The organism is Streptomyces sp. Mut1 (assembly GCF_030719295.1).
In the GTDB taxonomy this organism is placed as follows: Bacteria; Actinomycetota; Actinomycetes; order Streptomycetales; family Streptomycetaceae; genus Streptomyces; species Streptomyces castrisilvae.
Genome location: NZ_CP120997.1, coordinates 2860001 through 2916914, shown reverse-complemented (window position 1 = coordinate 2916914; position 56914 = coordinate 2860001). Strand labels below are relative to the sequence as shown.

Below are 56914 nucleotides of genomic sequence, written 5' to 3'. Positions count from 1 at the left end.
AAGTCGTCGTCGGCGACTATCGCGACCTGGAGACGCTGCGGGCCTTCGCGCGCGGCTGTGACGTGATCACCTTCGATCACGAACACGTGCCGACCGAGCACCTGAGGGCCCTGGAGGCGGACGGCATCCCCGTGCGCCCCGGCCCCGACGCCCTGGTGCACGCCCAGGACAAGGGGGTGATGCGCGCGAGGCTCACCGAGATCGGCGCGCCCTGCCCCCGCCACCGCATCGTGAAGGACCCGGCCGACGCCGCGGCCTTCGCGCGGGAGACCGGAGGTTTCCCGGTCATCCTCAAGACCGTGCGCGGCGGCTACGACGGCAAGGGCGTCTGGGTGGTCCGCTCCGAGGCGGACGCCGCCGAGCCCTTCCGGGCCGGTGTCCCGGTCCTCGCGGAGGAGAAGGTCGACTTCGTACGGGAGCTGGCCGCCAACATCGTCCGCTCGCCGCACGGCCAGGCCGTCGCCTACCCGGTCGTGGAGTCCATCCAGGTCGACGGCGTCTGCGACACGGTGATCGCCCCCGCCCCCGACCTCGACGAGGCGCTGGCGGGCGAGGCCCAGCAGCTGGCGCTGCGGATCGCCGCCGAACTGGGCGTGGTCGGCCACCTCGCGGTCGAGCTGTTCGAGACCCGCGACGGTCACATCCTGGTCAACGAACTGGCGATGCGCCCGCACAACTCCGGGCACTGGACCCAGGACGGCGCGATCACCTCGCAGTTCGCCAACCACGTCCGGGCGGTCCTCGACCTCCCGCTCGGCGACCCGCGCCCCCGCGCCGGCTGGACGGTCATGTGCAACGTCCTGGGCGGCGACTACCCGGACATGTACCAGGGCTACCTGCACTGCATGGCCCGCGACCCGCAGCTCAAGATCCACATGTACGGCAAGGACGTGAAGCCCGGCCGCAAGGTCGGCCACGTCAACACCTACGGCGACGATCTGGCGGACGTGCGGGAGCGCGCCCGGCACGCGGCCGACTACCTGCGAGGAACGATCACCGAATGACATCCCCCGCCTCCGCCGCACCCGTCGTCGGCATCGTCATGGGCTCGGACTCCGACTGGCCCGTCATGGAAGCGGCGGCCAAGGCGCTGGACGAGTTCGAGATCCCGTACGAGGTGGACGTCGTCTCCGCGCACCGCATGCCGCGCGAGATGATCGCGTACGGCGAGAACGCGGCGGGCCGCGGCCTCAGGGCGATCATCGCGGGCGCGGGCGGCGCCGCCCACCTGCCCGGCATGCTCGCCTCGGTCACCCCGCTGCCCGTCATCGGCGTACCGGTCCCGCTGAAGTACCTCGACGGCATGGACAGCCTCATGTCCATCGTCCAGATGCCCGCCGGTATCCCCGTCGCCACCGTCTCCATCGCCGGCGCGCGCAACGCGGGCCTGCTGGCCGTCCGCGTCCTCGCCGCGGCCGACCCCGGACTCCAGCGCCGGATGACGGACTTCCTGGACGAGCTGAACGACCAGGCGACCGAGAAGGGCAAGCGGCTGCGCCACAAGGCCGAGGGCGCGGACTCCTTCGGCTTCGGGAAGTAGGGACCATGACGGACCGACTGGACCAGGCACGGCAGCTCCTCGCCGAGCACCCCGTGGTCGACGGCCACAACGACCTGCCGTGGGCGCTGCGCGAACAGGTCGGCTACGACCTGGCCGCCCGCGACATCGCGGGCGACCAGTCGGCCCACCTGCACACCGACATCCCCCGGCTGCGCGCCGGGGGTGTCGGCGCCCAGTTCTGGTCCGTCTACGTACGGTCCGACCTGGCGGGCGACGCCGCCGTCAGCGCCACCCTGGAACAGATCGACGCCGTCGCCGAACTGCTCGACCGCTACCCCGCCGACCTGCGCCGCGCCCTGACCGCCGACGACATGGAGGCGGCCCGCGCCGAGGGCCGGATCGCCTCCCTGATGGGCGCCGAGGGCGGCCACTCCATCGACAACTCGCTGGGCACCCTGCGCGGTCCGTACGCGCTCGGCGTCCGCTACATGACGCTCACCCACAACGACAACATCGCCTGGGCGGACTCGGCGACCGACGAACCCGGTGTCGGCGGCCTCTCGCCGTTCGGCCACGAGGTCGTACGGGAGATGAACCGCACCGGCATGCTGGTCGACCTCTCGCACGTCGCGGCGACGACCATGCGCGACGCGCTCGCCACCTCCACGGCCCCGGTGATGTTCTCGCACTCCTCGTCCCGGGCCGTCTGCGACCACCCGCGCAACATCCCCGACGACGTCCTGGCCCAGCTCCCGGCCAACGGCGGCATCGCGATGGCCACCTTCGTACCGAAGTTCGTCCTGCCGGAGGCCGTCGCCTGGACGCACGCCGCCGACGAGAACCTGCGCGCCAACGGGCTGCACCACCTGGACACCACCGAGCGCGCGATGAAGGTGCACGCCGCGTTCGAGGCGGCGAACCCCCGCCCGAAGGCCACCGTGGCCACCATCGCCGACCACCTCGACCACATGCGCGAGGTCGCGGGCATCGGCCACATCGGCATCGGCGGCGACTACGACGGGACCGCGTTCCTCCCCGAGGGCCTGGAGAGCGTCGCCGGCTACCCGAACCTGATCGCGGAGCTGCTGGGCCGCGGCTGGTCCGCCGCCGACCTGGCCAAGCTCACCTGGCAGAACGCGGTACGGGTGCTGCGCGCCGCCGAGGACGTGGCGCGGGACCTGCGCACGCGCCGCGGCCCGTCGCACGCCACCATCGAACAGCTGGACGCCCCGGCGGCCTGAGCGCACACCGGGGCGTCCTCAACGCTCCCTAACAGGCGCAGAGACAGAACGGGTGCCCCGCCGGGTCGGCGTACACCCGGAAGGACCGCTCCCGGTCCTCCGCCTCCAGCACCGTCGCGCCCAGCGCCAGCACCTCGCGCTCCGCCGCGTCCAGATCCGCCACGGTCAGATCCAGGTGGAACTGCTGCGAGGCGTCGGGGCGCGGCCACTTCGGCGGTACGAAGCCGGGCGCTGCCTGGAAGGCGAGCGGGGTGCCGGTGATCCCCGTGAGGTCCACCCAGTCCTCCTGCTGCTCGACCTCGCCGCCGAGCAGCGCGGCGTAGAAGTTCGCCAGGGCGACGGGGTCGGGGCAGTCCAGGACGACGGCACCCAGTGCGGCCACAGCCATGTTGCTTCTCCTCGGGCAGACTACGGACAGGTGGTTACCGCTTAAAGCGCTCAACCGGTAACCGTGACTGCATGCTGCCGTACCGGAGGTACCGTCGCAACCATGAATGAGAGGGATTCCGCGCCCGGTGGGCTCGCGCTGGTCGAAGCGCTGGTCAACACCCTGGACGTCGAGACCGGCGCGGACACCCTCGACACGGCGGAGGGGCGCGCCGCGTTCGCCCTCGCGGAGCCGGACGTCCCGGCGGCCCACGTCCTGCGCGAGGCGCTGCGCGAGGTCTGCCTGGCCCACGCGGGCCACCGCGACGAGGGTGAGGGCGACTTCGCGCTGGACCGGCTGCTCGCGGGGGCACCGCTGCGGGTGACCGTGGACGTGGCGGGTGCGGCGGCGCTGCGGCCGGTGGAGGAGCCGCCCGGCCTGACGGCGAGGGTCGCGGCCGCCATCGCCGCGGCCTCGGCCGACGGCACCTGGGCCAGGCTCAAGGTGTGCGAGGCGGCGGACTGCCGGTGGGCGTACTACGACCGCAGCCCGGCGGGGCGCCGCAGGTGGTGCTCGATGTCGGTGTGCGGCGCCCGCGCGAAGATGCGTACGTACCGCGCGAGGCGCGGCTGATCCGGGTGGCTCAGGCGGTCGGGCGGCCCATCGCCCGGTAGGTCCAGCCGGCCTCGCGCCACACGGTGGGGTCGAGCGCGTTGCGCCCGTCGAGGATGATCCGGCGGCCCGCCACGGTGCCGAGCGCCTCCGGGTCCAGCTCGCGGAATTCGCGCCACTCCGTCAGGTGCAGCACGACGTCGGCGCCGCGCACCGCGTCCAGGGCGGTGTCCGCGTACCCGAGGGTGGGGAAGAGACGGCGGGCGTTGTCCATGCCCTTGGGGTCGAAGACGGTGACCTGGCCGCCCTGGAGGTGGATCTGACCGGCGACGTTGAGCGCGGGGGAGTCGCGTACGTCGTCCGAGTCCGGCTTGAACGTGGCGCCCAGCACGGCGACCCGCTTGCCGAGGAAGGAGTCGCCGCCGACGGCCTCGCGGGCCAGCTCGACCATGTGGCCGCGGCGGCGCATGTTGATCGAGTCGACCTCGCGCAGGAACGTCAGTGCCTGGTCGGCGCCCAGCTCGCCGGCGCGGGCCATGAAGGCGCGGATGTCCTTGGGCAGGCAGCCGCCGCCGAAGCCGATACCGGCCCGCAGGAACTTCTTCCCGATGCGCTCGTCGTGGCCGATCGCCTCGGCGAGCTTCACCACGTCGCCGTCGGCGGCCTCGCAGACCTCGGCCATGGCGTTGATGAAGGAGATCTTGGTGGCGAGGAAGGAGTTGGCGGCGGTCTTCACCAGCTCGGCGGTCGGGAAGTCCGTCACGACGAACGGGGAGCCCTCGCCGACCGGTACGGCGTACACCTCGCGCAGCAGCTTCTCGGCCCGCTCGCTCGTCACGCCGACGACGATCCGGTCCGGGTGCAGGGTGTCGTCGACGGCGAAGCCCTCGCGCAGGAACTCCGGGTTCCACGCCAGCTCGGCGTCGGCGCCCACGGGGGCCAGCTCCGCGAGGCGGGCGGCGAGGCGGGCGGCGGAGCCGACGGGCACGGTGGACTTGCCGACGACGAGGGCGGGCCGGGTCAGCAGCGGGGCGAGCGAGTGGAAGGCGCTCTCGACGTAGGACATGTCGCAGGCGTACTCGCCGTGCTTCTGCGGCGTATTGGTGCAGACGAAGTGCACATCGCCGAACTCGGCGACCTCTTCCCAGGAGGTGGTGAACCGCAGCCGTCCGGTGGCGCCCTCGATGCCGGCGACGTGCCGCTTCAGCATCTCCTCAAGACCCGGCTCGTACATCGGGACCCGGCCGGCGGACAGCATCTCGATCTTCTCGGGCACGATGTCCAGCCCGAGGACCTCGAACCCCAGCTCCGCCATGGCCGCGGCGTGTGTGGCGCCCAGGTAGCCGGTGCCGATCACGGTGATCCTGAGGGCCATGTAGTGCTCCTGTGAGATGCGGACAGACGTGCGGTGAACGAGCATAGTCCTGCCCTTGGAACCTCCCATTTCCGGCTGTCGCGAAGCTCACGGCCCCAGCGCGTATGCCGGGGGCGGGGAGGGCGCCTAAAATTGGGTTACTTAACGGTAGTTAGCACCCTGGGGAGTGAGCGTCTTGGCGGGTTCGACCGATTTCGACCTGTACCGTCCGGCCGAGGAGCACGAGATGCTCCGTGAGACGGTGCGTGCGCTCGCCGAGGCGAAGATCGCCCCGTTCGCGGCCGCGGTCGACGAGGAGGCCCGCTTCCCGCAGGAGGCGCTGGACGCCCTCACCGCCGCCGACCTGCACGCGGTCCACGTCCCGGAGGAGTACGGCGGCGCCGGCGCCGACGCGCTCGCCACGGTCATCGTGATCGAGGAGGTGGCCCGCGCCTGCGTCTCCTCCTCCCTGATCCCGGCCGTGAACAAGCTCGGCTCGCTCCCCGTCGTCCTCTCCGGCTCCGAGGCCCTGAAGAAGAAGTACCTGGGCCCGCTGGCCAAGGGCGACGGCATGTTCTCGTACTGCCTCTCCGAGCCGGACGCGGGCTCCGACGCGGCCGGCATGAAGACCCGCGCGGTACGCGACGGCGACTTCTGGGTCCTCAACGGCGTGAAGCGCTGGATCACCAACGCGGGCGTCTCCGAGTACTACACGGTCATGGCGGTCACCGACCCGACCAAGCGCTCCAAGGGCATCTCCGCCTTCGTCGTCGAGAAGTCGGACGAGGGCGTCTCCTTCGGCGCCCCGGAGAAGAAGCTCGGCATCAAGGGCTCCCCGACGCGCGAGGTCTACTTCGACAACGTCCGCATCCCCGCCGACCGCATGATCGGCGAGGAGGGCACGGGCTTCGCCACCGCGATGAAGACCCTGGACCACACCCGCATCACGATCGCCGCCCAGGCCCTCGGCGTCGCCCAGGGCGCGCTGGACTACGCCAAGGGCTACGTCCAGGAGCGCAAGCAGTTCGGCAAGCCGATCGGCGACTTCCAGGGCGTGCAGTTCATGCTCGCGGACATGGCCATGAAGCTGGAGGCGGCCCGCCAGCTCACCTACTCGGCCGCCGCCAAGTCCGAGCGCCTCGACGGCGACCTCACCTTCTTCGGCGCCGCGGCCAAGTGCTTCGCCTCCGACGTCGCCATGGAGGTCACGACGGACGCGGTCCAGCTCCTCGGCGGCTACGGCTACACGCGGGACTACCCGGTGGAGCGGATGATGCGCGACGCCAAGATCACGCAGATCTATGAAGGCACGAATCAGGTCCAGCGGATCGTCATGGCGCGGAACCTGCCCTGAGGTCCCCTTCCGCCGTCGCCGAGCGTGACAGCGGGCGGAACCGCCCCCTCCCGTACCGACAGCGCGGCCCCCGGCTCTCGCCGGGGGCCGCGCTGTCGGACGTGGTTCCGCGCCCGGAGCGACAGCGGCCGAATCGTCAACTCCGCTTTTTCGTAACGAAGTTGAATCAGGGGCACGTGAGGTGAAGCTGATTAGAGAAGTGAAACCGGGGTAGGTGCGGCAGCTGAGCCGTTGAACACCAGTATGAACAGGACCCCGTCTGTGTCAGATCCTCCACCGGCGTTACCCGGCCACGACGCCCTCGACGCGTACGTCGACAGGTACGGCCCCCGCCTTCTGCTGTGGGTCTGGGACAGGGCGGAGGGCGGGCTGGACCGGCACGTCTCCTGTGCGGGGTTCGGCTCCCTCCAGAGCATTCCCATGAGCGCCGTCGGGCTCCTGGTCGACCATCTGTGCGCCGAGGAACTGATCGAGACCGTCGGCGGTCCGGGCCCGGGGACCGGGGCCCCCGTGGTCACCCTCCGGGCCGCCGGGGCGGCCCGCGCCCGCCGTCTCCAGGCCCTGCGCGCGAACGCCGCCGAGCGGACGCGCCACGCGGCACGGGCCGTACTGCACTGGGCCCATGCCAACGCGCACCGGCAGCCCCTGCGGATCAGCGGCTTCCTCGACTCGCCGGACGTCTTCTTCCTCGGCGACGCCCTCTCCCGCAGCGAGGTCGCCCGAGCCCTCAGCTATCTGGCCGACGAGGACCTGATCACCTGCGAGGGGCCGCCGTTCCACCACGACGTCGGTTCGCACGTGACGCTCACCTCGCAGGGCGTGGCGGTCGTGCTGGCCGGCGTCGCGGACGTCGGCGCGTATGTGGCGCGGCAGCGTGAGTACCGCCGGCCGACCCAGCACACCCACATAGAGGCCGGAACGATAGAGCACCTCACGCAGGGCGACTCCGACCACAGCGTGCACACCTCGATCGAGATGCACACCGCGCTCCCGCCCGGTGGTCTCGCCCGCCTCATCACGGAGCTGGCGCCGGCGCTCGACCTCGACGCGGAATCGCTCGCGTCCCTGCTGCGCAGCGCGAACGCGCTGGGGGGCGGCGGTGATCCCGACGACGAGCCGCCCCCGGACCGGCAGCGCGGCCTCATGGAACGGATCAGGGGCTGCCTCGCCTCCGCCCCCGACACGGTCGGCCGGCAGCTCCTCATGGACGCGGTCGGCCAGGCGCTCGGGAGGATGCTCGGGGGCTGACGCCCGGCAGGGACGCACCGCGGCGGACACGTGGAGCGGGGGCCGCGCAGAACGGAGAAGGACGGCAGAACGGGGGGACGGGCGATGCGGACGCCTTTGTACGCACGGGACGCGATCTTGCGAGGACTGGTTCCCCGGCTGGTGGGCATGGCGCCCGACCGGCGGGAACTGGTCCCCCAGGAACACCGGGACGACCTGCCGGTGACGTTGCTCTGCGGGAGCCACGGAATGGGCAGGACGGCGGTACTTGACGCCCTGGACGACTCCTACCGCGGGCGGATTCCCCTGGGCAGGGTCGACGCCGCGCAGGTCGAACGGGCACACCGGTCCGGCCCCGCGGCGGCCAACACCTCGGCGGTGGTCGAGATCCTGGAGCAGCTGGTCTGCGGACTGGCACCGGCCGTGCCGGGGGCGGCGCGGCTCCGCTTCTCCCGCCTGCTGCCGGGACTGTTCGCCGTGTCCAGCTGGCACCGCGGTGACCAGGAGCAGCAGGCGCTGGCCCGTAACCGGATCGGGCGCCTGCTCGTCGCCTGCGGCCTGACGAAGGCCGCGGGGGGAACGGAGGGGGAGGGCACCGACTGGACGTACGACGTCAGTGAACGCCTCGCGGACCCGGACCGGCGGCAGCACGATCTCGCCCCCGTCACCGAGGCGGTCGTGCAGCAGTACTTCGGCCGGCACGCGCGCGGTCGCGCCGAGAAGTCGGTGCAGCGGTGGTACCGGAGCCGTTCCAGCGGTTCCGAGGACGCGGTGGACGCCCTGATCCGGCTGAGCCTCCGCTTCCACCAGGGGGGCGACTTCCGCGACGCCGTCGAGCGCACACTGACCGCGGCGTTCCTCGAAGACCTCGCCGACGCCTACGGGCGGTGGCAGCGGGTCAACCGGGCCCCCCGGCCCCTGGCCCTGATCGACAACGCGCACACCGCCGCCGGGCGGCGCTTCGTCGGCCTGCTGCTCGACCACCGGTCGGTGCCCGGTCCAGGCGTCCAGGACCCCCTGGTCGTCGTGGCGACCCGGCTGGGGAGCGGCGAGGCACTCTATCCGGACGCGACGGTCCGGGACCTGCCCGCACTCATCCACGAGTCCGGCTGGGCACGCACCGTCGCGTCCTCCCCGTCCGCCGGGGTACTGACGGCCGCGCTGTCTCCGCTGGGCCGTGGCGACCTGCTGCTGATGCTCGACGAGGCCAGGGGGCCGCTGCCCCGCCACCTTCCGTCCGCCCTGTACTCCCTCACGCGCGGCCATCCGCAGGGCAGCCGGGTGCTGTGCGAGGCGGTCGTCCGCGCCCAGGACCCCGTCGCCCCCGAGTCCCTGCTCGACCTGCCCGTCGCGGAGGGCCGGCCCGCCGGTGAGGTGCTGCTGGAGCGGCTGGTGCCCCAGCCCCAGCTGCGCGCCCACCTGGCACCGCTCGCCCTGGCCCGTGACCGGGCCGCCGCACAGGTGCTGACCACGGCCGCCGTGCTCGCCGACGGCGGGCTCCCGGGCGCGGGGCTTCCCACGGCGGCCCGCTATCTGGTGGAGGAGCACTGGGCCGACGGTGCGCCGGAGGCGGTGGACGGGGAGGCGCCCGGTCCGGACGCGGGTTTCGTGGCCGACCCCTTCCTGCGGGCCCTGCTGGTCCACGAGGCCCGCCGGACCTGCGCCGAGGCCGGGCCGGGACGGCGCTGGGCGGACCTGCACGGCCTCCTGCGGCAGCATCACGAGGAGCGCGGGGCCGGTCACGAGCCGGACGTCCTGCGGCACGAGCTCGCCATCGGCGACGCGGAGCCGGTGGTGGGCAAGCTGACCGACTACTTCGGGAGCTGGCCCGCCGGCCGCTGGCTGGAGGCACTGCCCCACGTCGCCTCGGCCCCGCATCCTCCCCGGTCGGAGTGGGCCGACCACCGTGCGGAGATCGCCCGGGGTGCGCACGACCACCTGTACGAGGACGCCGACGACATACACCGGTCCGTCAACCGGCTGCTGCACGCTCTCTGGTACCTGTCCGAGACGTACGCGGAACCGATGGACGACCTGTGCGAGGACATCGGCGCCGAACTGGCCTTCCTGTCGATGCGTCATCCGTCGGGCCGCGTGGTGCTCAACGAGGCGGCACGCTCCTGGCCCGCCGCCGTACGTGAGCGCAGGCCCTGGCCCACGTACGGACCGGACTACGGACGCGGCCCTCTCCGCGGCGAGGAGTGAGAACTGTGCTGGAGCGTTTCAGGAACCGGGCCATGGGCCCGGCGGACAAGGTCATCGCCCTGGCCGTGGGCGTCCTCCTGCTCGCGGCAGCCGCTTTCGCGGTCGTACGGATGCTGCCGGAGAAATGCGGTGACGGCTTCGAGGAGGCGGCGAAGGAGTGCGTCGGCGTCACCGCGGGAGTCCTGGACGGTGACCCGGAGCTGAAGAGCCTGATCAAGGCCGTGGCGGACGAGAACGACCGCGTGGAGAAGGGGTGGAAGGACCCCGAGAACGGCCGGGCGCGCATCCCCTACGTGCGGATCGCCCTGATGATGCCGTTCACCACGGACGCCACGAGCGCGATGAGTACGGCGCAGATCGCCCGCGCCCTGGTGGGCGCCCATGTGGCACAGCTCCGGGCGAACGCACAGGCCGGGCCCCACTACCAGCTGCTGCTGGCCGATGACGGCAAGAACCTCGACCACTGGCGGCCCGTCGTCGACCGGCTGGCGCCGATGGCCGCCGACAAGGAGTCGCCGCTCGTCGGCGTGTTCGGCATGCCCAACAGCAATCCCGACACGCTCGCTGCCGCCAACGCGCTTTCCGCGCACCGGATTCCGACGATCGGCCCGATACTCACGTCGACCACGATGCAGGCCGGGTACTTCTTCAAGACCTCGCCGTCGAACGACCTCCTGGTGCGGGCACTGGACGCGTACCTGGAGAGGAAGCCGGGGGGCGGAACCGGCTTCCTGGTGTCCGACCGGCGGGAGCGCGACAGCTACTCGGCGGATCTGAGGGACGTCTTCCTCAAGCACTTCGGCGAGAAGTACGGGCTGAAGCAGCGCCAGGCGTCCTATCTCGGACTCATAGGTGACGACAAGGGCGTCCCGCAGCGCTTCGCCGACGTGGCCCGGAGCATCTGCCTGACCAAGGCGGACACGGTGTTCTTCGCGGGCCGTGATCACGACCTGCCCCATCTGGTGAACCGTCTGGCGAGCGAGCCCTCCTGCACCCACGACCAGCCGACCCGCATCCTCAAGGTGGGAATCGGCATGGACCCCGAGTCGACCGGGCCGGACATCACCGCACACCTGCGTGACTCCCGGATCACCCTCGTCGGCGCGGCCTCGGTCGACACCCTGTCCTGGGAGAGCGCCGACCGCCTCACGGCCGGGCCCCGGGGCTTCCTGGAGTACTTCGAGAAGCTCCGCAAGCGCCTGCCGGACGCCCAGGCATGGGGTGCGAAGCCCCTGGACGACGGCTATGCGGTCATGTACCACGACGCCTTCACGGTGCTCGCCCAGGCCACCGACCGGGCGTACGACGACATCAACGGAGAAGGGGAGGACCCGAAGGGCGACGAGCCGGCAGCCGTTGACCTGCCCAACCACGACGACGTGTACAACACCGTCGTCAACATGAACATCCTGGGCACCGAGACCGGCGCGAGCTGCGTCAACTGTGTGCGCGGAGCCAGTGGCACCTTCGGCTTCGACGATTCCCCGGACACCCGCAAGTGGGCCGTCTGCAAGCCCGTGCCCGTCATCGAGTACCCCACCGCGCCCACCGCGGGCAAGGGCGCCAAGCCCGCCCCGGTGTACCGCACCTACGAGGACGACTTCGACGGCTCCTGCCCCTGAGCGGCCCGCCGAGGTCCTTGCTCGGCCCGCCCCCGCGCGGGGGCGGGCCGGCTCGGCCATGGCGTCGCCGAGGGCTGTCCGCTCACGGAGCGCGGAAGACTTCCTCGGCCGAGGACGCCGTGGCGGCGCGTTGGAGCCACTCGTGCAGGATCTCGGGGTCGGTGCAGGTGGTGATCTGCTCGCGGATCGAGTCGGTGACGGCGATGCCGCGTACGCCGAGAATCAGCAGGAGGCTTTCCGCCCGGCCTTCCGCCCGGCCTTCCGCCCGGCCTTCTGTGCGGCCCTCGTCCCTGATTTCTTCCGACATGAAGGACTTGTAGAAAGAGGTGTCCACGGCCACCAGGTTCCTCCACTGTTGCGCGGCCGGGCGGCTGCCCAGACCCTGTGCGGTGAGTTCGACGATGGGGTCGGTGATGTTCTCGGGCGCGTCCCGCAATGCTGCGGACAGCGTTTTCAGTATGGCACCGACGTCGGGATTGTCTGCGTGTGTGAGGGCCGGCCGCGAGGTCCCGCGGAAGGCGCGGTCAGGCTGGGTAGAGCGTGTGTCGTTCCGAGATCTGGTCGGGGGCGAGCCCGTCAATGGCCATGTTTCCCGTCCAGAGCTGATCGCGGTTGGCATACGTCGAGTTGAAGCGAACGCACTTGCCGCCGGGTTCCAACTTCCACCTTTGTTCCTGGAAGTGAGCGATGCGGTCGCTGCCGCACACGAACGCCCGAGTGGCTTGTGTCAGCATCCATTGGGCCAGTTCGGTCTCGCCGGCCGTGGGGCGTCCGCAGTGGCGGGCCATCTGCCACAGGCGTCCCCACTCGACCCCGGGAGTCAGGGGGCCGACAACGGCGACGTCTCCGAGCCGGCGTTCGTCGAGGTGATGGGTGGCGTACCCGAAGACCACGCCGAACATGACGTACACGGTCACTCTGCTGCTGCCGGTCAGCCCGCCGCCGGATGCCGTGGGCGGCACCTTTGCTCAGCAACCGTCGCCGTCACCGCAACAGGTTGGAGGATTGCAGTCCTTCGCCACGCCCCACATCCGCTCGTCGACGTAGAAGCCGGCTGCCTTGACCCGCTCCACGACGGAGCCGATCAGCGGGCGTGTGCGGACGGTGGCCCCCGGTTCGTGATCCAGGAAGTAGCCGAACTGCTCCTGACACCAGGCGGCGTAGGCGCGGGTGTGAAGCGCGAACGAATGCCAGCCCGGGTCGACGATCCGGGACGGGGTCATGTCGAACGCGCGGGCGTCGCCCATGACCTTGAGGAAGGCAAGGGCTTGGTCCACGACATTTCGGGCCGTGCACATCTCGTGCCCGTACTCCGCGGCACAGAATTCGGACACCTTCTCGAACAGTTCGGGATCGAGGAGATCCCGTCCGCGCCGCAAGGCGACAGAAGTTTCCATCGTGGTTGTCATGGCGCACCCTTCGTCACTTCGGGAATCGACACCTCATCGTGACCGGGTGCGGGGCCGGTTTCTAGGCGGTTTCCTGTTCGCGCAAAAGATCGTCCCGGATCTTTCCGACCAGCGCTCGCATCTCTTCACCGGAACAGGCGGCCGCGCTGAACCCCTCGAACTTGGATACGTACAGTGCGATGTCCCTGGGATCGGTCACCACCGTTTCCGCGTGGACCGTCTCGATGGCTACCGTTCGGTCATCTTTGATCGAGAACGAGTGCCCGGGAAAATCATGCTGCGGGGCAGACAATTCGACGACCCTGATGTCCACATTGGGCAGTCGGGATGCCGAAATGATTCGATCGAGCTGTCCGACCAGCACCAAGGGTGGAACGATCCGCCATCGCAGAACCGGCTCCGTGATGATGAAACGGAAGGTTTTGCCTTCTGAGTACAGGACACCCTGCCGCGCCAGTCTTGCGCCGATCGTGCGTTCCAACTGTGCTTCGCTCAAGTTCCGTCGAGCGAAGACCGCCCGCACGTATTCGGGTGTCTGGAGCAGGCCGGGGACGAGAGAGGGCTGGAACAGGCGCAGCAGTGTGGTCTGTGATTCGATGGCCTGAACCTGCTGCTGTTTGCGGCTGTAGCCCAGCCGCCGAATCAGCCGCCATGCCGTGGCTTCCGTCGCCGCTTCCCTGGCCGTAGCCATGTACTCGGCCTTCACCTCGTCCGATACGCCTATGGCGGTGAGGATGCAGTCGACATCGGTGACACTCGGAGCCGTGTTTCCGTTCTCGATCTTCGACAACTTGGACCGGGACATGGCAGCACCACGGGCAACTGCTTTTGCTTCGAGTCCGGAAGACTCCCGCAGTTCCCGCAGCGCCGGCCCAAGGCTGTATTTATTCACTCGCCGTATTTCGACCACCATTCAGCGAAGGGAACGGCGTGTTCCATCGCCGTGTCCCTGAACGTCAGGAAATCCGGCAGTCGGTCCTCTCCGACGAATTCGGAGCCGGTATACCCGCCGTCCTGCGTGTAGCTCATCGTCCCGACAGCCCGCTCGTCGAACATCCAGAAATCCGGTGCATCCGCGATGGGGTTTCCCTGGACGGTGGTATCCAGGATGTAGAACTCCTCACCGGCGGTCATGTTGCGGCGGTATCCCCAGGACAGCTCGAAGCGCAGATAATCCGTCAGCGGGCGGGCGAGAACGTGTACGCGATAGATCCGCTTCCCTGACCGGACCGCGTTCCCGACCGTTGTGATCCAGCCGGCTGTTCTGTAACTCTCCGGCTGCGGCTCTCCGGCCAGAAATGCTTGGTATGCCTCCATGCCGCCCGATTTGCTGTAATCGTCCAGAGTCTCGAGCCGGAAGGCTTCTCGTTCGAAGTCGGCGAGCCAGTTTCCGATGGACTTAGATGAGGTTGTCACGCATGGCCTTTCGGATGAGCTCGACCGGAATTTCCACCAGCGTCTCGTGAGCGGGAACATTCAGCCCGTGGTCGGCTAAACGGCTTCCCTGGACGGCAAGTGTTCCCCGGTCCGTGGCGTAGATCGCAGGGCACTCGCCCTCGTCGCACTGGCCCACCAGTCGTGTCAGCTTCACGGAGTCTCCTTAGGGACGAGTGCGGTGATCCGATGCTTGCTTGTCCCGTTGCCAGGGAGCAAGAGGGTTGAGTTTCCGTTACTGGAAACCGCCGGTCCGGCAGTCGCGGCAGGGGCCCGGTTCTGGGGCGCGGAAGGCGCGGTTGCAGTCGTCGCAGTTCTGGAGGGGGATGACGGTGGGGGCCGGACGTTGCGGGGTGAGGTCCGCGGGGGCCGGGAGCGGGGGTGGCAGGAGGGTCGTGATCCGGTGGCGGAGCAGCCGCGCCGGGTGTGTGACCGGTGCCGGGAGGCCCGTGGTGAGGGCGCGGCGGATGGTGTCGGGGTGCGCGTCGCGCTCCAGCCAGGTGGCGACCCCCGGGGCGAGGGCTGCGATGTCCGCCTCGGAGAGGGTCAGTTCGCCAGCGTGGCGACGGAGGTCTGCCAGGAGCAGGGCGGCGGTGCGGTGGAGGGCGTCGGTAGGGGTGCGGGGCTGGGGGAGCGGTGCCGGGAGCGGTGTGGCTGTGGGGGCAGGGGCAGGGGCAGGGGCAGAGGCGGGGATGGGCGGAGGTGTTGGGGCAGCGGCGGGCCGGGGTTGGAGGCGCGTTGGGGGTGCGGGGCGCTCGGGGGTGGTGCCCGGCCGGTTGTGCGACTCCGTGCGCGTCACCACGCGGCCGTCCCGGAGGCGTACGCGGGTGCGGCGCAGATAGCCCGCCGCCTCCAGCTCGCGCAGGGCCGCCGCGATGCGCATCTCGCTCTCCGGGAAGCGGGCCGCGAGCGTCTTGACGCCGACCTTCGCGCCCTCGGGCAGCGACTGGATGTGGACGGCGAGCCCGATCGCCAGGAGGGAGAGCGCGTCGTGCTGGGCCAGGTGGTTGCCGATGACCGTGAAGCCGGACGCGTGGTGGGTGTTGACGTGAATGACACCGGAGGTCGGTGTGACGTCGCCGGGAGGACCGGGCGGGGCGCACGGGGGCGCGATAACCTGCTGGGCAGTCATCGGGAAGGTCTCTTCTTCCTCGGTGGTCAGGCCCCGTCCGGGATTTGCTTCCCGGTCGGGGCCGACTTGTGTCTGACGTGGATGCCGCGAGCATATGCCCGGCAACCTGCCCCAAATCCAGCCCAGTTGCCATTTGTCACCCGCGCGAGTGATGAGGGTTCGTACGGGGTCGGGTGGGGTGGGGTTGGGTTCTTTCCCCGGTTTCTTTCAAGCATTTGATGTCGTGGCGCACCGGGTCGCGGATTTCCACGACCCATGGACGAGGTCGTGGATTTCCGCGACCCGGTGGACCGGTCGCGTCACGGTACGAGGTCGAGTTCGGCCCACACCGTCTTGCGTGGAACCGGCCCCAGGGCCACGCCCCAGCGGTCGGCCATGGCCTCGACGATCAGCAGGCCCCGTCCGCTCTCGGACTGTTCGTCGGGCGCGGATGCCGCCACGGGCAGTCTGTCGCCCTTCGTGTCCGTCAGCTCGATCCGCAGCGTGGTGTCTTCGCTTACGGTCACGGCCAGTTGGAAGTCCCGGCCCGGCACCCTCCCGTGCACCGCCGCGTTCGCGGCCAGCTCGGCGACGATGTGCGCGGCCGCCGCCGAAGGCAGGCCCCAGAGGCCCAGATGCACCACCGTGAGCAGTCGGGCGAGCCGGGCGCCCCGGCGGGTGGGGGAGAGCCGAACGGTGAACGCGCGCTCGGTGATGGGCCGTTGAAGGCCGGCAATTTGTTGGTTCACATCACTCAGCGTGGCCGCGTCTGCGTACCGTGCACAGTGACCGAGCCCTTGCGTACGGTGACTGTCCGGCGCTTGTCCGGCGTTGTCCCGGCTGTCCGGAGTGACGTGTGGGGACGGGGACGGTTGAGGAAGAACGGCACGCACGTCGGAAGTGGGGCACGGATGAGTGTGGACGCGGTCGGCAAGGACCGGAGCACCAACAGTGAGTCGGACGAGCATGGTTGGGACGTCGATCCCGAGGACGAGTCGGGCGCGGCAGTCGTCGCCGCCGTGGGCCGCCAGCTCAAGGCGTGGCGCGAGGCGTCGGGGATGCGGGCTGCGGAGTTCGGGGCGCTGATCGGGTACGGGGAGGACCTCGTCTACAAGGTCGAGGGCGGCAGGCGCATCCCCCGGCCGGAGTACCTGGACAGGTCGGACGACGTCATGGGCGCGAACGGCAAGATCGCCGTGATGAAGCAGGACTTGGCGGTGGTCCGGTATCCGAAGAAAGTTCGGGATCTGGCGAAGATGGAGGCGCTCGCCGTTGAGATGGCGGTGTATGCCGAGCACGGCATCCACGGTCTCTTGCAGACGGAGGGGCATGCCCGTGCGCTGCTGGAGACGCGGCAGCCGTCCTATTCGCGCGACGAGGTGGAGCGTGGGGTGGCGGCCCGATTGGCTCGACGCTCGATCTTCGACCGTACACGGGCCCCGGCGCTCAGCTTCGTCCTGGAAGAGGCTGCACTGCGTCGGCCCATCGGCGGCAGAATGGAGTGGCGAAGGCAGTTGGAACGCCTACTCGCCATTGCACAGTTGAGGAACGTGTCGCTTCAGATCATGCCCCTCAACTGTGAGACTCATCCTGGGCTGGACGGTGGGATCGAGGTGTTGAAGTTCGGGGACGGTACGGCTGTGGGTCGTTCGTGGGGTGCGTTCAGCGGGCGCCCCGTCACCGACCCGAAGCAGCTCCGGATCCTGGAACTGCGGTATGGCATGATCCGGGCCCAGGCCCTGACGCCAGCGGAGTCACTGGCCTTCATCAAGCAAGTGCTGGGAGAGACATGACTGACAATCCCTCCGCCGGGGACGCTTCTGCGATGAACTGGTTCAAGAGCAGCTACAGCGACAGCAGCAGCGGCAACAACTGTGTCGAGGTCGCCGCTGCCCCCGACACCGTCCTCGTACGAGACTCCAAGAACACGCGGGGGCCCATGCTCGCCTTCGAAGAGAGTGCATGGGCGGAGTTCACCACGTACGCGGCGGAAGGCTGACTCCGACATGGCTGACCAGCTGACGTGGGTCAAGAGCAGCTACAGCAGCAGTGGTGACGGAAACGACTGCGTCGAGGTCGCCGCCGCCCCCCGCGCCGTCCTCGTCCGGGACTCCAAGGACGCGGGCGGCCCCCGCCTCACGCACGCCCCGCGCGCCTGGGCGGCCTTCGTCGCGTACGCGGCGCTCGGCTGAGGGGGCCGCGTGGCGCATCCTCAGCTGCCGTCCACCGAGGCTGCCGTCACCGCCGTGCGGGAGGTCGCGAAGGCGTACAACCTGGAGGTCACCGTCACCGACGACATCGGGACCGACCAGACCTCCCGGCGTACGTCGGCGGGGGCGTTCGCCGTGACCGACGCCGACGGGTCGCTGCCGCACGAGGCGTTCATCGAGCTGGGCGGGGCGCCCGCCGTCACCGTGCAGGTCTTTCCGGAGGACGACGCGCGGATCTCCGTCGACGGGGTGGTGTTCGACGACGTGCCCCGCGACTCCGTGCCCGCGTTCCTGCGGTCCGTGTACGGCGGGACCGCGTACGTGAGGAGCCGGTTCCTCCCGCCGGGGCAGTGGCTCGTCGTGCCGTTGCCGGGGGACGAGACGTACAAGGAGCTCGTGCCGCGCACCATGCTCAGCCCCTGGCTCTCCCGTAGCTTCCGCAGCAGCTGAGGAGGCGCGGTGGGGAAGGGGGAGGAGGAAGGGGAGGGGGAGGACGTCGAGAGGCTGACGCGGCTGTTCGAGGTGCTCGGGGCCGAGGACGCCGAGGGGTGGGCCGAGGCGGAGCGGGATCTGCCGCAGCTCGCCCGGTACCGGTTCCTGCGCATGGTCTGGCAGGACATCGACGCCTGGAGCACCACCGCGCCCGACTGGGTGGCCGCCTACCGCGGGGAAGGCGTGGCCGGCGGGGCCGTCGAGCGGGCCGTCCGGCTCGGGGTGACACCCGATGAGCTGGGGGAGATTGCCCGCGAGGTGGCCAGGGAGACCGCGTTCGCGCTGCTCCAGGGGATGGACGACCCGGAGCGGGGCGAGGTGCCGGATGAAGTGGAGGGGCGGCTGCCCGGGTGGTTCCTCGGGGAGCTGTCCGAGCACGGTGAGCCCACCGGGCGCGTACTCGGCGCCCTGCACGAGGACCTGAACGAAGCGGAACCGCAGACCCCCACGACCCGTACCCGTACCCGTACCGAAGGAGACGAGACATGACCGCGTTCGACGTGATGGAACGGCGGATATGGGACGGGCAGGCCGACGCCTACGCCCGCACCGCCGCCCGGCTCTGCGTCCGCACCGTGCCCGCCCTGCTGGACGCCGCCGAGGTGGGGGCCGGGACGCGCCTGCTCGACGTGGGGTGCGGCACCGGCAACGTGACCGCCGCCGCCGTGGCGCGCGGAGCGTTCGTCCGGGCCGTGGACGCCGAGCCCGGCATGGTCGCGGCGACCCGGCGGGCCGCGCCCGGGGCCGAGGTGCGGACCGGGACGCTGCCCCAGCTGCCGTACGCCGACGGTGAGTTCGACGCGGTCGTGGCCAACTTCGTGCTCAACCACGTCGGCCGCCCGCTGGACGCCCTCGTCGAGATGCGCCGGGTCATCCGGCCGGGCGGCAGGATCGCCGTCACCATCTGGCAGCTGCCCGGCGCGCCGGGCCAGGCGCTGGTGGGCCGGGCCGCCCAGGCCGCCGGGCTGACCCGGCCGGACTGGCTGGCCACCGTGGACGAGGAACGGAACTTCGCGCGCACCCCGGACGGGGTGGCCGCGCTGCTCACGGCCGCCGGGCTCGGGGACGCACGGGGCGAGACGCACGCCTGGGAGCACCGGGCCGATCCGGAGGACTGGTGGGCGGGTCCCGCCGCCGGGATCGGCGCGGTCGGCGGGATGGTCACCAGCGCGGGGCCGGATGGCGTGGCCGCCGCCAAGCGCGAGTACGACGTGCTGTGCGGCGAATTCCTCGCGGACGACGGGCTGTTGTCGCTGCCGCACGTGGCGGTGCTGGGTCAGGGCAGGGTGTAGGAGACGCCCGGCTGCCACGGCGGCGGGTGCGCGACCAGGCTCTCCAGGCGGGTACCCGCGAGCAGGCAGTCCAGGGACCAGCGGTTCGCCGAGTGCGCGATCAGGAGGACGTGGCCGCCGTCCCACTCGGCGGCCAGGTCGCGCAGGAACGCGGCCGTCGCGTCGAGCACGTCGCGGTAGCTCTGGCCGCCGGGCCAGGGGCGGTCGATGTGCCGCGTGCGCAGCGGATGCAGGACGGCTGTCGGGCTGCCGTTCAGTTCCCCGTAGTCGCATTCCCGCAGGCGTGGGTCCTGGCGGAGCACCGGGACCTCCGGGCCGGTGAACGCGATCCGGGCCGTTTCGACGGCGCGGGCCAGGTCCGAGGTGTAGACGGCGTCGAGCCCGGTGCCGCGCCGCCGGCCACCCAGTTCGGCGGCCTGGCGGCGGCCGGTCGGGGAGAGCCGGCCCGGGAGCCATCCCGTGGCGATGCCCGCCTCGTTGTCGGTGGTCGTCGCGTGCGACTCGTACACGATCCGCACCGGCATGGCGGGCCCCCTCAGTTCTCCGTGACCGTGACCTTCTCGTCGTTGTTGAGCTGCTCCACCAGCTGCTTGACCTTGGCCTTGTCCCAGACCAGGTTGCCGCCCGTGGAACCGGAGATCGGCATGTTCAGCGAGGTGCCGTCGCCGCCCGTGACGTCCTTCAGGGCGAAGAACATCTGGCCCAGGGACCACAGCGACATGTCCTTGTCGACGATCAGCGTGTCCAGTCCCGCGCCCAGGGTCGGGTACAGCTTGAACGGGTTGATGATCGTCGAGACCGTCGCCGTCTGGCTCGCCAGCGCCGCGAGGAACTTCTGCTGGTTCTTCGTACGGTCCAGGTCGGAGGTGAAGGCGTGGCGCGTACGGACGAAGGCCAGGGCCTGCTGGCCGTCCAGGGTCTGCTTGCCGGCCTGGAAGTCGGCGCCGGAGTACTTGTCCTTGAACGCCTTCGGAATGTCCAGCTCCACCCCGCCGATCGAGTCCACGATCTTGGCGAAGCCGCCGAAGCCGATCTCGACGTAGTGGTCGATGTGCAGGCCGGTGTTGAACTCGACGGTACGCACGAGCAGTTCGGGCCCGTCCGTGGCGTACGCGGCGTTCAGCTTCGTCGTACGGCCGGTGGCCGGGTACTTCTTGCCGGACTCGGAGCCGACGAAGGAGGGGATCTCGACGTTGGAGTCACGGGGCAGCGAGACCAGCGTCGGGCCGTTGCCGCCGTCGTGCAGGATCATCATCGAGTCGGTCCGCTTGCCCTCGGCCGAACCCGTGTGGAGCCGCTTCTTGTCCTCGGACGTCATGCCCTCGCGGCTGTCGGAGCCGACGATCAGGTAGTTCGTCCCGTCGCCCGCCTTCGGCCGCTCGATGACCTTGGACAGGTCGACGTCGCGGTTCAGCTTGGAGTCGGCCCAGAAGTACGTGCCCACGGAGACGCAGAGCACCGCGACGACCAGGACCAGCGCGCCGATCCTGATCCGGCGGCCCCAGTTCGGCGCCGCGCCGGGGCGGCCCCGGACACGGCCGCCGTCGCCGGGACCTCCGCCGTGACCCGCGCCACGGCCGCCGTCTTCGCCGCCGTAGACCTGGCCCGTGTTGTAGCCGCTGTCGTACTGCGGCCGGCCTTCGTCGTAGCCGGCCGGCTGCTGCGGCACCGGGCGCTGTCTCGGCGGCGCGGGGCGCTGCCGAGGCGGGGCCGGGCGGCGCTGGACATGCGGCATGGAGCGGGCGCTCTCGGGGCGCTCGCTCCCGCTGCCCTGCCCGTAGCGGTTACCGCTGCGGTTGTCGTCGGTCCAGCCGTCGGGCCAATCGTTCATACGGACCAGTGTGCAGGCCGGGGCCATCCCTCTTACAGGGTGTGAGGAAAATCGGACCAGGGCTGTTGCGAAGCTGATGCATTGCGACGCTCTCCAAGCCCCCACATAAGGTGGACGGTATGACAGATCAGGCCACGCGCCCGGAGGGCGACATTCCGGCCAAGCCCACCGCGGCCTCCCGGACCACCCTCAGCCACATCATGACCGGCAGCGACACCAATCTCCTGGGTACCGTGCACGGCGGTGTGATCATGAAACTGGTCGACGACGCGGCGGGCGCCGTGGCCGGCCGGCACTCCGGCGGGCCCGCTGTCACGGCCTCGATGGACGAGATGGTCTTCCTGGAACCGGTCCGGGTCGGCGACCTCGTGCATGTGCGGGCCCAGGTCAACTGGACGGGCCGCTCCTCCATGGAGGTCGGCGTCCGGGTCATGGCCGAGCGCTGGAACGAGTCGACGCCCGCGACGCAGGTCGGCAGCGCGTACCTGGTGTTCGCGGCGGTGGACGCGGACGGGCGGCCCCGCCCCGTACCGCAGGTCGTCCCCGAGACGGAGCGCGACAAGCGGCGCTACCAGGAGGCCCAGATCCGCCGCACGCACCGGCTTGCGCGGCGCCGCGCGATCCGTGAGCTGCGGGAGAAGCGGCTGGCCGACGGCATCGAGGACTGAGCGGCGCGGGGCCGGCCGCGGGGCGCGGGGTTGCGGTGTTTCACCCCGGCAGCCTCACGGGCACGTCACCTCGTCGCCCTTCACCGCGTCGAACTTGCCCGTCTCCGGCTCCTCCGCGTGGACCGGGGTCACCTTGTGGTAGTCCTCGCCCGCGGTCACGTTCAGCGTCGCCCCCTGGCCCTGCACCGCCCGCAGCTCCGCGCCCGGCAGGGCCGCTGCCAGGGTCTTCGCGGAGCGGTCCCAGCGGGGGTCGTACGTGACCAGGGTGTGCTTGAGGTCGTGCTGCGGTGAGGTGAGCGGGGCGCGGGTGGTGTCGAAGCCCGTGGCGTGCAGCGCCGCGTCGACCGTGGAGCCCAGGCCGTCCTTCTCGGTCCCGTTGTAGACCTGGACCCGGATCTGCCGCGGCGGCACGTCGACCTTCTTCGCGGCGGCCTGCGCGGCCGGTCTGGCGGTCGCCAGGGGTTTGTCCTCGCGCAGGGCGGTGAACAGCTGCTTCGACTTGGCCGGGTCCCATCTGACCGTGGAGCCGATGCCCTTGACCTGGTAGGCGACATCGCTCATCGGCACCGAGGCGAATTCCGACGACGAGGGGGAGAAGCCGCGCATCGCCTGGCCGATGGAGAGCATCTGCTCCGTGTCGAAGCCCCGGTCGGCCCGGACCGACTTCAGCATCGTCGAGGCGACCTCGCGGAGCTTCACCGGATTCAGCAGGACCCCGCTGCTCGTCGCCCGCGTGATCAGCGCGGCCATGAACTTCTGCTGGCGCTGCATCCGGCCCAGGTCGGCGGCCCCGTCGATGTGCCGGGAACGTACGTACTGGAGCGCCTGGCCGCCGTCCAGCGTGTGGGTGCCGACCGCGAGGTCCAGGCCGGTGTAGGAGTCCTTCAGCGGCTTGGCCGTGCAGATCTTCACACCGCCGAGGGTGTCGACCGTCGTCATGAAGCTGGTGAAGTCGACCTCCAGGTAGTGGTCGATCTTGACGCCCGTCATGTGCTCGATGGTGCGTACGGTGAGGCTCGGCCCACCCTCCGCGTACGCCGCGTTCAGCTTCACCGGGTGCGCCGCGTGCTCCTCGCCGGTCGTGCGGTCCCGGTGCGCGGGGATCTCCGCGTAACTGTCGCGCGGCAGGCTGACGACGCTGGCGCGCTCCTTGTCCGCCGACAGGTGCACCAGCATGATCGTGTCCGTGCAGTGGCAGGGCTCGCCGCCCAGCCGGTACTTCTGCTTCTCCTCCTTGGTGATCTTGTCGCGCCCGTCGGTGCCGACCAGCAGCAGATTCATGCCGTGTCCGCCCGCGGGCCGGTTCTTCATGTCCTTGAACGGGTCGATGCGGTCGATCCCGCTCTCCAGGTTCGTCACGACCGCGTGCCCGATCCCGCCGGCCCCGAGCACGAGGACGGAGAGCCCGGTCGCCATCCGCATGCCCCAGCGCGGCCGCTCGTCCGGCCTTCTGGGCCGCCCCCGCCGCGAGGGAGGAGCGGTGCGTGGCCTGGGCGGACGGGGGGAGCGATGCGGCGTGGGCACGGGGGACACCTCCGCGGTGCGAGGGGGACCGTTCGCACGGTAGGCCCATATGATCTGCATCCCGGGAGGCCCCCCGGCGGCGCGCACTGCTGTCCCCCATTCGCGGTAACGTGGCGGCCGAATACCGCCGCCCGGTGGGGTGCGAACCCCCGGCGCCCCCGAGGACCCCCCGAGGACCACATGTCTGCCGCGCAGCCTCCCGCCGTCTCCGTGATCATGCCGGTGCTCAACGAGGAGCGTCATCTGCGCAACTCCGTCCGCCACATCCTGGAGCAGGAGTACGCGGGGGAGATGGAGGTGGTGATCGCGCTCGGCCCGTCCACGGACCGCACGGACGAGATCGCCGCCGAGCTGGTCGCGGAGGACCCCCGGGTCCACACCGTGCCCAACCCCACCGGCCGCACCCCCGCCGCCCTGAACGCCGCGATCCAGGCATCCGGCCACCCCATAGTCGTCCGCGTCGACGGCCACGGCATGCTCTCGCCGAACTACATCGCGACCGCCGTCCGGCTCCTGGAGGAGACGGGCGCGCAGAACGTCGGCGGCATCATGCACGCCGAGGGCGAGAACGCCTGGGAGGACGCCGTCGCCGCGGCCATGACATCGAAGATCGGCGTCGGCAACGCGGCCTTCCACACCGGAGGCGAGGCGGGCCCCGCCGAGACGGTCTACCTGGGCGTCTTCCGCCGGGAGGCGCTGGAGAAGGCCGACGGGTACAACGTCGAGTTCATCCGCGCCCAGGACTGGGAGCTGAACTTCCGCATCCGCGAGGCCGGCGGCCTGATCTGGTTCTCGCCCGAGCTGCGCGTCCAGTACCGTCCCCGCCCCTCCGTACGGGCGCTCGCCAAGCAGTACAAGGACTACGGCCGCTGGCGCCACGTCGTCGCCCGCTACCACTCCGGCTCCATCAACCTGCGCTACCTCGCGCCCCCGACCGCCGTCGTCGCCATCGCGGCCGGCCTCGTGGTGGGCGCGGCGGTCACCCCGTGGGCCCTGATCGTCCCGGGCGGCTACGCCGCGGCGATCGTCGCCGGGTCGCTGCCGGCCGGCAAGGGCCTGTCGCTGAAGGCCCGAGCCCGGATCCCGGTGGCGCTGGCGACCATGCACATGTCGTGGGGGTACGGCTTCCTGACGAGCCCGCGCTCGCTGGCGAAGAAGGTCATCGCGAGCCGCCGCCCGGCGGTCACCGCGCCCGGCACGCCGGTGGCCTGACCCGGACACGAGGAAGAGGGGGCGCCCGGCCGGACCGGGCGCCCCCTCTCGCGTACCGAAAACTCCTACGGCGTGCGGTACGGCCAGTACACGTCCATGCAATCGTCCGTCTTCGCGCCGTTCACGGCCTCGGTGCCCTCCAGCGGGTCACTGTCGTCGTCCTCGGCGCCCTTCGGCGCCTCGGCGCCCGTACGCCAGTCGGAGCCGACCGTGAGCGTCAGCCCCGCCCCGCTCGGGGTCTCCCTGACGGCGCTCGTCGGCAGCGACAGCGCCTTGGCCACGGACAGGGCGTCCGACTTGCCCTGCGCCCCGGCGCTGCGCGGGTACGTCACCTCGGTCGTCTCGGCGGACCCCGGATCGGACGTGGTGTCCGCCTCCGCGAAGCCCTTGGACTTCAGCAGGTCCCGGACCTCGGCCGCACGGCCCTCGGCGGGCGCCTGCCCGTCGGCCCCGGTGCCGTTGACCACGGTGATCCCGAGCGACGCCGGAGCACCGGCCTTCGGCCCGGCCGTCGCCGCCTTCTTCTTCGCCTTGGCCCGGTCCTTCGGGTCGAGCGACTGGTCATCGCGCAGCAGCGCCCACAGCTTGTCGGCGGCGCCGGGCTTCGGCAGCACGTGCGCGTCGGGGTCCTGGGGATCGGGGATGCGGGGCATCGTCAGCATGTTCATCTTGTCCAGCGGCACGTTCTTCAGCTGCATGCCGAGGTCGAACAGCTTCTTCACCGTGCCGATCTCCTCGGAGACCTGGAGCGACTTGGTCGCGGTCTCGGCGAGGTTCATCAGCCTGCCCGTGTCGGTGAAGGCGTTCTGGTTCTTGAGCTCGCGCAGCACGGAGTTCAGGTACATGTGCTGGGCCTTGGACCGGCCGATGTCGCTCTCGAAGGCGTGCCGGGTGCGCAGCCACTTCAGCGCGTCCTCGCCCTGGACCTTGTGCGTGCCCGCCTTCATCCGCAGGTACGAGCCGCCGGGCACGTTGGGCTTCGGCAGGTCGTAGACGTCCTGCTTCACACAGACCTCGGCGCCGCCCACGGCGTCCGCCATGGCGACCACACCGGCGAAGTCGACCATCATCCAGTGGTCGATGTAGACCTTGGTGAGCTGTTCCCAGGTGTCCAGGGTGCAGCCGGGGCCGCCGCGCAGCGACTCGTTGATGATGCCGTTGCTGGCCGGGTACTCCTTGTCGGTCTCCGGGTCCTTGCAGGCGGGTATGTCCACGCGGGTGTCCCGGGGAATGCTGACGACCGAGGCGTTCTTCCGGTCGGCCGACACGTGCAGCAGCATCTGCACATCGGCGAGCGGGGTGCCGCCGACGCTGTCCCGCGAGCCGCCGAGCTTGAGGTTCTCCGCGCTGTTACGGCTGTCGGAGCCGATCAGCAGGATGTTCAGCGGGGTCTTGCCCTCGGCGTTGGGGGCGGCCTTCTTCGCGGCGCTGTTGCCCGCGCTCCGCTCCCCCTTGCGGAGGTTGCTGTTCAGGTGCTGATACCAGAGGTAACCGGCCGCGCCGGTCCCGAGTATGAGGAAGGCGACGGAGAAGGCCGTCCACCGCAGCACGCGGTGCTTCTTCTTCGGCTTCCGGCGCCCGCCCCGGTTCCCGGCGCGATGCCCGCCCCCGGAGCCGCGGCCCTCGCCCTTGCCGGCGACGACGGTGGGCGTACCGGCGCCGTCCGTGTCCTCGTGGCGCTCCCCGGATCTGCGGCTGTGCGGGGGCCGCGGCCGCGTCCCCTCCCCAGGCGTGCTGCTCCGTCCCACCAGGACCCCCCTGCTGCTCAGACTCGCGGTATCGCGCGGTGACCCGGTGTCACTCGGCGCACTCTGCCTTGTCGGCGCTGGCCTTCGGGATGTCGATCTCCGTCGGCCCGGTGATCGGGGTCCCGGCGGCCTTGAAGTCCGCGCCCAGCGTCAGCACCATCGCCTCAAGTCCCTCGGCGTCGGCCGTGCCCTGCTTCATCGCGGACCCGGGCAGCCCCATCATCTCGGCGAGGGCGCGGGCCTGGTCCGCCTGGTTCGGGGCGTACTCCAGCGTCGTCTTGGCGATCTTCTTCGGTGCGTTGGCCTTGTTCGTGGACTTCAGGACGCCCTTGGTGTTCTGCAGCCAGGTGACCGTCTGCTGGGCGCCGCCGGCGACCTCGCCGCCGTTGTACACATCGACCCGGACGTCGCCCGCGGCCGCCTTGGTTCCCTTGAGGAGCGCGTCCTGCTTGCTCTTGGCCTTCTTCTTCTGCGCGGCCACCTCGGTCAGCGAGGTGTCGTCACGCATCATCGAGAACAGCTGCTCCGCCTTGGTGGGGTGCGCGACGACCGTGACGGGCTTGGGTTCCTCCGGGTTGTCTATCACCGGCATCGTGACGAACGTGATGTTCTTCGTGTCGATCTTGCTGAGCTCGGTGGCGAGCGAGCTGAGCTTCTTCACCGTGCCGATGGCCTTGTCGACCGTCAGTGCCTTGGTCGCCGCGTCCGCGAGCTTGTACAGCTTCGTCGGGCTGGTCAGGGTGTCGTCGGACTTCATCTGACGGATCATCGAGCCGATGAACTGCTGCTGGCCCTTGATCCGGTCCAGGTCACTGCCGTTGGCGAAGGCGTGCCGGGTCCGTACGAAGGCGAGTGCCTGCTCGCCCTGGACCGTGCTCTTGCCGGCCGGCAGGTCGAGCTTGGAGTCCTTGTCCTTGACCGCGTGCGCCAGGCAGACCTCGACGCCGCCGACCGCCGTGGTCAGCTCCTTGACCGCGTTGAAGTCGACCATCATGAAGTGGTCGACGGTCAGGCCGGTCAGCGCCTTGACGGTGTCCATCGTGCAGCCCGGGTCGCGGTCGTTCTGGCCGAGGCTGGTGTTGAACCGCTCGTGCGGCGTTCCCGGGATGGTCTTCTCCGAACCGTCTTCCTGCTTGGTCTTGCAGTCCGGGATGTCCGTGATGAGGTCGCGCGGGATGCTGAGCGCCGTGGCGTTGGTGCGGTCCTCGGAGACGTGGAACAGGATGTTGGTGTCGGCGTGGCCGGCGCTGCCCTTGTCGCCGTAGCCCTCGTTGCCCTTACCGGTGCGCTTGTCCGTACCGATGATCAATATGTTGAGGGGGGCGTTGGCGGTGATGACGTCCTTGTTGCCCCGGTCGCCGATGTCGACCGTGCTGAGGTTGCCGTTGAAGTGCTGGTACAGCCAGTAGCCGCCGGCCGAGACGCCGACGAGCAGGAACGCCATCACGCCGCCCGTCCAGACCAGCGCCTTCTTGCCGCGGGACTTGGGCGCCTTGCGCTTGCGGCGGCCGGGGGCGGCGTCCTTGGGAGCCGTACGGTCCTGGCCGCGCTGACCGCCCGCCGACCGGCGTCCGCCCTGGCGCGGCACCTCGGTGCTGCGGCGCGGGGAGTCGCCGTCGGGGGACCGGCGTTGGCCGCCGTCACGAGGGGTGCCCGTACGCCCGGGACCGCGCTGGGCCGGAGGCGTCGTGGAGCGGGGCGAATTCCCTCCGGATTGGTTCAGTCGCAGTTCGTAATCACCGGTGTCCGGGTTGAGAACCCACTGGTCTGCGGGATCCATGTCTTCCGCCCGCCCACGGCTTTGCGCATCCACGGTTACTTGAGTCCTCCGTCGGTGCCACGCGAGGCGCCTCCCCCGAAAAGGCACCCAGTCTTTCGCTCCAGAAGTGCGCGGCCGGATGGCCGGAAGCACCGGATCGCGTCACACTATCCGTCTCATTCGGCGTCCAGCGACGCGCGTGACACATTCCACGGCCCTTACAACTGGGCATTCTTCCCATTGCACGCCGAACGTTGGCGTCTGTTTGGCCATTGCTTTACTGCTTGCACAGGTCGGTCGCGGCATTGTTCCCCGAATAGGTGGGTGTGGGGGACGGCCCGGAGGCATCGGTGGAGTCCGTGCTCCTGCCGTCGTCGTTCCTGTCGTCGTCGTTCTTGCCGTCGTCCTTCTTCAGCTCGTCCGCGGGCACCACGGCGACCGGTTTGTCCGCGCGCAGCTGCTTGAAGAGCTTGTCCGCGTCGGGCTGCACCAATTCGTCCCGGTTCGCGTCGAGGTGGTACGGCTGCCGGGGCACCGTCAGGAACTGCACCTTGTCGGTGGGGACGTCACGCATGCCCCGCACCAGGTCGTAGAGGTCCTTCAGGCTGGCCAGCCCCGGGTCGGTGGTCAGCGCCTTGGTCGCCGCGTCCAGCACCGGGTAGAGCCGCGTCGGGTTGAGGAGGACGCCGTTGCTCTGCACCTTGTTGACCAGCGCGCCCAGGAACTGCTGCTGGCGGTCCATGCGGTCGGTGTCACTGCCGTTGCCGATCGACTTGCGGGCCCGCACGTAGCCGAGCGCCTGCTCGCCGTTGAGCTTGTGGCGGCCGGCCGCGAGCTTGAGGTGGGCGTCGCTGTCGTCGATCGGCTCCTTGAGGCAGATCTCGACCCCGTTGACCGCGTCGACCATGTCCTTGAAGCCGTTGAAGTCGATGACCATGTGGTGGTCGATGCGGATGCCCGTCATCTTCTCGACGGTCCGGATGGTGCAGGCGGTCCCGCCCATCTCGAAGGCCCAGTTGAACTGGGCGAACTGCGGCTTGCTGGCCGACTTGTCCGCCTTATGGCAGGTCGGGATGTCCACCATCAGGTCACGCGGGATCGACATGGCGGTGGCGCTCTTACGGTCCGCCGCCAGGTGCAGCAGGATCGTGGTGTCCGAGCGCTGGCTGCCGCCGTCGTCGCGGCCGTACTTGCGGTTGTCACCGGCCCGGCTGTCCGAGCCGATGAGGAGGATGTTCTCCGCGTCGTGGACGACGGAGACGGGCCGCTCCTTCTCGTACACCTTCAGCTCGGCCGCCGCCGAGGTGTCCGTATGGATGTTGCCGTCGAGCTTCCTGTACAGCCACCAGCCGATGCCCGCCGCGACGAGCACCACGAACGAGGTGCCGAGCGCGGTCCAACGCAGCCAGTGCCGCTTGCGCCTGACGGTGATGTCGACGGCCGCGCCCTCGTTCTTCGGACCGGGTTCCGGCGCCGGGCCGCTGCCCGAACCACTGCGCGTCTCCCCGCCGGGCGCGGCGGATTGCGTCTCGCCGTCCGGCGCGGACTGCTTGTCGCCGTCCGGGGCGGACTGCTTGTCGCCGTCCGGGGCGGACTGCTTGTCGCCGTCCGGGGCGGACTGCTTGTCGCCGTCCGGGGCGGACTGCTTGTCGCCGTCCGGCGTGTCCCGGGGCGTGTCCTGGTTCTCGCTGTCCGGTGCGTCCCCGGCTGCTTCCCGCTTGTCGCTGTCCGGGGTGTCCTGCTCCGCCGGTTCGCTGCCTGGGGTGTCCTGCCCGGCCGGTTCGCTTTCCTGCGGCCGGCTTCCGGCCTGCTCGCTTCCGGCCTGCTCGCTTCCGGGCGGCGGCGCGTCCGGTGTCCGGTCCCCGCTCGCGGCCGAGTCGTCGGGGTCGCCCGGAGTGCCGGCGCTTTCGGTCACGTCTGCGTCCATCCTTCACGTTCGGCGGCGCGCGCTGGGCCGCCGGTCGCAGAAGTAGACGGCTGAACCTCACGCTTGGTTGTGCCTCGGCGAGACATCCCTGGGGCAGACCCTCGGGGTCCGTACCGCAGATCATGTACCGGAGTTGAGCACCAGAGCGGAGGGCTCGGCCCACGATGGGCCGGACGGGTGCCCCTCGGGCCGCTTGTCGTACCGGCTACGAGGAGCACCCCGCCGTCACAGCGTCAGCGTGACCCGCTCGCTCTCCAGTCGCTGGGCCAGCGCGTCCGCGTCCAGCTCGCCGAGGTGGCGGCACAGGACCACGGAGCCTCCGGTCGCCAACGGCGCGTAGAGCCCGGCGCTGAGGCCGTCCCAGGTGTCGTACGTACGCCCCGACAGCAGCCGCGCCCCCTCGGCCAGGCCCAGCGCCGCCCCGTCCTCGCGGGCCCGCGCCACCAGTTCGGCCCCCGTGAACCCGGCCCCGCCCACCGTCAGCGCCAAAGCGTCCGGGTCCACCGGAGCGAACGGCGCGAACCGGTCGCCCTGCCCCGGCACCTCCACGGCATAGTCCGCGAACCCCTCGGGCGCCTGCGGGAACCTCCCGCCCAACGGGCGCAGCGCCAGGGCGATCCGCTCGCCCCGGCAGGCCCGCGCCGCGTCCAGCGTGTCCGGCCCGGTGACGACGAGGTCGGCGCCGGCCGGATCGCCCTGCACATCGGCGACGACACCGACCGAGGCGCAGGCCAGCAGCCAGACCGCGGACTGCCAGTGCGCGGGAAGCAGCAGCGCGAGCCGGTCACCGGGCTCGGCCGCCAGGTCGCCCTGGAGCAGATTGGCGGTCTTGGCCACCCAATTGGCGAAGGTGGCCACCGACAGTTCGACGCGTTCTCCGGTGGCGTCGTCGTAGAAGGTGACCAGGGGGCGGGCCGGGTCCGCGGCGAGCGCGGAACGCAGCAGGTCGGCAGGGGTGCGGTCGCTGGCGTTCATGTGCGGAAGGGTACGCGGCGGCGGCAGAGGCGCCCTCGTGCGGCGGCTGCCGCGTACACCGGTTCGGCAGACGGGCCGTCAACGACCCGGCACAATCCGGGTCGCCGGAGTTGTCCGGTTATGCCAAGGATCATATGTATGCGTGCCTTCACTGCATCCGCCATTGGTGTCACCTGCACGGCAGCGTTCGTCCTGCCGCTCGCCGCGCCCGCGGGCGCCGCCCCCGACACCCCAGCCCACGAAGCAGCGGCGGGCTCCGAACCCGCTGACCTGCCCGGCTCGACGCAGTCCCTGCCCCTGGACCCCCCGGCCGCGCCCTCCGCGCGGGCCACCGGAGCACCGGCCGGGGAGCAGGGACTGACCGGGCGCGCGGTCAGCCCGTTCTCCATGGCCGGGGTCGTCTGGGACGACGTGGACGCCGAACTCCACGGCACTGCCCAGGTCCGCACCCGCGCCACCGCGACGCACCGCTGGTCCGGCTGGCAGGACCTGGAGACCCACAACGCCGAACACGCCCCCGACCCCGGCGCCGCCGAACGCGCCCCGGGCGCGGTCAAGGGCTCCACCGCCCCGCTCTGGGTCGGCGACAGCGACGGCGTCGAGGTCCGGGTCCGCCCCAGGGCCCCGGACACCCGCGACGCGTCCGCCACCCCCGTACCGCTGCCCGCCGGACTGCACCTCGAACTCGTCGACCCCGGCAAGGACCCCCGGGACATCACGGGCGCGGCCGGCGCGGACCGGGCCGCCGGCCGCGCGGGTGCCCTACCGCCCGCGCCGAGCAGGTCCGGGACGGTGGCCGGCACCCGGCCGGCGTCCGCCGCCGAGCCGTACATCGGACCGCGCCCGAGCATCGTCACCCGCGAGGGCTGGGGCGCCGACGAGAAGCTGCGCGAGAAGACCTTCGCGTACACCTCGACCGTCAAGGCGGCCTTCGTCCACCACAGCGCCACCGGCAACAACTACACCTGCTCCCAGGCGCCCTCGGTGATCCGCGGCATCTACCGCTACCACGTCACGAGCAGCGGGTGGCGCGACATCGGCTACAACTTCCTGGTCGACAAGTGCGGAAACATCTACGAGGGCCGGGCCGGTGGCGTGACCAAGGCGGTCCTGGGCGCCCACACCCTCGGCTTCAACACCAACACCACGGGCATCGCCGTCCTCGGCACCTTCACCAGCACCGAACCGCCCGCCGCCGCCGTCACCGCCGTCTCCAAGCTCACCGCCTGGAAGCTCGGCCTGTCCGGCGCCGACCCGAAGGGCAAGGTGACCCTGGTCTCGGGCGGCAGCAACAAGTACGCGAAGGGCGCGAAGGTCAGCCTCGACGTGATCTCCGGACACCGAGACGGATTCGCAACCGAATGCCCCGGAGCGCGTCTTTACAAGAAGCTCGGGACGGCCCGGACCACATCGGCCGGCCTCCAGGGCCGCTGAGGACCCCAGGGGCACCTGCCGCGGACCCTCTGACCGAAGGGTGCCCCCTACGGTCTGCATACACTGGCCAGCCGAAGAAGCTGCCGGCCCCAGCAGGAAGCGAAGACAGTGCTGTGACAGAGGCAAAAGAAGCGATCCTCCTGGTCGGGGGCAAGGGGACCCGGCTGCGCCCGCTCACGGTGCACACGCCCAAACCCATGGTTCCGGCCGCGGGCGTCCCCTTCCTCACGCACCAGCTGGCACGCGCACGGGCCGCCGGGGTCGAGCACATCGTCCTCGCCACCTCGTATCTGGCGGAGGTCTTCGAGCCGTACTTCGGTGACGGTTCCTCACTCGGCCTGCACATCGAATACGTCACCGAGCGCGAACCGCTCGGCACCGGCGGGGCCATCCGCAACGTCGCCCACCGCCTCGCCTCCGGCCCGGACGAACCGGTCCTCATCTTCAACGGCGACATCCTCACCGGACTCGACATCCGGGCCCTGGCCACCTCGCACGCCGACTCCGGCGCCGACGTCTCCCTCCACCTGACCCGGGTCGAGGACCCGCGCGCCTTCGGCCTCGTGCCCACCGACGACACCGGCCGCGTCACCGCCTTCCTGGAGAAGCCGCAGACGCCCGAGGAGATCGTCACCGACCAGATCAACGCCGGCGCGTACATCTTCCGCCGCTCGGTCATCGACACCATCCCGGCCGGCCGCCCGGTCTCCGTCGAGCGGGAGACCTTCCCCGGCCTCCTCGCCGACGGCGCCCACCTCCAGGGCATGGTCGACTCCACGTACTGGCTGGATCTGGGCACCCCGCAGGCGTTCATACGGGGTTCGGCGGACCTCGTCCTGGGCCGTGCCCCCTCCCCGGCCGTCCCGGGCCGCTGCGGCGACCGCCTCGTCCTGCCCACCGCGTCCGTCGCCTCCGACGCCAAGCTCTCCGGCGGTACGGTCATCGGCGCCGACGCGGTGATCGGCGCGGGCGCCCGGATCGACGGCTCCACCGTGCTCGCGGGCGCGACCGTCGAACCCGGCGCCGTGATCACGGACTCCCTGGTCGGAGCGGGCGCCCGGATCGGCAGCCGTACGGTGCTGGCCGGCGCGGTCGTCGGCGACGGCGCCGAGGTGGGCGCCGACAACGAACTGCGCGAGGGCGTACGCGTCTGGTGCGGGGCGCGGCTGCCGGACGCCTCGGTGCGGTTCTCCTCGGACGAGTGACCTGACCGGCCACTCCCACCCGTACGGGGACCGGGTGGCCGAAAACAGCCGTACCCTCGACAGGCACCCCCGACAACCGAGGACCTCACCCGTGGCAGGACGATTCGCTCCCCGCGACGCCCGGCGCGCGCCCGTCCCGCACCAGGCGGCGGCCACGCCCGTACCGGCGGCGCAGACCCGCGTCTGGACCCCGCCGGGCCCGCTCGACCTGCGACTCGTCCTCGGTCCGCTGCGCCGGGGCCCCGCCGACCCCACGTTCCGGATGTCCGCCGACGGCTCCGTGCGCCGGGCCAGCCGCACACCGGCCGGCCCCGGCACGCTCCATGTCGTCGCCCGCGAGGGCCGCATCGAGGCAGCCGCCTGGGGGCCCGGCGCGTCCTGGCTGCTGGACCAGCTGCCCACCCTGCTCGGCGAGGGCGACGACCCGGCGGCCTTCACCCCGCGCCACCGCCTGCTCGCCGTGACCCAGCACCGCCGGCCGGGGCTGCGGCTGCTGCGCACGGGCCTGGTGCTGGAGTCGCTGATCCCGTCGGTCCTGGAGCAGAAGGTCACGACGGACGAGGCGTACCGCGCCTGGCGCCTCCTGGTACGCCGGTACGGGGAGCCCGCGCCCGGCCCGCAGGAGTACGGCCTCTACGTCATGCCGGACGCCCGCACCTGGTCGCTGATCCCGTCCTGGGAGTGGCACCGGGCGGGCGTCGACTCCAAGCGCTCGGCGACGATCCTGCGCACGGTGCGGGTGGCCCGCCGCATGGAGGAGGCGGCCGCCATGGAGCTGCCCGACGCGCTGACCCGCCTCCAGGCGATCCCGGGCATCGGCTCCTGGACGGCGGCGGAGACCCTGCAACGCTCGAACGGAGCGGCGGACGCGGTGACCGTCGGCGACTTCCACCTGCCCGGCATCGTCGGCCACGCCCTGGCGGGCAACCGCAACGCCGACGACGAGGAGATGCTCGCCCTCCTGACCCCGTACGAGGGCCAACGCCACCGCGCCACCCGCCTCATCCTGCTCTCGGGCGAAACCCCGCCCCGCCGGGCGCCCCGCCTCCAGCCCAGGGACATCGCCCGGCTGTGAGCCGAGGCCGGTTTCCGGGCGGAACCAACCCCGCCCGGCGGTGCATTCAAGCCCGTCCGGCGATGGAGGACCGGGGTCCGGGGCGGAGCCCCGAAAACCCTCGCGCCGCCCTACCTCACCACCACGAAATCCTCCGCGTCGCGCCCGACCCGCGGCCCGGGGTCCGCAGCCGGCCGCCCCACCGCCACCGCCCCCAACGGGTCCCACGCCTCCGGCAGCGCCAGCACCTCCCGCACCACATCCCGGCAGAACATCGTCGAGGACACCCACGCGGACCCCAGCCGCTCACCGGCCAGCGCCACCAGGAAATTCTGGATACCCGCACCCGCCGCCACGACGAACATCTCGCGCTCCGCGCCGTCCCGCCGCTCGTCCCCGTACGTGTGGGAGCCGTCCATCACCAGGCATGGCACCACCAGATACGGCGCCCGCCGCAGCACATCGCCCCGCCGCACGCGCTTGGCGATCGACTCCTCGCTCTTGCCGTCGCGCCGCAGATCCGCGATCCACGCGTCCCGCATCGCGTCGAGCAGCCGGGTCCGCGCCTCGGGGGACTCCAGCAGGACGAAGCGCCACGGCGTCGTGTGGTGGGGGGCCGGCGCGGTCACCGCCGCGGCGACCGCACGCCGTACCGCACCCGGGTCCACCGGGTCGTCGGTGAACTCGCGCACCGTGCGCCGCTGGGTCATCGCCTCCCGTACCGCCTCGGAGGTGCCGAGCCGGAACATGTCGTCGGCCGCCACCCGCACCATCGCGCGGGCGCCCTGCGCGTCCGCCGGGTCCACGACGTGGCCGAGGCCGCGCACCACCGCGACCGGGAGCCCGTCCGCCTTGCCCTTGACCAGGTCACCCGCGGCGGCCAGCTCGTCGGCGGTGGCGACCACCGTCGCGCTCAGCGGATTGCCGTACGCGTCGGTGCCGCCCCGCAGGTCGTCCAGGACCCGCACCCCGGCCGCGCCGATCGCGACATCGGTCAGCCCGCTGCGCCAGGGCCGGCCGAAGGTGTCGGTGACGACGACGCCGACCTCGACGCCGAGCGTCGCACGCAGCCCTTCCCGGATCGCACGGGCGGACGCGTCGGGGTCCTCGGGCAGCAGCAGGACCGTGCCGGCGGGGGTGTTCGACGCGTCGACCCCGGCGGCGGCCATGACCAGGCCCTGCCGGTTCTCCACGATGCGCAGCGAACCGCGCCGCGCCACCACCCGTACCGTCTCGGCGTCGATCGCCGCCTCCCGGTCGGTGGCCTCGACGATCCGGCCCTCCGCCTTGGAGACGATCTTCGAGGTGACGAGCAGCACATCACCGTCGGCGAGGCCGGGCTCGGTGGCCGCGATCAGCTTGGCGAGGTCGTCCCCGGCGCGCACTTCGGGCACCCCGGGCAGGGCCCACACACGGTAGGAGGGCGCGGTGGTGCTCATGCGCGTACCTCCTCGGCGAGGGCCAGCGCCTGCCGGGCCATCTCGGCGGTGGCGGTGACGTCGGTCATCATCAGAGGCACGGAGCGGCAGCGGATGCCCGCCGACTCGACCTCGTCCACCGTGCCCGCGTCCACGGTGTCGACCAGCCAGCCGTCGAGGAGCCCGGAGCCGTAGTGCTGGGCGACCGCGGCGGCCGTCGACTCGACGCCCACCGCGGCCAGGACCTTGTCCGCCATCCCGCGCACCGGGGCGTCACCGACGATGGGGGAGAGCCCGACGACCGGCACCCCGGCCTCGGCGATGGCCTCGCGGATGCCGGGCACGGCGAGGATGGTCCCGACGGACACGACCGGGTTGGACGGCGGGAAGAGGATGACGTCGGCCTCGGCGATGGCCTCCAGGACGCCCGGTGCGGGCTTCGACTGCTCCGCGCCGACGGGCACGATCGCCCGCGCCGGGACGGAGGCCCGCAGCTTCACCCAGTACTCCTGGAAGTGCACGGCTCTGCTCTCGCCGTCCTCGTCGATCGCCACATGCGTCTCGACGCGGTCGTCGGACATGGGCAGCAGCCGGACGCCCGGCTTCCAGCGGGCGCAGAGCGCCTCGGTGACGGCGCTGAGCGGATAGCCCGCGCCGAGCATCTGGGTGCGGACGACATGGGTGGCGATGTCACGGTCGCCGAGCCCGAACCACTCGGGGCCCACGCCGTACGCGGCGAACTCCTCCTTGACGTGGAAGGTCTCGTCGGTACGGCCCCAGCCCTGCTCCTCGTTGATGCCACCGCCGAGGGTGTACATCACGGTGTCGAGGTCGGGGCAGACCTTGAGTCCGAACAGATGGATGTCGTCACCGGTGTTGCCGATGACCGTGATGTCCGCGTCGGGCGCGGCCTCCTTGAGGCCACGCAGGAAACGAGCACCACCGATACCGCCGGCCAGAACCACAATGCGCATGCAAACAGTCTGTCAGGCGAAGCCTGATCATTGTGGGGGTGGTGGCGGCTGTCAGGCCGTGGCGGTGGCCGTGGCGGTGGCCGTGGCCGTGGCGCACTGGGCGGTGTGCATCGGCATGTCGGTGAGGCCCGGGTAGTAGACGTGGAGGCTGACGGCCGGTTCTAGGGAGGCGTTGACGACCTCGTGGAGGTAGCCGGGGGCGAAGACGCGCTGGGCCGAGGCGCCCAGCGTCCGCTTCCCCCGGTCCGTACGCTCGGTCAGCTCGCCGTCCAGGACGGTCAGGACGCCGGAGGACGGGCCGTGGTCGTGCAGGCCGCTGCCCTGGCCGGGGACCCAGCTGAGCAGCCAGACCTCGTAGCCCGGCCCCTGGCGCAGGCGGTGGTACCAGCGGGTGGTGGCGTCGTACTGGACGAGCGGCGCCCACTGGGAGCGGTCGGCGGCGATGGCGCGGGCGAGGCCGACGAATTCGGCAACGGTGGCGGGGTGTTCGCGGGCGGGGCGCAGCAGGTGCTGGACTTCAAGGAGGTCGCCGGCGATCTGGAGGTCGCTGTCGCTGTTCATGGATGCGGTGGTTCCTCGGCAGGGGAGCAAGTGCGGTGCGGTGCGGTGAGGTGTCGCGAGGACCGGGGACCGGCGGTCGCGGAGCCGTGAGGGGCGCTGCGGGAGGGGCCGGGGGTCCGGGGCGAGGTGCCGAGGCCGGAGCGGGAGGGCTACGACAGCGTCGGCGGCGTCAGCAGCTGAGACAGCTGGAACAGCAACAGCGAGCCTGGACAGCACTACGGAACCCGCGGGTGCGGGTGGCGTGCGTCGCTGAGGTCACTGGCATGACATCAAGGAGAACCGGAGAACCACCCACTGTCAACCCAATGCCCGATTTGGTGGCAATGTTTCACCTCATCCGGTTACCCGGAGCGGAGAAAGGTTTGTGCGTCAGTGCGCGGGGACAGGTGGCGCAGCAGTCGTGCCGCTAAACACGGGTACGGCACCGTGACCCGAATGTGATCTTGGTCGCTTCAGTGATCGAATCGCAACGTGTTCGAGCTCCCGGCAGTTTGTCTCCATGGAGAGCGAGGGCGCGAGAGCGCCCATGGTATATGTCAGGTTTTTGGTGATTTGAACACTTAGCGCATACGCTTGGTCCCGCAGAGTGAATAGCGGGGCCAATAGCAGATCTGGGCTTGACCCCCCAGAGCTACACACTTGTAATTTCACTCGTGTCGTTCGGTCGATCAGATAACGGCCGCATCACGGGGACGCAAGAGACAGACGAGGGGCGCACATGACCGAGCTGTTCCAGCAACTGCTGGTCGAGGACGCGGACGAGGAACTCGGCTGGCAGGAGCGCGCGCTGTGCGCCCAGACCGACCCCGAGTCCTTCTTCCCCGAGAAGGGTGGATCGACCCGTGAGGCGAAGAAGGTCTGCCTCGCCTGTGAAGTCCGTTCCGAGTGCCTGGAATACGCCCTTTCCAACGACGAGCGCTTCGGCATCTGGGGCGGCCTCTCCGAGCGTGAACGCCGCCGCCTGAAGAAGGCCGCGATCTGACCCACCCGCGACGGCCCGCCCCCTGCACCCCCCGCAGGCGGCGGGCCGTTTCCGTGCCCGGCTTCCGTGCTTCCGCCCCCGGCCGGGAGCCCCGTCGCACCCTCCGCCGGCCGCTCCGCGCCACCCCGCCGATCCGTACCGTTAGTGTGGGGCCCCGTCCGAGACGCGCCAACGACCCGACAGGGCGCGCGTGTACACCGATGCAGCCCCCGGGGGGACGTCCCCCGGACCCGGCCGGAGGGCCCGTACCTCGATGTCCGTGCACAGCCAATCAACGGCGCCGTACGCGGCCGCCGCCGCCCCAGAGTTCCCCCGGCATGTCGTCACCGCCGTGCTCGTCTCCCACGACGGCGCACGCTGGCTGCCCGACGCGCTCGCCGGACTGCTCGGGCAGGAACGCCCCGTACAGAACGTCGTCGCCGCCGACACCGGCAGCGCCGACGACTCCGCGCACCTGGTCACCGAGGCGCTCGGCGCCGACCGGGTCCTGCACCTCGCGCGGCGTACGAGCTTCGGCACCGCCGTCGACGAGGCGAGCCGCACGGCCGGCGTCCTGACCCCGGACGACCTCCCCTACCTGAAGCGGCCCAGCGGCTGGGACCCGGTCACCCGGACCTGGCACGACGAGGCGTACGAGATGCCCGAGCTGCCGCACGGCGAGCCGGTGCAGTGGCTCTGGCTGCTCCACGACGACTGCGCGCCCGCGCCCGACGCGCTCGCCGAGATGCTGCGCGTCGTGGACAACGACCGGCACGCCGCGATCGTCGGCCCCAAGCTGCGCGGCTGGTACGACCGCCGCCAGCTCCTCGAAGTCGGCGTCTCCATCGCCAACAGCGGACGCCGCTGGACGGGCCTGGACCGCCGCGAGCAGGACCAGGGCCAGCACGACCAGGTCCGCACCGTCCTGTCCGTCTCCACCGCCGGCATGCTCATCCGCCGGGACGTCTGGGAGGAACTCGGCGGCTTCGACCGCAGGCTCCCCCTGATGCGCGACGACGTCGACCTGTGCTGGCGCGCCCACATGGCGGGCCACCGTGTCCTCGTCGCCCCGGACGCCGTCCTGCGGCACGCCGAGGCATCCGCCCGCGAGCGCCGCCCCATCGACTGCGCCGGCCGCTCGGTGGCCAGCCCGCACCGCGTGGACAAGGCCGGCGCCGTCTACACGATGCTCGTCAACGCCCGCGGCAAGCGGCTGCCCTGGGTGCTGCTCAGGCTCGTCATCGGCACCCTGCTGCGTACGCTCGCCTACCTCGTCGGCAAGGTCCCCGGCCAGGCCGTCGACGAGGTCACCGGCCTCCTGAGCACCCTGCTGCGCCCCGGCCGCATCCTGAGCGCCCGCCGCGCCCGCGGCAAGGGCGTGGTCGACGCCGCCGAACTGCGCGGCCTCTTCCCCGCGCCCGGTGCCACCGTCCGCGCCACCGTCGAACAGGTCGCCGGGAACTTCGGCGGCGGCTCCGACGCCGACACCGGCGGCTCCCGGCACGGCGCCGTCGAGTCGGGCCCCGGCGGCGACGACGCCGACTACCTGGAGATCGACCAGTTCGCCCGGCTGAAGAAGGTCGGGCGCAAACCCGGACCCGTGCTCTTCGCCGTCCTCCTCCTGGTCTCCCTCGTCGCCTGCCGCGGCCTCATCGGAGGCGGCGCCCTGGCCGGCGGCGCCCTGCTGCCCGCCCCGGGCGACGTCGCCGACCTGTGGGGCAGATACGCGGACGGCTGGCATACCATCGGCACCGGCGGCACCCCGACCGCACCGCCCTACCTGGCCGTGCTCTCGGCCCTGTCCGCGCTGTTCCTCGGCTCCACCGGCTTCGCGCTCACCCTGCTGCTCGTCTGCTCGGTCCCGCTCGCCGGACTCACCGCGTACTTCGTCTCCCGCCCGCTGCTGCCCTCCCGGCTGCTGCGGGCCTGGGCGAGCATCGCGTACGCCTTCCTGCCCGCCGCGACCGGCGCCCTGGCCACCGGCCGCCTCGGCACCGCCGTCCTGGCCGTCCTGCTCCCGCTGATCGCCCGCACGGCCGTCTCCGCGCACGGCATGCGGGCCACCGGCGACAGCCGCGGCAGCTGGCGCGCCACCTGGGCGTACACCCTGCTCCTCACCCTCGCGATGGCCTTCACCCCCATCGTGTGGCCGCTCGCCGTGGTCCTCGGCCTCGGCGTCCTGGTGCTGCGGCGCGGCGACATCACGGCCTACGGGCTGCGCTTCCTCGCCGCCGTCGGCACCCCGCTGCTCGTCCTCGCGCCCTGGTCGCTCTCGCTCCTGAGCAACCCGTCCGCGTTCCTGAAGGAAGCCGGCCTGGAGACCGGTACGGGCTCCGCGTCCGCGCTGGACCTGCTCGGCATCAGCCCCGGCGGCCCGAAGGCCGCGGGCGGCGTCCTGCTGCTCGGCATCGTGCTCGCGGCGCTGGCCGCCCTGCTGCGCGGCGAGCGGCAGTTCGCCGTGCGGACCGCCTGGGTGGCCGCGCTGGTCGGTCTGGCGTTCGCCGGGCTCGCCAACGGCTCCGGCTGGGCGGGCCCCGCCACCCTCGTCTACGGTGCCGCGCTCATCGCCGCCGCCCTGGTCGGCGCGGACGGCGCCCGCATCCGGGTCGCCGAACTCAGCTTCGGCTGGCGCCAGCCCGTCGCGGTCCTGATCGCCCTGGCCGCCGGACTGGCCCCGGCCCTGGCCGCCGCCGGCTGGATGATCGGCGGCGCGGCCGGCCCGCTGGAGCGCCGCGACCCGGTCCAGGTGCCCGCCTTCGTCGCGGAGGAGAGCGGCACCCGCGACCAGCCGCGCACCCTGGTGCTCGGCGGCACCTCGCCCGCCTCCGTCGCCTACACCCTCGTCCGCGGTTCGGGCGCCCGGCTGGGCGACGCGGAACTGGCCGAGGCGCAGGGCCGCAACAGCCACCTCGACAAGGTCGTCGCCAATCTGGTCGCCGGCTCCGGCGCCGACCAGGGCAGCCAGCTCAGCGGCTTCGCGATCCGCTACGTCCTCGTACGCGACGGGGCGCCGAAGCAGATGAGCCGGGTGCTCGACGCGACCCCGGGTCTGAGCCGGCTCAGCCAGCTGGACGGCAGCGCGCTGTGGCGGGTGGACCGCCAGGTCGCCCGGGTCATGATCATCCCGTCCGGCGACGACGCCGAGCCGCTCCCGGTGGGTTCCCGGCCGGTCGAGGCGCACACCAAGATCCCGGGCGGCGCCTCGGGCCGCGTGCTGCGGATCGCCGACGCCGCCGACCCCGGCTGGCAGGCCACGCTCGACGGCCGCGCGCTGACCCCCAAGACCGTCGACGGCTGGGCCCAGGGCTTCGAACTCCCCGCCGAGGGCGGCACCCTGGACCTCACGTACGAGGAGCCCTTCACGCACACCGTGTGGATCTGGGCACAGATCGCGCTCGCCGTGGTCCTCGTGGTCATGGCCCTGCCGGGCCGCCGCCGGGAGATCGACGACGACCTGCCCGAGGAGGCCGAGGCGGTCGTCGCCGAACCGGTCGCGGGCGAGGGCCGCCGCGCCCGCAGGCTGCGGGCTGCCGCGCTGGCCGAGAACGAGGCCGCGGGCGGAGCCGATGAGCCGGAGCCGGACGCGGCCCAGGAGACCGGCGAGCAGCCGGCCTACGTCCCCGCCCAGCAGGGCCCGGAGGGCGGCGACCCGGCCCCGGACCCCGAGGGCGCCCAGGACGACGACAACGTCTTCGTACCGCAGCAGCAGTACGGCGAGTGGGACGGCCGGCAGGGCCAGTACCAGGACTCCGGCTATCCGCAGTACCAGGACGGCCAGTACCCGGACGCCCAGTACGCCGAGGGGCGGCAGCAGCCGGACGCCGGCGGCTACGACGCGTACGGCTATCCGCAGCAGCAGGGCGAGTACGGCACGGGTGACCAGGGCCAGTACCAGGGCACCGGCTACCCGCAGTACCAGGACGGCCAGTACGCGGGCCCGTACGACCCGCCCCCGTACGATCCGGCGCAGTACGACCCGAACGGGTACGACCCCGAGGCCGGGCAGTACGGCGAGCAGCGCCCGTACGACCCGCAGAACCCCGAGAACCCCGCCCCGGGCCGGAACCCGTGGCCGACCCGAGGCGAGTCCGAGTGAAGTCCACCAGCCTGTCCCTCATCGCCGGGGCCGTCGCCCTGGCCGCCGTCACCGGGTTCGCCGCGCTCAACGTGCCGGACGGCGGCGGCACGGCCGAGGCGAGGACCGCCGCACGGCTGCCCGTCGAGCGGACCAGCCTGCTCTGTCCGGCGCCCGGCCTCTCCGAGCTCTCGGAGACCGCGTACACGGCCTTCACACCGGTCGGCGGGAGCGGCGGGTCGGCCGCGGGCGGCAAGGCCGAACTCCTCTCGTCCGCCAAGGACGACGAGGACGCCAAGAAGGACACCGCGAAGGACAAGGAGAAGAGCAAGAAGGACAAGGAGGCGGGCGGGAAGAAGCCCGTGGTGTCCCTGAAGGAGCCCGGGAAGCCCGCCACCGGCGAGGCGTCCGGCGCGGACTCGCCCGCGCTCATCGGCACCGCCACCGCCCGGCTGGCGCCCGGCTGGACCGCCCAGCAGACCACCACCATCGAGGCGGGCGACGGACGCGGCCTGCTCGGCATCAGCTGCACCGCGCCCGACACCGACTTCTGGTTCCCGGCGGCGAGCACCGCGAAGTCCCGCCAGGACTACGTCCACCTCACCAACCCGGACGACACGGCCGCCGTCGCCGACATCGAGCTGTACGGCCCGGACGGCTCGCTCAAGTCCGACGTGGGCGAGGGCATCACCGTCCCGGCCGGCTCCGGCATCCGGGTCCTGATCTCGACGCTGACGAGCAAGGCCGCCGACGACGTGACCGTCCACGTCACCACCCGCTCGGGCCGGGTCGGCGCCGCCGTCAGGGCCGCGGACAGCAAGACCGGCAGCGACTGGATCGCCGCGTCCGCCGAACCGGCGAAGACGCTCGTGCTGCCCGGAATCCCGGCCGACGCCACCTCGGTACGGCTGGTGGCGTTCGCCCCCGGCGACGACGACGCCGACCTCAAGCTGAAGCTGCTCGGCAAGTCCGGCGCGATCTCGCCGGCCGGCCACGACGAACTGCACGTCAAGTCGAAGATGACCGCCGGGCTCGACCTGAAGGACCTCACCCGCGGAGAGGCCGGCTCACTGATGCTGGTCCCCGCCGAGGAGGGCAAGGCCACCCCCGTGGTGGCGGCGCTGCGGGTGGTCCGGGGCAAGGGCGACAAGCAGGAGGTCGGTTACATCCCGGCAACCGGCCCGGTCGGCGCGCGGGCGACCGCTGCCGACAACCGCTCCAAGGGCTCGGTCCTCTCGCTCGCCGCACCCGGAGCCGCCGGCACCGTCAAGGTCACGGCGTCCGCGGGCAGCAAGGGCGGCACCCCGGTCAGCAAGACGTACAAGATCGCCGCCGGCGCGACCGTGGCGGTCACCCCGCCGGTCCCCGCGGGCCTCAAGGGCACCTACGCCCTGACGGTCGAGACCCAGTCGGGCGGCCCGGTCCACGCCGCCCGGACCCTCACCGTGGAACAGGACGGCATCCCGATGTTCACCGTGCAGACCCTGCCGGACGACAAGGGAACGGTGGAGGTACCGGCCGCCGAACAGGACCTGTCGGTACTGGACGACTGAGCGGCCCCGCTACTCCTGGCCGTAGCGGGGGTCGACGGACTCGGGGGCGAGGCCCAGGAGTTCGGCGACCTGCTCCACGACGATCTCGTGGATGAGGAGGGCGCGCTCGTCGCGGCTCTTGGTGCGCAGCTCGACGGGCCGCCGGTAGACGGCGATCTGGGCGGGCCGCCCCTTCTCGGCGGAGAGCGCGCTGCCCAGCGGAACGGTCTCCTCCGCCGTCTCCGGCACATCCAGGACGACGAAGTCGACCTCGGCCAGCTGTGGCCAGCGCCGCTCCAGCCGCTCGACGGAGTCCTGGACCAGATCGCGGAAGCTGTCCGCGCGGCTCGTGGAGAGCGGCACCTGCGGCGGGGCGACGGGCCCGCGCATACCGCGGCCGTGTCGGTCTCGGCGCCGCGGTCGCGGCTCGGACGGGAGGGGCGGTACGGGACTGTCCATCACCGACGCAGCCTAACGCTCCGGACCCGGCTCCGAGGGGCGGCGGGACGGCTGCCGTCCGCGAGCCGGACGGCCTGTCCGCTCCTGAACAATCCGGCCACACAGCAGCCCGTTTCCGGCCCCGCTCCCGACCGCCGCACTCGCGTCCTGTGAAGGGTTCGTGGCACAGCGGCGCCCGGAACCGTCGCCGTCAGGGCCCCCGGGTCTCTCCCGCCGCGCAGGTCAGGGGAGTTGCTGTGGGGCGGTATGTGCCGGAGGTCACAGGGCGACACGGAGGGGTGAGCCGGGGGAGAGTCGTCGCAGCCCGCTCAAGAGTGCGGTACCGTCCAACATCGTGAGCCCTGTACGTCGCTGTTCGCGCACCGCGTGCGGCCGCCCTGCCGTCGCGACACTGACGTACGTCTATGCCGACTCGACTGCGGTCCTCGGCCCGCTCGCCACCTACGCCGAGCCCCACTGCTACGACCTCTGTGCCGAGCACAGCGAGCGGCTCACCGCGCCCCGGGGCTGGGAAGTCGTCCGGCTCTCCGACCCCTCCGCGCCCAGCCGCCCCAGCGGCGACGACCTGGAAGCGCTGGCGAACGCCGTACGGGAAGCCGCCCGCCCGCAGGAACGCGGCGACGGCACGCGGGGCGGCGGCCCGCGCACCGCGGACCCCATGGAGGTCGCCCGCAGGGGCCACCTGCGCGTTCTGCGTTCCCCCGACTCCTGAGGCGTCGCGGGCCGCCGGGTAGTTTGGCGGTCCGAAGAAGACCCCAGGAGGACCGGCCCGTGACCGCAGACCTGTCGCAGCTCGTGAAGGCGTACGACGTGCGCGGAGTCGTGCCCGACCAGTGGGACGAACCGCTGGCCGAACTGTTCGGGGCGGCGTTCGTAGCGGTGACCGGCGCGGACGCCGTCGTGATCGGCCACGACATGCGCCCGACCTCCCCCGGGCTGTCCGGGGCGTTCGCGCGGGGTGCGGCGGGGCGCGGAGCCGACGTCACGATGATCGGCCTGTGCTCCACGGACCAGCTGTACTACGCGTCCGGGGCGCTGGACCTGCCCGGCGCGATGTTCACGGCCTCGCACAACCCGGCGCGGTACAACGGCATCAAGATGTGCCGGGCGGGCGCCGCACCGGTCGGCCAGGACACCGGCCTGGCCGAGATCCGCACCCTGGTCGAGGAGTGGTCGCAGACGGGCGCCCCCGAGCCGGGCACCACCCCGGGCACGGTCACCGAACGCGACACCCTCACCGACTACGCCGCCCACCTGCTCTCCCTGGTGGACCTGACGGCGATCCGCCCGCTGAAGGTGGTCGTGGACGCGGGCAACGGCATGGGCGGCCACACCGTCCCCACCGTCTTCGCGGGGCTGCCGGTCGACCTGGTCCCGATGTACTTCGAGCTGGACGGCACCTTCCCGAACCACGAGGCCAACCCCCTGGACCCCAAGAACATCACGGACCTCCAGGCCCGCGTCGTGGCCGAGGGCGCCGATCTGGGCCTGGCCTTCGACGGCGACGCGGACCGCTGCTTCGTGGTGGACGAACGGGGCGAAGGCGTCTCCCCGTCGGCGATCACCGCCCTCGTCGCCGCCCGCGAACTCGCCCGCAACGGCGGCCGGGGCACGGTCATCCACAACCTGATCACCTCCCGCTCCGTGCCCGAGGTCGTACGCGAACACGGCGGCACCCCGGTCCGTACCCGGGTCGGCCACTCCTTCATGAAGGCGGAGATGGCCGCCCACGGCGCGATCTTCGGCGGCGAGCACTCGGCGCACTACTACTTCCGCGACTTCTGGAACGCCGACACGGGCATGCTCGCCGCCCTCCACGTCCTGGCCGCACTCGGCGGCCAGGACGCCCCCCTCTCGGCCCTGGTCGCCCAGTACGACCGCTACGCCGCCTCCGGCGAGATCAACTCCACGGTCGACGACCAGCCCGCCCGCACAGCCAAGGTCCGCTCCGCCTTCGCCGACCGCGAGCACATCACCACGGACACCCTGGACGGCCTCACGATCACCTCCCCCCACTGGTGGTTCAACCTCCGCCCCTCGAACACGGAACCCCTGCTCCGCCTGAACGTGGAGGCGGAGAACGAGGAAACGATGAGAGCGGTACGCGACGAGGTACTGACCCTGATCCGCGGATAACCACCCACCGACCCACCCGTCCATCCCCCTAGCCCCTCCGCCCCCCCCAGCCCGATCGGGCCACCCCGGCCCCGCTGGCTACTCGCGCCTATCCGGTAGTTGGAGGCGCGTGATCAAACCCCCGGGCCCGTCGGGCCGGGGCCAGCCCCTCCGTGCCGGGGCCAGCCCCTCCGTGCCGGGGCCAGCCCCTCCGGGCCGGGGCCAGCCCCGTCCGGCCAACCCCCGGCCCGTCCGGCCAACCCCAGGCCCGTCGGGCCTACCCCAGCCCCGCCGGACGGCCCAAGCCCGTTCCGGTCACCCCCGCCCCGGCCCCTCCGGCCACCCTCAGCCCCTCCGGGCCGGGCCCAGCCCCTCCGGGCCGGCCCAGCCCCGTCCGGCCAACCCCAGGCCCGCCGGGCCTACCCCAGCCCCGCCGGACGGCCCAGGGGCCGTCCGGCCACCCCCGTCCCGGCCCCTTCGGCCACCCTCAGCCCCTCCGGCGTTTGAGGAGCGGGGTCCGGGGCAGAGCCCCGAATCCCTGGCCGGGCGTGCCCATCGGCCTCGTCCACCTCCAGCCCCTCCGGCGTTTGAGGAGCGGGGAGCGGGGCAGAGCCCCGAATCCGCTGGCGGCCACTGCCAGCCCCGCCGGCGCTTGAGGCGCGGGGGCCCGGGGGCGGAGCCTCCGGTTTCGGGAAGGGGCGGGGAGGGGACAAGGGCCCGCCGCAGGCGCCCCCCAGCCCCCCAGCGGTAGGCTGACCCCGCCACAAGCGCACCGAACCCCGCCCCACCGCCCCACCCCGCCCGAAGGGACCACCCCATGCCGCTCGAAGCCGGCCTCCTGGAGATCCTGGCCTGCCCGGCCTGCCACTCCCCGCTCGACGACAGGTCGGCCGCCGACAGCCCGGAACTGGTCTGCACCGGCAAGGACTGCGGCCTGGCCTACCCGGTACGGGACGGCATCCCCGTACTCCTCGTCGACGAGGCCCGCCGCCCCGCGTAACCGGCCGCCCACCCGCACCAGCCGGTGACCGGCATGTGATCGGAGGACCGTCCCCATGCTCGACGAGTCGTTGCTCGACGCCCCGGAAGCCCTGGCCCGAGCCGACCGCCGCGGTCTGCTCCGCGGCGCCGCCGAGGCCGGGGCCCGGGTCCGTACCGCCGCCCGGCACGCGACGGAGGCCGGGATCACGGACCTGAAGCCGGAAGGCCGCCCCCGCGCCGTCCTCGTCGCCGGCCCCGGCACCGCCGCGACCGGCGTCGCGGACCTGATCGCCGCGCTCGCCGGCGCCTCCGCCCCGGTCACCCGTATCCACCCGACCGGCGTCGCCCCCGCCCCCGGCGCACTGCGCTGGACGCTGCCCGGCTGGGCCGGCTCCGTCGACCTGCTGCTCATCGCCACGGCGGACGGTTCCGAACCGGGCCTCGCCCTCCTCGCGGAGCAGGCGTACCGCCGCGGCTGCACGGTCGTGGCCGTCGCCCCCCTGCGCTCCCCGCTGCGGGAGGCGGTCCACGGGGTGCACGGCGTCGTCGTACCGATGGCATCCGCCCCGCACGGCGAGTACGACGCCGAGACGTCGGCCGCCGGCCCCGGCACGCTCTGGGCCCTGCTCACCCCGCTGCTCGCGCTGCTCGACCGCGTCGGCCTGGTCACCGCCCCCGCCGACGTACTGCAACGCGTCGCCGACCGCCTGGACCGTACGGCGGAGCGCTGCGGACCGGCCATCGCCACGTACAGCAACCCGGCCAAGACCCTCGCCGCGGAGCTCGCGGACAGCCTGCCGCTGATCTGGGCGGAGGGCGACGCGGCCGGCCCGGTCGGCCGCCGGTTCGCCGCGGTCCTGGCGGAGCTGTCGGGCCGCCCGGCCCTCGCCGCCGTGCTCCCGGAGGCGCTCCCGGCGCACGGGGGCCTGCTGGCGGGCGCGTTCGCCGCCGGGGCGGACCCGGACGACTTCTTCCGCGACCGCGTCGACGAGTCGGAACCCCTGCACGCCCGGGTGGTCCTGCTCCGCGACCGCCCCACCGGCGGCCTCAGCGCCGCCCCCGCGGCCCGCGAACTGGCCCTGGGCCACGACACGCCGATCAGCGAGCTCGAACCGGAAGAGGGCAGCACGCTCGAATCCCTCGCCGAGCTGCTGGCCGTCACCGACTTCGCCGCGGTCTACCTGGCCCTCGCCGCAAAGGGCGGCGCCTGAAACGGACTACGGAGCCCCGCGCACCGCGAAGCTCCCGCAGCACCTCGCACCACACCAGAACAACGCACAAGGACAAACTCCATGGACCGGCTCTCCAACACCGTGCGCCCGTACGCCTGGGGCTCGACCACCGCGATCCCCGCCCTGCTCGGCGTCGCCCCCACCGGCGAGCCGCAGGCGGAGATGTGGATGGGCGCCCACCCCGGAGCCCCCTCCCGGATCACCCGCACCGGCACCACCCCCACCGGCACCACCCCCACCGGCACCACCGCGTCGGCCCCCGCCGAACAGGCCCTCACCGACGTCATCGCCGCCGACCCGGCCGGTGAGCTCGGCGCGGCCACCGTGGAGAAGTTCGGCCCGCGCCTCCCCTTCCTGCTGAAGCTGCTCGCCGCGGGCGCCCCCCTCTCCCTCCAGGTCCACCCGGACCTGGACCAGGCGCGGGCGGGGTACGCGGACGAGGAGCGCCGGTCCGTCCCGATCGACGCCCCGCACCGCACGTACAAGGACGCCAACCACAAGCCCGAGCTGATCTGCGCGCTCACCCCCTTCGACGGCCTGTGCGGATTCCGCCGTCCGCTGGAGGCGGCCGAGGCGATGGAGGGCCTGGGCGTCGACTCCCTCAAGCCGTACGCCGATCTGCTGCGCGCCCACCCCGAAGAGGGCGCCCTGCGCGAGGTGCTGACGGCGATCCTCACCGCGGACCCGGCCGAGATGGCCGAGACGGTGGCCGCCGCCGCGGCCGCCGCGGAACGGCTCGGCGGCGCCTACGCCCCGTACGCCCGCATCGCCCACCACTTCCCGGGCGACGCCGGAGTCGTCGCGGCCATGCTGCTCAACTACGTGCGGCTCCAGCCCGGCGAGGCCCTGTTCCTCGGCGCCGGCGTGCCGCACGCGTACCTCGACGGCCTCGGCGTCGAGATCATGGCCAACTCCGACAACGTGCTGCGCTGCGGCCTGACGCCCAAGCACATCGATGTCCCCGAACTCCTGCGCATCGTCCGTTTCGAGGCGACAGATCCGGGAATCCTGCGCCCCGAGGCGTCGGCCTCCGGCGAGGAGCTGTACGAGACACCGGCCGACGAGTTCCGCCTCTCGCGCTTCGACCTGTCGCCCGGCGCCGCCCCCGTCGACCTGACCGCGCCCACGCCCCAGATCCTGCTCTGCACGGCGGGCGCCCCGCGCGCCGGCGAGCTCGGTCTCGGCCCCGGCGAGTCGGTGTTCGTACCGGCGGGCGAGCCGGTCCGGGTGTCCGGAGCGGGCACGCTGTTCCGGGCCACAGTGGTGGCCTGACGTACCGTCCGCGGTACGGCGGCTGCAACAATGTGCCGCCGTACCGCGGACGCCGGAGCCGCAGCACCGAGGAAGGGACACCAAGCACCCATGAGTGCGTCAGGCGGAACCAAGGCGATCGTGGCGGCACTCGGCGCCAACCTCGCGATCGCAGTGGCCAAATTCGTCGCGTTCCTGTTCAGCGGCTCCTCGTCGATGCTCGCGGAGAGCGTCCACTCGCTCGCCGACTCCGGCAACCAGGGCCTCCTGCTTCTCGGCGGCAAGAAGGCCCAGCGCGAGGCCACTCCCCAGCACCCCTTCGGGTACGGCCGCGAACGCTACATCTACGCCTTCCTCGTCTCCATCGTCCTGTTCTCCGTCGGCGGCATGTTCGCGGTCTACGAGGGCTACGAGAAGATCAAGCACCCCCACGCGCTGGAGTCCTGGTACTGGCCGGTCGGCGTGCTGGTCTTCGCGATCATCGCCGAGGGATTCTCCTTCCGTACGGCGATCAAGGAGTCCAACCAGACCCGCGGCTCGCTCAGCTGGACGGACTTCATCCGCCGCGCGAAGGCCCCGGAACTCCCCGTCGTGCTGCTGGAGGACTTCGGCGCGCTCATCGGTCTGGTGCTCGCCCTCGCAGGCGTCGGCCTGGCCATCGGCACCGGCGACGGTGTGTGGGACGGCATCGGCACCCTCTGCATCGGCATCCTGCTGATCGCCATCGCGATCGTCCTGGCCGCCGAGACCAAGTCCCTGCTGCTCGGCGAGGCCGCCGGCACCGACCAGGTCGACAGGATCAAGGCCGCGGTCGTCGACGGTGACACCGTCACGGGCATCATCCACATGCGCACCCTCCACCTCGGTCCGGAAGAACTGCTGGTCGCCGCCAAGATCGCGGTCCAGCACGACGACACCGCCGGCGAGGTCGCCAACGCCATCAACGCCGCCGAGTCCCGCATCCGGGAGGCCGTCCCGATCGCCCGGGTGATCTACCTGGAACCGGACATCTACAACGAGGCGGCCGCCGCGGCCGGCACCAATCCCGCCAAGACCCCGGGCGGCACCCCCGACGAGGGGGCCACCACCCCCGGCCCGGAGGCCCCGGAACCGGGAGCCCCCGAGCCCGGAGCCACCGATACCCCGGCCACCCCGTCGGACCCGACGGAATCCGGCCACTGACCGCACCGGACACGCCATCGCGTACTCCGTACAGCCGCTCCCGCCCCGGTTCAGCCCCGGCGGACTGGGAGCGGCTGCGCCGTTCGGTGTAGATTCGACGGCAGTGTCAGACGTCGCTGCTGATGGCGGTCGATCGGTCCGTACGCCGGACCGGCCGAGGGAGAGAGGGCCTCCGACGGACTGCGCTGCGAGCTCCCGGGCATCCGTATGCCCGCTGCCGCAGAGCCGCCCTACCCACCCTCGACTCCACCACGAGGAGCAGCCCGTTATGACGACGGTCGCCAATCGACAGGACTTCAAGGTCGCCGATCTCTCCCTGGCCACCTTCGGCCGTAAGGAGATCACCCTCGCCGAGCACGAGATGCCCGGCCTGATGTCGATCCGCAAGGAGTACGCAGCCGCCCAGCCCCTGGCCGGCGCCCGCATCACCGGCTCGCTGCACATGACCGTGCAGACCGCCGTGCTGATCGAGACCCTGGTCGCGCTCGGCGCCGAGGTCCGCTGGGCCTCCTGCAACATCTTCTCCACCCAGGACCACGCGGCGGCCGCCATCGCGGTCGGCCCGAACGGCACCCCGGACGCCCCCGCCGGCGTTCCCGTCTTCGCCTGGAAGGGCGAGACGCTGGAGGAGTACTGGTGGTGCACGGAGCAGGCCCTGACCTGGCCGAACACGCCTACCGGCGGCCCGAACATGATCCTGGACGACGGTGGCGACGCCACCCTCCTGGTCCACAAGGGCGTCGAGTTCGAGAAGGTCGGCGCGGCCCCGGACCCGGCCACGGCCGACAGCGAGGAGTACGCGCAGATCCTCACGCTGCTCAACCGCACGCTCGGTGAGTCCCCCCAGAAGTGGACCCAGCTCGCCTCCGAGATCCGTGGTGTCACGGAAGAGACCACGACCGGTGTGCACCGGCTCTACGAGATGCACCGCGACGGCACCCTCCTGTTCCCGGCGATCAACGTCAATGACGCGGTCACCAAGTCGAAGTTCGACAACAAGTACGGCTGCCGTCACTCGCTGATCGACGGCATCAACCGGGCCACCGACGTGCTGATCGGCGGCAAGACGGCCGTGGTCTGCGGCTACGGCGATGTCGGCAAGGGCTGCGCGGAGTCCCTCCGGGGCCAGGGCGCCCGCGTCATCATCACCGAGATCGACCCGATCTGCGCGCTCCAGGCGGCGATGGACGGCTACCAGGTCGCCACCCTCGACGACGTGGTGGAGCAGGCGGACATCTTCGTCACCACGACGGGCAACAAGGACATCATCATGGCCGCCGACATGGCCCGGATGAAGCACCAGGCCATCGTCGGGAACATCGGCCACTTCGACAACGAGATCGACATGGCCGGCCTGGCCAAGATCGACGGCATCGTGAAGGACGAGGTGAAGCCGCAGGTCCACACCTGGACGTTCCAGGACGGCAAGGTCCTGATCGTGCTGTCCGAGGGCCGCCTGCTGAACCTGGGCAACGCCACCGGCCACCCCTCGTTCGTGATGTCCAATTCGTTCGCGGACCAGACCCTGGCCCAGATCGAGCTGTTCACCAAGCCCGAGGAGTACCCGACCGACGTCTACGTGCTCCCCAAGCACCTGGACGAGAAGGTCGCCCGCCTCCACCTCGACGCCCTCGGCGTCAAGCTGACGACACTGCGCCCGGAGCAGGCCGCGTACATCGGTGTCGAGGTCGAGGGCCCGTACAAGCCGGACCACTACCGCTACTGATCCACCGGGGACAGCCCCGTAGGGACGGATCCCTCAAGGCTGCCCCGGCACGGAACCCGTACCGCTCGACTCCGTACCGACTGCTCCCGCCATGCGCCGCGGTGGTCCGCAGGTGACCGGTCACCGGCGGACCCCGCAGCCCGGGGCGATTCAGCAGTACCGGACACTCAGCAGTCCGGACCGATCAGCAGCAGCGACGAACGCAGGCCCCCGCACCCCCGTGTCGGGGGCCTGCGCCGTACCGCACCCGCACGACCTGAGGAACCCGAAGGACCCCATGCCCCGCGGCCGATATTCGCTCCACGATCTTCATGACCACACCCCCCTCGGCGAAGAACACTTCCACTGCGCGCCCGGCCCTTCCGGCTGGCGCTACATCTCCCAAACGACTGCCCCGTCCGGCAGTCACCTGGGATCCGTCGACCTCACCCTGGATGAACTCGGCCGCCCCATCCGTCTCGAACTCCATGCCGCCGACTGGCAGGTCCGCGGTGCCGCCCTCGAAGGGCTCACCTGGGTCCGTACCGACCCGACGGGTGCTCACGCCACCGAAGGCAATGTCCGCGCCCACGCCTTCAACGGCACGTCCCCCGCCTTCCTCGTCGCGACCGCTCGTCTGCTGCGCCTCACCCCCACTTCTCCGGCAACCCGCCTCCGGGTCGTCACCTTCACGGATCCGGTCCTCGCCCCCCGCACGCTCGACCAGTCCTGGGCCCTGGTGAACAGTGAAGCGCACCCCACTGACAACGGACCCCTGAAGGTGGACGAATACCAGGTCAGCGCCCTGGACACGGGCGAGAGGTACACCGTCCATCTGGCCGGGGACGTGGTTCTGTCGGCCCCAGGAGTCGAGCTCGAGGAACTGGAGTCCCCACCCTCCGAGCGGTAGCCGGACCGGAAGGGGAATCGCCCGCGATCAGGGTCCGAGGCCGAGGGGGTGAACACCGAGGCGCAGGCGCCCGGAAGCTGCTGGAGGCCGGGGAGTTCGGGGGCTGTGCAGGAAACCCGCTCGATGGAGTGACGGCCGCGGCCCGCGGCTGACGCGACACGACCTGGGCGGTGTCCGCGAAGTCCCGTCCGGCCCGCGACGCCTGGCAGGCGCTCTCGCCGCACCGGCCGAAACCCCAAGTAAGTCCAATACGAGGGATTCCGGCCGGCACGCAGAGGAGTGGGGTCTCCCCTGTTGGAGGGCGCCCAGAACTTGGGGAATCACCAGACGCCGCAGGCCGCGCACTTCGGGCGTACGACGGGATTTCGCGGACACGTCCTAGGAGGGCGGCACGAACCCGGTGGCGGACGGCCGCCCGGCCGCCCCTCCGCTACCGGCAGCCGCATCGGCGCCAGACCCCGGGGCTCCGTCGGACACCATGCCGATGGGACCAGGCACCATGCCGACGGGCGGACCGACGGCGGCCCCCGGGTGCTCAGGTGGTGTTACCGGGCCGGCCGGCCCGCCCGGATACCGGCCGAACCCGCCGCCCGGTTCGCCGCCCACAGACCCTCCTCCCGGCATGCTCATCGGCCCGGGACCGGCGGAGCCCCGCGTCGCCTCGCGGGCCGCGGCCTCCCACGCCCGTCGCGCGTCCCGCACCTGCCGCTCGTGCACCACGGCAGCCAGGTACGCGGAAGCCGGTACGCCCGCCGGAGCCGGAAGCCCGGTCCGCGCGGCGACCTCCCCGCCGAGCCGCTCCGCCATGCTCCGGCCCACGTCGGCATCGAGTTGATGCATCCGCGTCAGGTACTGCCGCACCGCGAGCCACAGATCGTCCGGAACTCCTGAGAGATCCAGACCGGCGAACCGCCCTACCAGCCAAGGCGGAGGCGGCGGAACAGCCGCTGCCCGGCCCGCCGGCACCCGTTCCCGTACGACGAGCGTCCCCGCGAAGACGTCACCGAGCCGCCGGCCACGCGCCGACACCAACGACGCGATGGAGGCGACGACGCCGAGCGTCATCAGGATCTCCACGACCGCCATCGCCCCGCGCACCAGCGCGTGCCGGAACCGTATGGGGCCGCCGTCGTCCCGTACGACGCGCAGCCCGCAGGCCAGCTTGCCCAGCGAACGTCCGTGGCTGAGCGTCTCGACCGCGATCGGCCCACCCACGAGAACCAGCAGGAAGGCAGCGACGGACACCGCCGCGATGGCCGCTTCGTCCAGCGAGGCGGAGACGATGGCGAGAACGAACACGACCAGGCCGAACACCGTTCCCACCACGATCAGGTCGATGGCCAGAGCCAGCGCCCGGCTCGGCAGTTTCGCCGGCCGCAGCCCCAGTACGACCGCGTCCCCGGTCACGAGCTCACTCATCGCCCCACCCCTCACCGAAGGCCCCTGCCCCGCGGACCCACAGTCTGCCAAGCTGGCCCGCAACGCCGCAGTTGGACGGACCGGTACACACCCTGCCTGGAGCCGCAGCCGATCATGGACCTCGATGTCTTCGTCAACGCCCACCGCGCCGAGTGGGACCGGCTGGACCACCTCCTGCGCCGTGGGCGCCGGCTGACGGGCGCGGAAGCGGACGAACTCGTCGACCTCTACCAGCGCACGGCCACGCACCTGTCCCTGATCCATTCCAGCGCCCCCGACCCGCTGCTCGTCGCGCGGCTCACGCAGCTGGTGGCCCGAGCCCGTGCCACGGTGACCGGTACCCGCCGAGCGTCCTGGCGCGACGCGGCGCGCTTCCTCACCGCGGGATTCCCCGCGGCCGTCTACCGCTCCCGCCACTGGTGGATACCGACCGCTGTCCTCTCCACGCTCCTGGCCGCGCTGATGGGCTGGTGGATCGCCGCGCATCCGGAGGTCCAGGCGACCATCGCCGCTCCGGACGACCTCCGTCGCATGACGAGTCCGGGTGGCGAGTACGAGACGTACTACTCCAGCCACCCGGCGACTTCCTTCGCGGCACAGGTCTGGACGAACAACGCGCAGGCCGCCGCCATGTGCCTGGTGCTGGGCGCGTTCCTCTGCGTCCCGGTGATCTGGATCCTCTTCGTCAACGTGGTGAACCTGGCGGTCGGCATCGGGCTGATGTCCTCGGCCGGCCGCCTCGACACGTTCCTCGGGCTGGTCCTTCCCCACGGCCTGCTGGAGCTGACGGCCGTCTTCGTCGCCGCGGGTACGGGCCTGCGCCTCGGCTGGACGGTCATCGACCCCGGCCCTCGGACGCGCCGAGCGGCCCTGGCACAGCGGGGACGAGCCGCCGTGGGCATGGCCATCGGCCTGGCGCTCGTCCTGTTCGTCTCGGGGATCATCGAAGCCTTTGTGACCCCGTCCGGCCTTCCGACCTGGGCCCGGATCACCCTGGGCACAGCTGCCGAGGTGCTCTTCCTCGCGTACGTCTACGTCCTGGGCGGCCGAGCCGCCCGAGCGGGTGAGGCGGGGGACGTGGACGCCGTCGAACGAAGTGCCGAGCTGCCGGTGGCCGCCTGATGTGCATACGCCGTCGCTGACCTGCTAGTCTCCTCCTCGCCCCAAAAAACCGTTGACACGGCGAAGTGGGGGAGGTAGATTTTAACGGTTGCCTCGAACTGGACAGGTTCGGGCCCCGACAGTTAATATCTGTCTCGCTCCGGTCGGAAATCAAATTTCCGCAGAGCCATCGATTCCCAATCTCAGCGAGTTGAAGCCGATTAGGTCGGCCGAAACGCTTCTGATAAAGTCGAATCAGCCGAAAGGCAA

General features: G+C 71.6%; 53 protein-coding genes (1 of these 53 only partly in view). 31 read left to right on the top strand and 22 right to left on the bottom strand.

Annotated elements, in window-relative coordinates; genetic code table 11:
* The 3 genes in view from P8A18_RS12410 to P8A18_RS12400 are tightly spaced (at most 5 nt apart) and all read left to right on the top strand, a layout consistent with a single transcriptional unit that may run on beyond the window.
* Window positions 1-1004: the 3' portion of a 5-(carboxyamino)imidazole ribonucleotide synthase gene (locus P8A18_RS12410; protein ID WP_306054165.1), read on the top strand. It extends 136 nt beyond the left edge of the window; the window shows 1004 of its 1140 coding nt (coding positions 137-1140); its start codon lies off the left edge, out of view; it ends in the stop codon at window positions 1002-1004.
* Window positions 1001-1540, top strand: coding sequence for a 5-(carboxyamino)imidazole ribonucleotide mutase (gene purE / locus P8A18_RS12405; RefSeq protein ID WP_306054163.1), 540 nt, complete (start codon window positions 1001-1003; stop codon window positions 1538-1540). Before P8A18_RS12410 ends, purE begins: the two co-directional genes overlap by 4 nt.
* 5 nt (window positions 1541-1545) lie before the next feature.
* Window positions 1546-2742, top strand: a complete 1197-nt coding sequence (locus P8A18_RS12400; protein WP_306054162.1) for a dipeptidase — start codon at window positions 1546-1548, stop codon at window positions 2740-2742.
* A 28-nt stretch (window positions 2743-2770) separates the two neighbouring features.
* Here the strand turns inward: P8A18_RS12400 and P8A18_RS12395 are convergent, their stop codons facing one another.
* Window positions 2771-3130: a VOC family protein gene (locus P8A18_RS12395; RefSeq protein WP_306054160.1), complete on the bottom strand. Its 360-nt coding sequence runs from the start codon at window positions 3128-3130 to the stop codon at window positions 2771-2773.
* A 102-nt stretch (window positions 3131-3232) separates the two neighbouring features.
* Between P8A18_RS12395 and P8A18_RS12390 the strand changes: the two genes are divergently transcribed.
* Window positions 3233-3742, top strand: coding sequence for a CGNR zinc finger domain-containing protein (locus P8A18_RS12390; protein WP_306054158.1), 510 nt, complete (start codon window positions 3233-3235; stop codon window positions 3740-3742).
* Window positions 3743-3752: 10 nt separating this feature from the next.
* Here P8A18_RS12390 and P8A18_RS12385 read toward each other — a convergent pair whose 3' ends face one another.
* The gene (locus P8A18_RS12385; protein ID WP_306054156.1) at window positions 3753-5096 is read right to left on the bottom strand and encodes a UDP-glucose dehydrogenase family protein; all 1344 of its coding nucleotides are present in this window, start codon (window positions 5094-5096) and stop codon (window positions 3753-3755) included.
* A gap of 175 nt (window positions 5097-5271) precedes the next feature.
* On the opposite strand from P8A18_RS12385, the gene P8A18_RS12380 reads away from it, so the two are divergent.
* The 4 genes from P8A18_RS12380 (at window position 5272) to P8A18_RS12365 (ending at window position 11483) form a co-directional block, all read left to right on the top strand.
* Window positions 5272-6429, top strand: coding sequence for an acyl-CoA dehydrogenase family protein (locus P8A18_RS12380; protein WP_306054155.1), 1158 nt, complete (start codon window positions 5272-5274; stop codon window positions 6427-6429).
* Between the two features lie 261 nt (window positions 6430-6690).
* Window positions 6691-7677: a hypothetical protein gene (locus P8A18_RS12375; protein WP_306054153.1), complete on the top strand. Its 987-nt coding sequence runs from the start codon at window positions 6691-6693 to the stop codon at window positions 7675-7677.
* A 117-nt stretch (window positions 7678-7794) separates the two neighbouring features.
* On the top strand, window positions 7795-9861 hold the full coding sequence (locus P8A18_RS12370) for an ATP-binding protein (RefSeq protein WP_306054151.1): 2067 nt from the start codon (window positions 7795-7797) through the stop codon (window positions 9859-9861).
* Window positions 9862-9866: 5 nt separating this feature from the next.
* The gene (locus P8A18_RS12365; protein ID WP_306054149.1) at window positions 9867-11483 is read left to right on the top strand and encodes a type 1 periplasmic-binding domain-containing protein; all 1617 of its coding nucleotides are present in this window, start codon (window positions 9867-9869) and stop codon (window positions 11481-11483) included.
* Window positions 11484-11565: 82 nt separating this feature from the next.
* On the opposite strand, the gene P8A18_RS12360 is transcribed toward P8A18_RS12365, so the two are convergent.
* From P8A18_RS12360 to P8A18_RS12325, 8 genes are all read right to left on the bottom strand, one after another.
* On the bottom strand, window positions 11566-11919 hold the full coding sequence (locus P8A18_RS12360) for a hypothetical protein (RefSeq protein WP_371933666.1): 354 nt from the start codon (window positions 11917-11919) through the stop codon (window positions 11566-11568).
* Between the two features lie 88 nt (window positions 11920-12007).
* Window positions 12008-12385: a hypothetical protein gene (locus P8A18_RS12355; RefSeq protein WP_306054147.1), complete on the bottom strand. Its 378-nt coding sequence runs from the start codon at window positions 12383-12385 to the stop codon at window positions 12008-12010.
* Between the two features lie 66 nt (window positions 12386-12451).
* Window positions 12452-12892: a UCP032817 domain-containing protein gene (locus tag P8A18_RS12350; protein ID WP_306054145.1), complete on the bottom strand. Its 441-nt coding sequence runs from the start codon at window positions 12890-12892 to the stop codon at window positions 12452-12454.
* A 61-nt stretch (window positions 12893-12953) separates the two neighbouring features.
* The gene (locus tag P8A18_RS12345; protein WP_306060851.1) at window positions 12954-13784 is read right to left on the bottom strand and encodes a helix-turn-helix domain-containing protein; all 831 of its coding nucleotides are present in this window, start codon (window positions 13782-13784) and stop codon (window positions 12954-12956) included.
* Window positions 13781-14308, bottom strand: a complete 528-nt coding sequence (locus P8A18_RS12340) for a DUF6879 family protein (RefSeq protein ID WP_306054143.1) — start codon at window positions 14306-14308, stop codon at window positions 13781-13783. The genes P8A18_RS12345 and P8A18_RS12340 overlap by 4 nt, the downstream gene beginning before the upstream one ends.
* The gene (locus P8A18_RS12335; protein ID WP_306054141.1) at window positions 14292-14483 is read right to left on the bottom strand and encodes a hypothetical protein; all 192 of its coding nucleotides are present in this window, start codon (window positions 14481-14483) and stop codon (window positions 14292-14294) included. Before P8A18_RS12335 ends, P8A18_RS12340 begins: the two co-directional genes overlap by 17 nt.
* 78 nt (window positions 14484-14561) lie before the next feature.
* Window positions 14562-15458, bottom strand: a complete 897-nt coding sequence (locus tag P8A18_RS12330) for a helix-turn-helix domain-containing protein (protein WP_306054139.1) — start codon at window positions 15456-15458, stop codon at window positions 14562-14564.
* 299 nt (window positions 15459-15757) lie between these two features.
* Window positions 15758-16186: an ATP-binding protein gene (locus P8A18_RS12325; RefSeq protein ID WP_306054137.1), complete on the bottom strand. Its 429-nt coding sequence runs from the start codon at window positions 16184-16186 to the stop codon at window positions 15758-15760.
* A 162-nt stretch (window positions 16187-16348) separates the two neighbouring features.
* On the opposite strand from P8A18_RS12325, the gene P8A18_RS12320 reads away from it, so the two are divergent.
* Genes P8A18_RS12320 through P8A18_RS12295 form a run of 6 tightly spaced genes read left to right on the top strand, consistent with a single transcriptional unit; the run spans window position 16349 to window position 19431 of the window.
* Entirely contained in the window at window positions 16349-17230 is an 882-nt protein-coding gene (locus tag P8A18_RS12320; protein WP_306054135.1) for a helix-turn-helix domain-containing protein, read from the top strand.
* A gap of 32 nt (window positions 17231-17262) precedes the next feature.
* The gene (locus P8A18_RS12315) at window positions 17263-17436 is read left to right on the top strand and encodes a DUF397 domain-containing protein (protein WP_371933665.1); all 174 of its coding nucleotides are present in this window, start codon (window positions 17263-17265) and stop codon (window positions 17434-17436) included.
* Between the two features lie 7 nt (window positions 17437-17443).
* Window positions 17444-17629, top strand: a complete 186-nt coding sequence (locus tag P8A18_RS12310) for a DUF397 domain-containing protein (RefSeq protein WP_306054132.1) — start codon at window positions 17444-17446, stop codon at window positions 17627-17629.
* 9 nt (window positions 17630-17638) lie between these two features.
* Window positions 17639-18097 (top strand): hypothetical protein, encoded by a 459-nt coding sequence (locus P8A18_RS12305; RefSeq protein WP_306054130.1) that lies wholly within the window; start codon window positions 17639-17641, stop codon window positions 18095-18097.
* Window positions 18098-18106: 9 nt separating this feature from the next.
* Window positions 18107-18628 carry a hypothetical protein gene (locus tag P8A18_RS12300; RefSeq protein ID WP_306054129.1) on the top strand — a complete coding sequence of 174 codons (522 nt, stop codon included), beginning with the start codon at window positions 18107-18109 and terminating at the stop codon, window positions 18626-18628.
* Window positions 18625-19431, top strand: coding sequence for a class I SAM-dependent methyltransferase (locus P8A18_RS12295; protein ID WP_306054128.1), 807 nt, complete (start codon window positions 18625-18627; stop codon window positions 19429-19431). The genes P8A18_RS12300 and P8A18_RS12295 overlap by 4 nt, the downstream gene beginning before the upstream one ends.
* Here P8A18_RS12295 and P8A18_RS12290 read toward each other — a convergent pair.
* Window positions 19416-19955 (bottom strand): histidine phosphatase family protein, encoded by a 540-nt coding sequence (locus tag P8A18_RS12290; protein ID WP_306054126.1) that lies wholly within the window; start codon window positions 19953-19955, stop codon window positions 19416-19418. The two genes, P8A18_RS12295 and P8A18_RS12290, sit on opposite strands and share 16 nt — an antisense overlap.
* An 11-nt stretch (window positions 19956-19966) precedes the next feature.
* The gene (locus P8A18_RS12285) at window positions 19967-21262 is read right to left on the bottom strand and encodes an LCP family protein (protein ID WP_306054125.1); all 1296 of its coding nucleotides are present in this window, start codon (window positions 21260-21262) and stop codon (window positions 19967-19969) included.
* Between the two features lie 119 nt (window positions 21263-21381).
* Between P8A18_RS12285 and P8A18_RS12280 the strand changes: the two genes are divergently transcribed.
* Complete coding sequence (locus tag P8A18_RS12280) at window positions 21382-21930, top strand: acyl-CoA thioesterase (RefSeq protein ID WP_018552963.1); 549 nt, start codon at window positions 21382-21384, stop codon at window positions 21928-21930.
* Window positions 21931-21984: 54 nt separating this feature from the next.
* Here P8A18_RS12280 and P8A18_RS12275 read toward each other — a convergent pair whose 3' ends face one another.
* Window positions 21985-23514, bottom strand: coding sequence for an LCP family protein (locus P8A18_RS12275; protein ID WP_445978193.1), 1530 nt, complete (start codon window positions 23512-23514; stop codon window positions 21985-21987).
* A gap of 120 nt (window positions 23515-23634) precedes the next feature.
* Here P8A18_RS12275 and P8A18_RS12270 point away from each other — a divergent pair, with 120 nt between their 5' ends.
* Entirely contained in the window at window positions 23635-24666 is a 1032-nt protein-coding gene (locus tag P8A18_RS12270; RefSeq protein ID WP_306054122.1) for a glycosyltransferase family 2 protein, read from the top strand.
* Window positions 24667-24731: 65 nt separating this feature from the next.
* Here the strand turns inward: P8A18_RS12270 and P8A18_RS12265 are convergent, their stop codons facing one another.
* The 4 genes from P8A18_RS12265 to P8A18_RS12250 all read right to left on the bottom strand — a co-directional run bounded on the left by P8A18_RS12265 (window position 24732) and on the right by P8A18_RS12250 (window position 31075).
* On the bottom strand, window positions 24732-26414 hold the full coding sequence (locus P8A18_RS12265) for an LCP family protein (RefSeq protein WP_306054121.1): 1683 nt from the start codon (window positions 26412-26414) through the stop codon (window positions 24732-24734).
* A 49-nt stretch (window positions 26415-26463) separates the two neighbouring features.
* The gene (locus P8A18_RS12260) at window positions 26464-28227 is read right to left on the bottom strand and encodes an LCP family protein (RefSeq protein WP_306054119.1); all 1764 of its coding nucleotides are present in this window, start codon (window positions 28225-28227) and stop codon (window positions 26464-26466) included.
* Between the two features lie 223 nt (window positions 28228-28450).
* Window positions 28451-30088 (bottom strand): LCP family protein, encoded by a 1638-nt coding sequence (locus P8A18_RS12255; RefSeq protein WP_371933664.1) that lies wholly within the window; start codon window positions 30086-30088, stop codon window positions 28451-28453.
* 237 nt (window positions 30089-30325) lie between these two features.
* Window positions 30326-31075, bottom strand: coding sequence for a TIGR03089 family protein (locus P8A18_RS12250; protein WP_306054117.1), 750 nt, complete (start codon window positions 31073-31075; stop codon window positions 30326-30328).
* A 138-nt stretch (window positions 31076-31213) separates the two neighbouring features.
* Here P8A18_RS12250 and P8A18_RS12245 point away from each other — a divergent pair, with 138 nt between their 5' ends.
* From P8A18_RS12245 to P8A18_RS12235, 3 genes are all read left to right on the top strand, one after another.
* Window positions 31214-32509: a peptidoglycan recognition protein family protein gene (locus tag P8A18_RS12245; protein WP_306054114.1), complete on the top strand. Its 1296-nt coding sequence runs from the start codon at window positions 31214-31216 to the stop codon at window positions 32507-32509.
* A 113-nt stretch (window positions 32510-32622) separates the two neighbouring features.
* Window positions 32623-33714: a mannose-1-phosphate guanylyltransferase gene (gene manB, locus P8A18_RS12240; RefSeq protein ID WP_306054113.1), complete on the top strand. Its 1092-nt coding sequence runs from the start codon at window positions 32623-32625 to the stop codon at window positions 33712-33714.
* A gap of 91 nt (window positions 33715-33805) precedes the next feature.
* Complete coding sequence (locus P8A18_RS12235) at window positions 33806-34789, top strand: DNA-3-methyladenine glycosylase family protein (RefSeq protein WP_306054111.1); 984 nt, start codon at window positions 33806-33808, stop codon at window positions 34787-34789.
* Between the two features lie 110 nt (window positions 34790-34899).
* Here P8A18_RS12235 and P8A18_RS12230 read toward each other — a convergent pair whose 3' ends face one another.
* From P8A18_RS12230 to P8A18_RS12220, 3 genes are read right to left on the bottom strand one after another with little or no spacing between them, the layout of a single operon-like run.
* Window positions 34900-36207: a coenzyme F420-0:L-glutamate ligase gene (locus tag P8A18_RS12230; RefSeq protein WP_306054110.1), complete on the bottom strand. Its 1308-nt coding sequence runs from the start codon at window positions 36205-36207 to the stop codon at window positions 34900-34902.
* A complete protein-coding gene (gene cofD / locus P8A18_RS12225) occupies window positions 36204-37160 on the bottom strand; it encodes a 2-phospho-L-lactate transferase (protein ID WP_306054109.1) in 957 nt (318 codons plus the stop codon). Before cofD ends, P8A18_RS12230 begins: the two co-directional genes overlap by 4 nt.
* Before the next feature lie 51 nt (window positions 37161-37211).
* The gene (locus tag P8A18_RS12220; protein WP_306054108.1) at window positions 37212-37721 is read right to left on the bottom strand and encodes a cysteine dioxygenase; all 510 of its coding nucleotides are present in this window, start codon (window positions 37719-37721) and stop codon (window positions 37212-37214) included.
* 718 nt (window positions 37722-38439) lie between these two features.
* Between P8A18_RS12220 and P8A18_RS12215 the strand changes: the two genes are divergently transcribed.
* The 3 genes from P8A18_RS12215 (at window position 38440) to P8A18_RS12205 (ending at window position 44310) form a co-directional block, all read left to right on the top strand.
* Window positions 38440-38703, top strand: a complete 264-nt coding sequence (locus P8A18_RS12215) for a WhiB family transcriptional regulator (RefSeq protein WP_003968728.1) — start codon at window positions 38440-38442, stop codon at window positions 38701-38703.
* 253 nt (window positions 38704-38956) lie between these two features.
* On the top strand, window positions 38957-42778 hold the full coding sequence (locus P8A18_RS12210; RefSeq protein ID WP_306054101.1) for a glycosyltransferase: 3822 nt from the start codon (window positions 38957-38959) through the stop codon (window positions 42776-42778).
* Window positions 42775-44310 (top strand): DUF5719 family protein, encoded by a 1536-nt coding sequence (locus P8A18_RS12205; protein ID WP_306054099.1) that lies wholly within the window; start codon window positions 42775-42777, stop codon window positions 44308-44310. Before P8A18_RS12210 ends, P8A18_RS12205 begins: the two co-directional genes overlap by 4 nt.
* 9 nt (window positions 44311-44319) lie before the next feature.
* Here P8A18_RS12205 and P8A18_RS12200 read toward each other — a convergent pair whose 3' ends face one another.
* Entirely contained in the window at window positions 44320-44748 is a 429-nt protein-coding gene (locus P8A18_RS12200) for a metallopeptidase family protein (protein ID WP_306060849.1), read from the bottom strand.
* A gap of 334 nt (window positions 44749-45082) precedes the next feature.
* Between P8A18_RS12200 and P8A18_RS12195 the strand changes: the two genes are divergently transcribed.
* The 8 genes from P8A18_RS12195 (at window position 45083) to P8A18_RS12160 (ending at window position 54124) form a co-directional block, all read left to right on the top strand.
* On the top strand, window positions 45083-45460 hold the full coding sequence (locus P8A18_RS12195; RefSeq protein WP_018524691.1) for a DUF3499 domain-containing protein: 378 nt from the start codon (window positions 45083-45085) through the stop codon (window positions 45458-45460).
* Between the two features lie 59 nt (window positions 45461-45519).
* On the top strand, window positions 45520-46884 hold the full coding sequence (locus tag P8A18_RS12190) for a phosphomannomutase/phosphoglucomutase (protein ID WP_306054096.1): 1365 nt from the start codon (window positions 45520-45522) through the stop codon (window positions 46882-46884).
* 796 nt (window positions 46885-47680) lie between these two features.
* A complete protein-coding gene (locus tag P8A18_RS12185) occupies window positions 47681-47863 on the top strand; it encodes a Trm112 family protein (protein ID WP_018552946.1) in 183 nt (60 codons plus the stop codon).
* A 55-nt stretch (window positions 47864-47918) separates the two neighbouring features.
* Window positions 47919-49055: an SIS domain-containing protein gene (locus P8A18_RS12180; protein WP_306054094.1), complete on the top strand. Its 1137-nt coding sequence runs from the start codon at window positions 47919-47921 to the stop codon at window positions 49053-49055.
* Between the two features lie 81 nt (window positions 49056-49136).
* Complete coding sequence (gene manA / locus P8A18_RS12175) at window positions 49137-50348, top strand: mannose-6-phosphate isomerase, class I (protein ID WP_306054092.1); 1212 nt, start codon at window positions 49137-49139, stop codon at window positions 50346-50348.
* A 90-nt stretch (window positions 50349-50438) separates the two neighbouring features.
* On the top strand, window positions 50439-51509 hold the full coding sequence (locus tag P8A18_RS12170) for a cation diffusion facilitator family transporter (RefSeq protein ID WP_306054090.1): 1071 nt from the start codon (window positions 50439-50441) through the stop codon (window positions 51507-51509).
* Between the two features lie 268 nt (window positions 51510-51777).
* Complete coding sequence (gene ahcY / locus P8A18_RS12165; protein ID WP_306054088.1) at window positions 51778-53235, top strand: adenosylhomocysteinase; 1458 nt, start codon at window positions 51778-51780, stop codon at window positions 53233-53235.
* Between the two features lie 277 nt (window positions 53236-53512).
* Window positions 53513-54124 carry a hypothetical protein gene (locus tag P8A18_RS12160; RefSeq protein ID WP_306054086.1) on the top strand — a complete coding sequence of 204 codons (612 nt, stop codon included), beginning with the start codon at window positions 53513-53515 and terminating at the stop codon, window positions 54122-54124.
* A gap of 378 nt (window positions 54125-54502) precedes the next feature.
* Here P8A18_RS12160 and P8A18_RS12155 read toward each other — a convergent pair whose 3' ends face one another.
* A complete protein-coding gene (locus P8A18_RS12155; protein WP_306054084.1) occupies window positions 54503-55543 on the bottom strand; it encodes an RDD family protein in 1041 nt (346 codons plus the stop codon).
* A 114-nt stretch (window positions 55544-55657) separates the two neighbouring features.
* Here P8A18_RS12155 and P8A18_RS12150 point away from each other — a divergent pair, with 114 nt between their 5' ends.
* On the top strand, window positions 55658-56665 hold the full coding sequence (locus P8A18_RS12150) for a stage II sporulation protein M (RefSeq protein ID WP_306054083.1): 1008 nt from the start codon (window positions 55658-55660) through the stop codon (window positions 56663-56665).
* Window positions 56666-56914: the final 249 nt, after the last annotated feature.

Excerpts from the sequence above, each read along its gene's own strand:
- purE (WP_306054163.1), top strand. The coding sequence starts at position 1,001 with ATGACATCCCCCGCCTCCGCCGCACCCGTCGTCGGCATCGTCATGGGC.
- P8A18_RS12400 (WP_306054162.1), top strand. The coding sequence starts at position 1,546 with ATGACGGACCGACTGGACCAGGCACGGCAGCTCCTCGCCGAGCACCCC.
- P8A18_RS12395 (WP_306054160.1), bottom strand. The coding sequence starts at position 3,130 with ATGGCTGTGGCCGCACTGGGTGCCGTCGTCCTGGACTGCCCCGACCCC.
- P8A18_RS12390 (WP_306054158.1), top strand. The coding sequence starts at position 3,233 with ATGAATGAGAGGGATTCCGCGCCCGGTGGGCTCGCGCTGGTCGAAGCG.
- P8A18_RS12385 (WP_306054156.1), bottom strand. The coding sequence starts at position 5,096 with ATGGCCCTCAGGATCACCGTGATCGGCACCGGCTACCTGGGCGCCACA.
- P8A18_RS12355 (WP_306054147.1), bottom strand. The coding sequence starts at position 12,385 with ATGTTCGGCGTGGTCTTCGGGTACGCCACCCATCACCTCGACGAACGC.
- P8A18_RS12350 (WP_306054145.1), bottom strand. The coding sequence starts at position 12,892 with ATGACAACCACGATGGAAACTTCTGTCGCCTTGCGGCGCGGACGGGAT.
- P8A18_RS12330 (WP_306054139.1), bottom strand. The coding sequence starts at position 15,458 with ATGACTGCCCAGCAGGTTATCGCGCCCCCGTGCGCCCCGCCCGGTCCT.
- P8A18_RS12320 (WP_306054135.1), top strand. The coding sequence starts at position 16,349 with ATGAGTGTGGACGCGGTCGGCAAGGACCGGAGCACCAACAGTGAGTCG.
- P8A18_RS12315 (WP_371933665.1), top strand. The coding sequence starts at position 17,263 with ATGAACTGGTTCAAGAGCAGCTACAGCGACAGCAGCAGCGGCAACAAC.
- P8A18_RS12310 (WP_306054132.1), top strand. The coding sequence starts at position 17,444 with ATGGCTGACCAGCTGACGTGGGTCAAGAGCAGCTACAGCAGCAGTGGT.
- P8A18_RS12295 (WP_306054128.1), top strand. The coding sequence starts at position 18,625 with ATGACCGCGTTCGACGTGATGGAACGGCGGATATGGGACGGGCAGGCC.
- P8A18_RS12290 (WP_306054126.1), bottom strand. The coding sequence starts at position 19,955 with ATGCCGGTGCGGATCGTGTACGAGTCGCACGCGACGACCACCGACAAC.
- P8A18_RS12285 (WP_306054125.1), bottom strand. The coding sequence starts at position 21,262 with ATGAACGATTGGCCCGACGGCTGGACCGACGACAACCGCAGCGGTAAC.
- P8A18_RS12280 (WP_018552963.1), top strand. The coding sequence starts at position 21,382 with ATGACAGATCAGGCCACGCGCCCGGAGGGCGACATTCCGGCCAAGCCC.
- P8A18_RS12275 (WP_445978193.1), bottom strand. The coding sequence starts at position 23,514 with ATGCAGATCATATGGGCCTACCGTGCGAACGGTCCCCCTCGCACCGCG.
- P8A18_RS12270 (WP_306054122.1), top strand. The coding sequence starts at position 23,635 with ATGTCTGCCGCGCAGCCTCCCGCCGTCTCCGTGATCATGCCGGTGCTC.
- P8A18_RS12250 (WP_306054117.1), bottom strand. The coding sequence starts at position 31,075 with ATGAACGCCAGCGACCGCACCCCTGCCGACCTGCTGCGTTCCGCGCTC.
- P8A18_RS12245 (WP_306054114.1), top strand. The coding sequence starts at position 31,214 with ATGCGTGCCTTCACTGCATCCGCCATTGGTGTCACCTGCACGGCAGCG.
- P8A18_RS12230 (WP_306054110.1), bottom strand. The coding sequence starts at position 36,207 with ATGAGCACCACCGCGCCCTCCTACCGTGTGTGGGCCCTGCCCGGGGTG.
- cofD (WP_306054109.1), bottom strand. The coding sequence starts at position 37,160 with ATGCGCATTGTGGTTCTGGCCGGCGGTATCGGTGGTGCTCGTTTCCTG.
- P8A18_RS12220 (WP_306054108.1), bottom strand. The coding sequence starts at position 37,721 with ATGAACAGCGACAGCGACCTCCAGATCGCCGGCGACCTCCTTGAAGTC.
- P8A18_RS12215 (WP_003968728.1), top strand. The coding sequence starts at position 38,440 with ATGACCGAGCTGTTCCAGCAACTGCTGGTCGAGGACGCGGACGAGGAA.
- P8A18_RS12210 (WP_306054101.1), top strand. The coding sequence starts at position 38,957 with ATGTCCGTGCACAGCCAATCAACGGCGCCGTACGCGGCCGCCGCCGCC.
- P8A18_RS12200 (WP_306060849.1), bottom strand. The coding sequence starts at position 44,748 with ATGGACAGTCCCGTACCGCCCCTCCCGTCCGAGCCGCGACCGCGGCGC.
- P8A18_RS12185 (WP_018552946.1), top strand. The coding sequence starts at position 47,681 with ATGCCGCTCGAAGCCGGCCTCCTGGAGATCCTGGCCTGCCCGGCCTGC.
- P8A18_RS12180 (WP_306054094.1), top strand. The coding sequence starts at position 47,919 with ATGCTCGACGAGTCGTTGCTCGACGCCCCGGAAGCCCTGGCCCGAGCC.
- manA (WP_306054092.1), top strand. The coding sequence starts at position 49,137 with ATGGACCGGCTCTCCAACACCGTGCGCCCGTACGCCTGGGGCTCGACC.
- P8A18_RS12170 (WP_306054090.1), top strand. The coding sequence starts at position 50,439 with ATGAGTGCGTCAGGCGGAACCAAGGCGATCGTGGCGGCACTCGGCGCC.
- ahcY (WP_306054088.1), top strand. The coding sequence starts at position 51,778 with ATGACGACGGTCGCCAATCGACAGGACTTCAAGGTCGCCGATCTCTCC.
- P8A18_RS12160 (WP_306054086.1), top strand. The coding sequence starts at position 53,513 with ATGCCCCGCGGCCGATATTCGCTCCACGATCTTCATGACCACACCCCC.
- P8A18_RS12155 (WP_306054084.1), bottom strand. The coding sequence starts at position 55,543 with ATGAGTGAGCTCGTGACCGGGGACGCGGTCGTACTGGGGCTGCGGCCG.
- P8A18_RS12150 (WP_306054083.1), top strand. The coding sequence starts at position 55,658 with ATGGACCTCGATGTCTTCGTCAACGCCCACCGCGCCGAGTGGGACCGG.